Here is a 56231-nt window from a genome sequence, read left to right on the forward strand (position 1 = left end):
GCGCCTTCTGTCGCATCAAGGACTTCCGCCGCGTCGCCACCCGCTACGACAAGCTCGCCCGCACCTACACCGCAGCCATAGCCCTCGCCGCTATCGTCACGTGGTGGTTATGAGTCTGGACACTAGTGGATCACCGATGCGAAAGTCACGCAAGACACCTGTCGGCGTCGACCGTGCTCCCTATACCCTTCGTAACTTCGCCGGACGATGCTTAAACAAGCTATAGGGCGCAATCATGCCGCAACCCAATACGACAAGGCCCCGGAGAGTTTCCCAAGCTTCATCGACATCACGTCGACCCGTCTTTGGCCTAGCCTGTGTCATGCATCAACTGCACAACGAGACTGGCAATACCGTCTCGCCGTCTGGCGAAGTTAAACATCACCCTATCGCTGATTGCGACCCAAGAGCTTGTCCAGAAGCCGCGCAAATATCGACCCGCCTCCGGTTACAGGTAGCGTCGGGGTCGAACTCCACCGCGGAGTTTGGGGTGTGCTTTGTCTCGCCTCGGCCGGCGCTGAGGCTGGGGCTGCACTTCGGTTAGCTGGGGCGGGCGCATGTTTCGCTTGGCGCTTGGCCATATGGGTCGCAATAGCATCCATCAGTGGCGGTGCAATGTGTCATAGGGAGTAAGCCCCAGCTCTCGCAGCCGCGCCCGAATGCCGTCCATGCGCGACGGATCGACGCCGGATTCGATGATCGAGGAGACGAATGCCGCGAATTCCGGTGCCGACCAGCCGCTGTCCTGCGACAGTTCGGTGTGGACGAAATCGAGACCATAGAACGGATGGTCCTTGTTTTCGATCCGGCCATACATGTGCACGCCGCAATCGCGGCAGGCATACCGCTGGATCGGCGCGTCCTTGTTGACGACTTGCAGCTTGTCGCCGTTTTCCAGAACTTCGACCGCGTCGCGCGACACGACGGCCACCTGGCTGAAGATCGCCCCGCCGGGCTTCCAGCATTTCGTGCAGCCGCAGACGTGGTTGTGGGCGGTTTGCGCGCCGATCCGAACCTTGACCGGATTGGTCGCGCATTTGCAGGTCAGGATCCCGCCCGAAAAACTGGGATTGCCTTTCTTGATACCATTATCCACGGCGGGGTGAATCTTCACCCCATCAGTGTTTGCCATGGTCCTCTCCCCAATGACCACATTATCTCAGGCTCACCTGGTTAGGGATATTCGGCAAGCTAGCAGAAAGTGGCAGATGGGACTGCTGAAAAGGAACTTCACGATAGCGCGTCATGCCGGCGTTGACGCGGCCCGCCGCCTCGGCGAGCGCGAGAAGGCCGTGGCCATCTGCAGCTTGCCTGCGTCCAGAAGATCAAGCAACCCATCCTGGATGACTTCGGTGAACGCCGTAATGCCAATGTCGTCGAAGTGGCTGCCCACCCGGCCCGTCAGAACGGCGTTGGCGATGTTGTCTACACCCGACTGGATCGGCAGCAAGGATGCGGGCAGGCGGCCGCGCGCGACCTTGTGGCGGACGAAGTCCAGTAGATGCGCAGCAATGGCGTAGGCGGCCTGAGCGGGTGGCGCGTAGGGCAGGTTTCAGTCCGGCGAGTCTGTTTCGACGATGGCCACGACCTTTGCCGGGTCGCAGCGCGGGCAAGGCCTGCCGATCCGGTCGTCGGGGCGGGTTAGCGGGATCAGCACCCGGTCGGGCGGCAGGCGGGTGCCGTCATAGATGTCGTGCCCCCCCTCCAGCGCGGGGTTCTGCCAGCGGTTCACCTCGAGGAAGACCTTTTCGGCCGGGTCCAGCCGGGTCTTGTTGTTGCCGACCGAGGACGGGGGGATCAGCGACCCGTCGGGCCGGATGCTCGTCACCTTGAACACGGCGACGTTCAGCGGACCCAGGAAGCCCGGTCACGCCATCGGGCGATTTGGCTCAAGTGCATGTCAAATAGTCCATCTCACCGCGGTTGATCTTGTCGCGGGCGATGGAGCTTGAGTTGCACGGCAGGCAGAACTCGATCCCGTCCGCGTTGGCAAGCGCCCCGTCCAGTTCCAGCCCGGTCCAGGCGCCGGTCCAGACGCGCACGCGAAAGAGCCAGCCCGCCGCATGTTCCCCTCGATCCGCGCGGCAAGCATAGGCCGTTCTTCGGCAGCTCTTCAGCATGCTTGTCTTGCATATCCAGAACATTTACAAAGGTAGTGATTTGCAAATGTTCTGAGTATCTGCCATGATCCTTCCACCTTCTTACCGTCGTCGTGAACCTTCATCTGAGGGCTTGATCGGTGTCGGCTACCTACGTGTTTCTACAGACGCACAAGCTCGAGGTGTCGGCGTTGAAGCACAACGAGCAGCAGTGGAGACTTATTCGAGGGAAACGGACACCCACCTTCTGGAGATCATCGAAGAAAGCCACACGGCCACTGACGGAACGCCTCTTCTTGAGCGTCCAGGTTTCCAGAGGGCGCTGGGTCTGGCACTGCAATCTGGCTGCCCTATCCTGGTCTCGCGGATGGATCGGGTATCACGGAACCTGCGGGTGTTTCGAGATTTCAGCCAGTCTTTTGACGTGGTGATCATCCCGGTGTGCGAAGTTGACGTCTTGGAACGCCCTGGTCAGCGCGCTCGAATTGCTGAAGCAGAAGCGACGGCTCGAATCAAATACGTCAATCAGATGGCAGTGTATGACCGGATGCGAGCGGAAGGAAAGATGCTGGGCAATCCGAACCCCAGCGAACTCGCACATCGGCAGTCCGCCAAGGCCCGGCAGTCTTTCGCTGGCCAGCGGATTGAGAAAATAGCCACCGTCATAGAAGAAGTCGGCGTGGACATCTCTCGGCGGGAACTGGTTGATGAACTCAATCGTCGAGGGATTGCGACAGGCCATGGCCGGGAATGGACACCAGATCGTCTGAAGCGTGATCATGCGGCGGCTCTCGACCTGATCGAGTGGCGGTTGGACGAACGGGCGAAGGCAGAGGAAGAGCGAGCCGCCCAAGAGGCCGAACAGGAAGAAATGCGGAAGTTGCCAATGTTCGGCCTCTTCTGATTTGGTCAAGAGATCAATAGCCATATGCCTTTAGGGGCCCCAGGATCGTCCGTGGGCGCTACTTCCGCAGTCGTCTGTGGTCTCGGTATGCTTCCGGGGCGCAAAGGTCCCCAGCCGCGGAAGAATAGGCCCTTCGGGGCAAACAAGTTTGGTATACTACATTTCGGTTGCGGTCGTTCACTGAAAATCCCGCCCCTTTACCCGGATCGCGTCCAGAGAAAGGTCACGTATGTAGATCTTCCTGGCCTTCGGTCCGACGGATGTGCCCTCGCGCAGATTATCTGGCCCGTGCCGCGCCTCGTCCCCACGCCCATGGGTCAGCGGAAACGCCGCCCCACGCGCGCCAAAGCTGGCCAGCTCCCGCGACAGATCCTCGATGCGATGCACCACGAAATGCACCACCTCGCCTTCCCGCTGGATACGGCCTTGGACGCCGATCATGCCGGCGCCCAGGACGATCCGCCGGTGCGCCTCGAAGACCTTGGGCCAGACCACCAGGTTGGCGACGCCCGTTTCGTCCTCGAGCGTGACGAACATTACGCCCTTGGCCGATCCGGGCCGTTGGCGCACTAGCACCAGGCCTGCGGTCGCGCACCAGCGGCGATCCCGACTGGCCATGGCCTCAGCGCAGGTGATGAACTTCCGCTCCCCTAGCGTGTCACGCAGGAACGAGACCGGGTGCCGCCGCAGGCTGAGGCCGGTATGGCCGTAGTCCTCGACCACCTCCCGGCCAAGGGTCATCGGCCTGAGCGCGATGGCGGGTTCAGCCGTCTCGGAATTGCCGTCGCCCTCGTGGTCTGATGCCGCCGCGAAGAGCGGCAGTTCCTCGGCGGCGAGGCCCTTGATGGCCCAGAGGGCCTCGCGGCGGGCAAGGCCGAGGCGTGGGCGGAAGCCATCTGCCTCAGCGATGTGAGTCAGGGCAGCGATCGGCACGGCTGCTCTGCGCCAGAGATCCTCGATCGAGACGAAGGGCCCGTCGGCCCGCGCCGCGACGATGGCGGCGGCATGGGCGTTGGCCAGCCCTTTGATCATCCTGAGCCCGAGCCGCAAGGCAAACCGGCTGCCCTCGTCCTCGGGGCGCCCGGTCGGTTCCAGCGTGCAGTCCCAGCGGGAGGTATTGGCGCAAATCGGCCGGATCTCGACACCATGTTCCTGCGCGTCACGCACGATCTGGGCCGGTGCATAAAACCCCATCGGCTGGCTGTTCAGGAGCGCCGCGCAGAAGGCGTCCGGGTGCCAGCACTTCAGCCACGCACTGGCATAGGCGACGAGCGCGAAACTGGCGGCATGGCTCTCGGGAAAGCCGTAGGAGCCAAAGCCCTCGAGCTGCCGGAAGGTGCGCTCGGCGAAGTCCGCCTCGTAGCCGCGCGTGACCATGCCGGACACCAGCTTGTCCTTGAAGGCCGAGACTCCGCCGGTGAACTTGAAGGTCGCCATCGACTTGCGCAGCATGTCGGCTTCGCCCGGGGTGAAGCCCGCGCATTCGATCGCCACCCGCATGGCCTGCTCCTGGAAGAGGGGCACACCCAGGGTCTTGCCCAGCACCTTCTCCAGTTCCGGGGTGGGATAGTCCACCGGCTCGAGACCCTCGCGCCTGCGCAGATAGGGATGGACCATGTCGCCCTGGATCGGGCCGGGTCGGACGATCGCCACCTGCACCACCAGGTCGTAATAGGTTCTGGGCTTCATCCGCGGCAGCATGGCCATCTGCGCCCGGCTTTCGATCTGGAAGGTGCCGAGTGTGTCGGCTTTCCTGATCATGGCATAGGTGCGCGGGTCTTCGGCCGGGATGGTGGCCAGGTCATGGCTGATGCCCTTGTGCGCCTTGATCAGCGCCAGCCCCTTGGCCATGCAGGTGAGCATTCCCAAGGCCAGAATATCCACCTTCATGAAGCGCAGCGCATCGATATCGTCCTTGTCCCATTCGATGATCTGCCGGTCCTCCATGGCGGCAGGCTCGATCGGCACCAGATCGTCCAGCCGGTCCTGGGTCAGCACGAACCCTCCGGGATGCTGGGACAGGTGCCGGGGAAAGCCCATCAGCTGGCGGGCGAGATCCAGGGTCAGCCGCAGCCGGCGGTCGGTGGGGTCGAGGTTCAGCTCGCGGATCTGCGCCTCGCTGACGCCCTCCTCGGACCAGGCCCAGATCTGGCCGGAGATCGTCTGGATCAGATCCTCGGGCAGACCCATGGCTTTCCCCACGTCGCGCAGCGCCCCTTTGGCGCGGTAGCGGATCACCGTGGCGCAAAGGGCGGCACGGTCGCGGCCGTAGGTCTGGTAGACCCACTGGATGACCTCCTCGCGGCGATCGTGCTCGAAGTCGACATCGATGTCTGGCGGCTCGTGGCGTTCCTCGGAGACGAAGCGCTCGAACAGCAAGTCATTGCGGCTCGGATCGATGGCGGTGATGCCCAGCACATAGCAGACCGCGGAGTTCGCCGCCGAGCCCCGGCCCTGGCAGAGGATGCCGCGGGAACGGGCGAAACGGACGATGCTGTGGACCGTGAGGAAGTAGGGGGCGTAGGCGAGCTTGGCGATCAGGCGCAACTCGTGGGCGAGCAAGGCTCTGACCTCGTCGGGCACCCCCTCGGGATAGCGGCTCTTCGCGCCCTCCCAGGTCAGTCGCTCCAAGGTCTCCTGCGGAGTGAGGGACGGATCGTCCCGTTCCTCGGGATACTGGTAGCGCAGCTCGTCCAGCGAAAACCGGCAGCGGTCCATGATCTCCACCGTCCGGGCCAGGGCTTCGGGATAGCGCGAGAACAGACGCTGCATCTCGGCGGGGGGCTTCAGGTAGCGATCGGCGTGGTGCTCGCGACGGAAGCCCAGAGCCTCGACGGTGGTGGTATGGCGGATGGCCGTGACCACGTCCTGCAGGATGCGCCGGGACGGCTCGTGATAGAGCACATCGTTCGTCACCACGGTCGGCATCCGAAATTGCGCAGCCATGAGCGACAGCTTATGCAGGCGCACCTGGTCGTTCGGGCGGCGGCGCAGGGTCAGGGCGAGATAGGCGCGGTCGCCAAAGACATCGCGCAACCTGCGCAGGCGCAGGGCGCAGGTGTCATCGGCCAGGTCGGGCACCAGCACGGCGATCAGGCCCTCGGCGTGCTCGGCGACATCCGCCCATTCCAGATGGCACTTGCCCTTGCCGGCGCGGGACTTGCCGAGGGTCAGCAAGCGGCAGAGCCTGCCATAGCCGGCCCGGTCCATGGGGTAGACCAGCAGCGCCATGCCGCAGGCGAGGTCCAGCCTGCAGCCCACCACCAGCCGCACGCCTGTGACCTTGGCGGCCTCCCAGGCCCGGACGATGCCCGAAAGCGTGTTGCGGTCGGTCACTGCCAAGGCCTCGATCCCCATCATCGCCGCCGTCGCGAACAACTCCTCGGCCGAGGAAGCACCCCGCAGGAAGGAAAACGGCGAGGTCACCTGCAGCTCCGCATAGCGCGGACCGGTTGGAAAACGATGCGCCTCGTCTGACGACACGCTCATCCGAACACCCCATGGAGGAACCAGCGGTGCGAGCCGGTGTCCGCGTTCTCACCATCGCCCGCCCGGAAGACCCAGAAGCGCTCGCCCGCCTCATCTTCGATCCGGAAATAGTCCCGCACCGCGATCCTCTCGGCATCGCGCTTCCACCATTCGCCGAAGACCCGCTCCGGCCCGTCGGCGCGCGCCACCTTGCGGCGGATGCCCCGCCAGGAGATCCAGACCGGTGGATGGTCCGGCAGCAGCGCCAGGGTCTCGATCGGCTCGGGCCGGGGCAAGAGCCGCGCTGGCCGCGGCCAGTGACCGGGCCAGCCAGCACCCACGGGTTCGGAAAGGGCCGCGATGCGGGTGACGGATCGTTCCGGCACGTCGCTCGGCACCGGCGCCAAGCGATAGACGCCGCGCACGCCGACGCGGTTTGCCAGAACGTCGACCAGGGCGGAAAGGTCGGGGACAGGCTCTTCCAGAAGGCGGCTTGCCATCTGCCGGGCTTCCAGCGGCTCGACCGTCACGGCCGTGAGCGACAGGATCTCGATGCCATATCCAGGCGAGATCGTCTCGATCTTCTCACACAAGAGCCGGGTCAGCCGCTGCGGGTCGCGCTGCGGGCGCGCGAGGCCCACCCGCACCGTCTGGACATGGGCATCGATCCGCCAGCAGAGCAGGTCCAGACGGCGCGCGCCTAGGCCGCGTTCTTCGAGCACCGCGCAGAGCTGCGCCACCAGCTTGCCGATGTAGCGGACGATGGTCTCCGCAGCAGCGATGGGTTCGGCGAAGGAGCGGCGCACTTCGACAAGCTCTGGCGGACGCAGCGGCTCGATCGGCTCGGCGGCATGACCCAGAGCCTGGTCGAGCCTGCGGCAAAGCTCCGGGCCGAAGCGTCGGGTGAGCGGCGCGCGGGGCTGACCAAGGAGATCGCCGATGCAGGCAAAGCCTAGGGTGTGCAGCCCGGCCAGCGTGGCCGGGGGCAGCCGCAGGGCCGAAAGGGGCAAAGGGGCGAGCAGCGTCTCTGCCATGCCCGGCTCGGCCACGTGCATCGGATCCGCCCGGTGCCGGGCCAGGGCATGGGCAGCGCCCCAACTGTCCGCGATGGCCGCGCGCGCCGTGACGCCCGACATCACCAGTCGTCCGAGCAGGGTCTCCAGCAGGGCCGCCTCGCCGCCATGGAGATGATCGGCTCCCGTCGAGTCGATCACCAGCCCGTCCAGTGGATCGACCGCGACGATGGGCGAGACCCGCTGCAGCACCCACAAGGCCAGCCGCTCAAGGGACGTCGCATCGGCCTGGGGATCATGGGGCAGCACCTGCAGGTCCGGGACCATCGCCTGTGCCTTGCTCACCGGCATGCCGACCGAAAGACCCAGGTCTTGCGCCAGGGAACAGGCGGCCGTCACCAGCCGAAGGTTGCCGACCCGGACCGCCAGGACCAGCGGCGCCTCAGGCGAAGGTGCGACCTCGCCCGCCTGCCGCCTGAGCCGATCCACTGGCCAAAGTGGCAGGTAGACCGAGATGACCCGTGCCATCGCATGCCTCCAGTTCAAGATCGAAGCTTTCGCCGGCCCGCGCCCGGATCAGCTCGACCAGCCAGCGGGCACGGCCGACACCGGGGACCGGCAAGGGCGCGGAGGGTAGAACGGACACCCGCCAGCGGGTCATTGCCGCCGTCGGCTGTCCGAAGTCGCAGGGGTCCTGCTGCCGACGCCAGCGGCGCAGGGCGATCCCGGTGGTTCCCGAGCCCTTGGCCGCCAGATGCAGCCGGCGCGAGGCGGTCATCGACAGCCGCGCCACCTCGGCTACCACTGCCCCCAACCCGCCATGACGCAGCCCTTCCTCCATGCAGGCCAGCACCGACACGTCGTCGCCCGCCTCGACATGGATCACCCGGTCCGGTCCCAGGCCCGCCTGCTCAAGGCCGGGCGCGAACAGATCGGCCTCGGTCACGCACCACAGCACCGGACCGGGCAGCCGCGCGGCGATCCCGGCCACGAAGGAGGAAGCCGCCGCCCCGTCCACCGCGCCGTTGCCGCCGCCCGCCACCTCGTGCAGGCAGCCGAGTGCCAACCCGCCGCCAGGCAAGCGGCGGTCCAGCTCGGGCAGGCGGAAGGGCAGCATGCTGCGTATTGGCCCGCCATCGCCCTCCATTCGCGCGATCTGCTGGCGCAAGGCGGCAATGGCAGGGTTGGAGGACCGGGAAGGCATGAGGGAGACAGCTCCGATAAGGTTGAGAACGAACAGATTAAGTTCCTGTTTTGTTCCTTTGATGCCCATGCTGTCAATCCGGGGCAGGGCATTGATCTGGGGATATGTCGCCTTCGACCCATATAAAGATCATAGCGAGTGCAAAGGTGCCGTTCCCGCAATTTGTCGAACCTAAAACGGAATACCGGCTGCATCAGCCGCTGGATGTGCGGGCACTACCGGGAAGAGGGCTTGTCGGTCCGCCGCAGGCGTGGCCGCAAACGCGCACGTGGCAGCCGCACGCCAATGCCGGTCCCGCTGAGGCCGAACCAGCGTTGGTCTCTGGACTTCCTGTCGGACACCTTCGGAGCTTGCCACAGGTTCCGCATTCTGGCCGTGAACGACGATTGCTGCCGTGAAAACCTCGGCCTGATTGCCAACACCAGCATCTCGGGGGCCAGGGTCGCGCGGGAACAGGATGCGCTGGTCAGGGTCTATGGAAAGCCCGGCTGCATCGTCAGTGACAACGGGACGGAGTTCACCAGCAAGGCAATTCTGAAATGGCGAACGACAACAAGGTCGAGTGGCATTACATCGACCCCGAAAAGCCCCAGCAGAACGCCTTCATCGAAAGCTTCAACGGAAGCCTGCGCGACGAATGCCTGAACGAGGAGATCTTCGACAGCCTGGCTGACGCCCGCCGGAAGCTGGCCTTGTGGCGCTACGATTACAACAACGTCAGGCCACATTCATCTTTGGGAAACCAGACCCCAGCAGAAGCGCGCCGGGCGCTTGAGCAATCTGAGGGCTCCGCGCCCGGCGCGCTTGCCCAATCCGAAACCGACGACTATCAACCCCAAGGATTCTCGTTATGAACGAGGGACGACCGGGGGGCAGGTCACTAGCAACCTCTTTAATCTTGCTATTTTTCATTGGGGGTGGCTCTATATCGACATCAGAGCCGGGTCAAGCCGGTTCTAAACGTCTACAGGAGGCGGCATGGCACTTTCGGCTGAAATGCGGAGACTTCATAACAAGTGGTCTACAGGATCAAGCTGGCCCAAGCGCCTTGAATGGATCGAAATTTCTGGCATGAGGCTGGACGGGTCAGCGGATAGATTTTCATTTCCCTATTGTGGCTTTGGTGGGTGAGAACGGCTCGGGTAAAAGCACTGTATTACAAGCTTCGGCAGCAGCCTATCGCTCTACTCCGAAAGACAGATATGCGTCAGATTTCTTTCCTGATACCCCTTTTGAAAAAATCGAAGGCGCTACTATACGCTACTCCTACCGCCAAGGCTTAGACTCTCAAACAAAAACAGTCCGCAAACCTACAAACCGATGGAGGGGAAACCCAGACCGCCCTGAACGCCCGGTTGAATACGTTGATCTCAGGCGAATCCAACCAGTTGGTGCGCGCGTGGGTTATGCAAGAATTCTTAAGACTGGCGTGGCGGAGGGGGTCTTCAAGGCATTTGACGAAACTCGGCTTGAACGACTGACACAGATAGTTGGGAAGCAGTATACAGGTGCAGGCATCTCCGTCACCAACGCTGGTAGCGATAAGCCAGTGCCGGTTCTGCAAATGGGCGCAGTGCGCTACTCTGGGTTTCACCAAGGCGCAGGAGAGATTGCTGCAGCAGAGCTTTTAGCCGTTGACTACCCAAAATATGGGATCGTGATGATTGATGAAGTTGAAACGTCGCTTCATCCGCGAGCGCAGCGCCGCTTGATGCGAGATTTGGCTAGATTCGCAAGAGATAAGGAACTCCAGATTGTCCTGACGACACACTCCCCTTACATTCTTGATGAATTGCCGCCAGAGGCAAGAATCTACTTAATGGACGGGGCTAACGGAAAAACTGCTGTGACTGGCGTAAGTCCTGAATTTGCGATGACACGAATGGATGATGAACAGCACCCTGAGTGTGATCTATACGTCGAAGACGCCCGCGCGGCTACGCTAGTTTCAGAAATACTTGTAGTCGCTGACCGCGATTTGCTCGCGCGTGCCAAGCTAATTCCATATGGGGCTGCATCCGTGGGGATGGCATTAGGGATCATGGCCAGCGAAAACAGGTTTCCAAGACCATCGCTTGTATTTCTTGATGGAGATCAATCAGCGGCTCCAGGCTGCATCATTCTGCCAGGTGACGACGCCCCCGAGCGTGTTGTGTTTGAGGGACTGCAGCAGGCTGGATGGCGTGGCGTTGCTGAGCGGATTGGTCGAGGCTCGGCAGAAACTATTGACGCACTCAACAATGCTATGACCCTCGCGAACCACCACGACTGGATCAAATCCAGCGGAGACAGGTTAGTTGTTGGAGGTGAAATCCTTTGGCAAGCGCTGGCCTCATCGTGGGCCACAGGTTGTGCTACGCAAGAGCAGATCACCAGTATTTCGCAACCAGTCACTGATGCACTGAGCTTCACATAAGGGTTTGATGATCAGTCTTTTCCCCAACGTTTCGCTGCAGCCTTCTTAGCAATCTCAGCCCGCCGCTCCGGCGTCATACTGGCAGCGCGGGCTGCGCCACCCTTCTTGCCCATCGCCTTCGCGGCGGGATCTTTGCCGTCGTCCTCTGGCGTATCCTCAAGCTCACCCGTAGCAATCCTGCCAACCATGACTGCCAAGCCCACCGCATCGGCGGGGTCACCCCTGCCATGAAGCTGAAAATGGCCGCGTGAATTCTACGGCCGCCCCCCTGCTAAAATGGGGAGGATTACCGAGCGGCCCAACCAAGTCTGGTGCGCCGACATCACCTACATCCCGATGCGCCGCGGCTTTCTCTATCTGGTGGCTGTCATGGACTGGTTCACCCGGAAGGTTCTAGCCTGGCGCATCTCGAATACCCTGGAAGCCGACTTCTTCGTCGAGGCCCTGAACGAGGCGATCCACAAGTTCGGCCCGCCCGAGATCATGAACTCCGATCAGGGATCGCAGTTCACGTCCTTCGCCTGGACCGACCGCCTAAAACGGGTCGGCACCCGGATCTCGATGGATGGCAAGGGCCGGTGCATCGACAACATCTTCATCGAACGCCTCTGGCGGTCCTTGAAGTATGAATGCGTCTACCTGCACGCTTGGGAGACCGGCTCTCAGGCCAAGGCTGGCATCGGGGCCTGGATCACCTTCTACAACCACCAGCGGCCTCACGCCGCCCATGGCGGTCAACCACCCGCCGTGGTCTACTTCAACACCATCGAAACCGATCAGCAGGTGCAGGCAGTAGCTTAAATATCCCCGAAAACTGTCCAAGGATCGGGGAGTAGCTCATCGGCATCGAAGGGTTTCTTTATGTCCGATTCTCCGGCTTCCTATATGTCAGTGTGGTGCCGTAATTCGTGCCAAAATTGGTGCCAATTCAGCTTATAAGTGTTTGATTTATTGAGGATACTCAAAAATTCAATCCTCTCTCGCAGCACCATCTTTTCCTAAGAAGATACAAGAAGACATGCTGTAGCAGGGACTTGGCTTGGTCCCTCTTGCACACAATGGTCTTGCAGATGCCGCGTCCGACTCGGCGCAATCCCGGCTTACGCTTTTTGTTCCTTCGGTCCCCCGCCCGCGTTCCGGCCGATCTGGTCCCGCATTTCACCTCGCTTGATGCTGCATTTGAAATGCTCAACATCCGGCGCACGAGAGCAGTTTATAATCCCCTGAAAAACCGTTTTCTGTCCAGGATGGACGGAAACATTCCCGACAAAGCCAGAGCAGACTTCTGCGCGGCTCGGAAACCGAACCGGCGCCGCGCAGTCGATCAGCATGGACCGCCCGCAGGCTCGGGGCCTTCAATAGGCGGAGCCGATCCGGTTCTGGCGGGAATGAAGGGACGGTTCCCTTACCGTCGCAACTGCCCCAGAAGGATAGAGGTCGGATAGCCGTCCGGCGTCGCGCCGATGGAACGCTGGTATGCCGCGACCGATTCCATGGTGGCCGATCCGAACAGCCCGTCGATTTCGCCCTGATAGAAGCCCTTCGCGCGCAGGCGCTGCTGGATTTCCTGACGCTCGGCGGTGGAGAGGGGGCGGTCGTTGCGCGGCCACGACCCCTGAATGCCCGGACGCCCTGCGATGCGTTCGCCCAGGAAGGCCACGCCCAACGCATAGTTGTCGGAATTGTTGTAGCGCAGGATCGACCGGAAATTGTCGAGGATCAGGAAGGCCGGACCACTGGCGCCCGCCGGCATGATGATCGACCCGTTGCCGCCGGGCAGTGTGCCGCCGCCCATCCGGCGCACCCCCTGCGCGGCCCAGTCGGACCGGCGCGTGCCCTTGCCGATCAGGCTCATGTTGAAGCCCGGCGGCAGTTGCACCTCGGCCCCCCAGGGCTGTCCCGGCACCCAGCCGTTGCGGCGCAGGTAGTTCGCTGTCGATGCCAGCGAGTCGGTGGGATCCTCGGACCAGATGTCGCGGCGGCCGTCGCCGGTGAAGTCGACGGCGTAATCCAGATAAGAGGTCGGCATGAACTGGGTGTGGCCCATGGCCCCGGCCCAGCTTCCCAGCATCGTTTCGGGCGCGGTGTCGCCGGCCTGAAGGATGCGCAGCGCGGCGATCAACTGGTTCTGGAACATCTCGCCCCGGCGGCCGTCATAGGCAAGCGTCGTCAGCGACGGGATGATCTGCATCTTGCCGCGGTTGGCGCCGAAGTTGGATTCCATCCCCCAGACGGCCAGCACGATCTCGCGCGGGACGCCATAACGCGATTCGATGGCCGACAGGGTGCTGGAAAGCTGTGCGGCCTTCTGCCGGCCGGTGGTGATGCGGACATCCGACACGGCGCTGTCCAGATACAGCCAGACGGGACGGCTGAATTCGGCCTGTCGCCGGTCCAGCCGGATCACCTCGGGATTGTAGCGGGCGATCCGCATGGCCCGGTCATAGGTGGCGGGCGATACGCCCGAAGCCACGGCGCGCGATCTGAAGGACTGGACGAACCGCTGCAAACCGGCCTCGTCCCCGGCTGATGCTGCGGGGATCGGCGCAGGCGTGACCGGGGCGGCAGAGGACATGCCGCCGGGCGCGCGGTTCATCGGCGCGCCACAAGAAGCCAGGGCGCCAGCCAGGGCCGTCGTCAGAAGAATGCGGGAAAGTGTCATGGGATCGCCTGTCCGTAACTGCTGCTATTATTGTTGCGCACAGTCTAGCGAGTACACTTGCGGTTGAATAGACCCACATCGCTTCAGTGCAGCACCTCGCCATCACCCGATGCGCCCTCGCAGCCTTTGAAGAAGGGTTGCATCTGCGCGATGATCACCGAATTCTCGTTCAGGGCGCGGCTCATCAGGGCACGCTCGTCCTCGTCGATCTCGTGCCCCTCAGCCAGGCGTTCGTCCAACGTGCCGTAGCCGGTCACATCCAGCGGGGACAGGTCGGCCTGTTTCAGGATCGCCACGGTTTCCCGCACCGCCTCGGCCTCGTCGTGGCCTGCGGCATAGCAGATCAGCGCGGCGCCGGTGGACCCGTCGGGCAGGCCGTCGTTTTTCGTGCGGCCGACCTCGACCAGCAGGGTATAGACATTCATCGCGGACCTCCGGGCAGATGCGGTCCTGCAACAGCACGACCAGCGCGGCAGAGCAAGCGAAACCGCAGCACGCAGGCATGGGGAGTAGCGCACCAGCAGGAATCTGGCGCGGGTCAGGAGGGCGGCGGGCCCGCCCCGCCAGATCGTTGCCATCGCGCCGCAGGTGCCGCAGGTGCCGCTGGGGCTGACGGGGGCGAAGGCCGCGGACTTCACAGCCTCAGCAGCCGTTCCATCAGCGGGCTGTCCCCATCTGCCAGCCCGTCGATCACATCGAAATGGTGCCGTCCGGGATCGATCACGCAGTCGGTCGCGGCCCCCAGTCCTGCCCACACATTCGACAGCAAGCGGGCCTGGCGGATGAATTCCGGCCGTTCGGACCCGCCCACCCAGGTCGTGACGGGAATGCCCGGTCGCGGGTTCAGCAAGGCAGGGCTTTCGGCCACAGCTTCGGCCCTGTCCAGACCCAGGGTTTCGGTCATTGCCGTGCGCAGAAGCGGCCGCAGGTCCGTCAGCGGAGAGATGGAGAGGCAGGCCGTCACCCGTGCAGCCACCGCATCGGGCAAGGGGGCATCGTCGCAGACCATGCGCGCTGCCAGATGCCCGCCCGCCGAATGGCCGGTCAGCGCGATGGGGCCATCGACCTGCGCCGCCGCCTCGGTGATCGCGGCGGCGACCTCGCGGACCATCTGCCCGATCCGCGCTTCGGGCGCCAGGGTATAGGCAGGCAGGGCCACGGCCCAGCCCCGCGCCAATCCGCCCGCCGCCAGATGCGACCACAGGCCTGGATGGAAGCGCATCCAGTAGCCGCCATGGATGAACACCATCAGCCCCCGCGCGGTGCCTGCCGGACGAAACAGGTGCCCTCGGCCCAGCGGTTGGGGCGGATGCCGGTCGCGAAAGGTTTCGGCGGCGGCGGTCCATCGGGGCACGAAGCCATCGGATTGCGGAATATGGGCGGCGTTGGCATAGGCGTCGTCCCAGTCAGTGACGTGATAGAGCATTGGTCCCTCTCTTTCCGGCAGCAAAGGCTGCTGCTAGCGTGGCCGTCAAGACAGGGAACCGACCATGACCGATTTCGCCGCCACCCGCCGGGCCTTTCACCTGCCCCAGGGCATCACCTATCTGGACGGCAATTCGCTGGGGCCGATGCCGATCGCCGCCAGGGACCGCGTGGCCCGGATGATGACCGAGGAATGGTCCGAGATGCTGATCGGGGGTTGGAACCGGGCGGGCTGGTATGTCCAGCCGCGCAAGGTCGGCGACCGGATCGCCCGGCTGATCGGTGCCGGGCCGGGGCAGGTGGTGATGGGCGACACGCTGACGATCAAGGTGTTCCAGGCGGTCAGCGCGGCCCTGCGCCTGCGACCCGGCCGCCGGGTGATCCTGTCGGACAGCGGCAACTTCCCCTCAGACCTGTATGTCGCCGAAGGTCTGGCCCGCGCGGTCGGCGCCGAATTGCGCGTGGTCGCGCCCGATGAGGTCGAGGCCGCGATCGCCCCCGACCTGGCCGTGCTGATGCTGACCGAGGTGGACTATCGCACCGGTCGGCGTCACGACATGGCCGCGCTGACCGCGCGCGCCCATGATGCGGGGGCGCTGACGGTCTGGGATCTGGCCCATTCGGCGGGCGCGGTGGATGTGGACCTGACCGGGGCGGATGCCGATTTCGCGGTCGGCTGCACCTATAAGTATCTGAATGGCGGGCCGGGGGCGCCGGCCTTCATCTGGACCCATCCGCGCCATGCCGATGCCGCCCAGCCGGTCCTGCAAGGCTGGATGGGCCACGACGCGCCGTTTGCCTTTGACATGGATTACCGGCCGGCGTCGGGGGTGGAACGGATGCGGGTGGGCACGCCCCCGGTCATTGCGCTGACCGCGCTGGATGCCGCGCTGGATGTCTGGGACGGGGTTGCCTTGCCGGACCTGCGCGCGCGTTCGGTCGACCTGACCGAGGCCTTCATCGCGGGGGTCGAGGCGGAATGCCCCGATCTTGTGCTGAACAGTCCGCGCGATCCGGGAAAACGCGGCTCTCAGGTCGGGTTCCGCCATCCCCAGGGCTATGCAATCATGCAGGCGCTAATCGCCGAGGGGGTGGTCGGCGATTTCCGTGCGCCCGATGTGCTGCGGTTCGGTTTTGCACCGCTTTACAACCATGCGGATGACGTGGCCCGGGCGGTCGGAACATTGGCGCGGATCCTGCACAAGGGAACATGGAAGAACGACATGTTTCACCGAAAAGCGGCGGTGACCTAAGGACAAGGGGGTTTACCCGGCAGGTTTTGTGGCGCAAGACTGCTGCATTCGACAGGATATGTTCATGCACGGATTTCGATGGGCCTTGGTCATTTCCCTCACGATTGCATCGGCCTGCCCGTCATGGGCGCAGGATGACGGACTGCATGTCGAACTGGTCACGGCCGAGGAACGCCCCATCCTGCTGGATCTGGAACTGTCGGGCAGCATTGTTGCCGCCGACAGCGTGCAGCTCAGCTTTCGGCAGGCGGGCCGGGTGATCCGTGTCCTGGTGGACAAGGGCGACCGCATCCGCCAGGGGCAGGAACTGGCGCGTTTGGATTCGGTCCAGCAGGATCAGGCCCTGCGCGTGGCCGAAGCCGCTCTGGCCGCTGCGGGGGCTGATCTGGCCCAGGCGCGTCAGGCCAGCGAGCGGGCCGAAGCCCTGCTGGGACGGGGCGTCGGCACCCGTGCGGCGCGCGACGAGGCGGCGCAGCGCCTGTCCGAGGCCGAGGGCGCGGCCCGGCGCGCCGAAAGTGGGCTGGAACAGGCCCGGCGCGCGGTGCGTGAAACCGTCCTGCGCGCGCCCCAGGATGCCGTCGTCACGGCGCGTGACATGGCTCCGGGCCAGATCGTCGGCGCGGCCCAGGTGGTGCTGACCATCGCCGCACTGGAAGGGTTGGAGGCCGTGTTCGATGCCCCCGATCATCACCGGCTGGACAGCGCCATGGGCAATCCCGTACGGTTGGACACCATCGACATCGACCGTCCGACGATGCAGGGGACGGTGTCGGAAATCTCTCCTCTGGTCGATCCGGTTTCGGGCACGGTGGCAATGCGGGTCAGGATTCAGGATGTGGCCGGCGACACCGCGCTGTTGGGGGCGGCGGTGCGCGGGCGCGTGGATCTGGTCGCCAAATCCCGGATCGCGGTGCCCTGGACCGCCATCATGCGCGATGGCGACAGGCCGGCGGTCTGGCGGGTCGATGCCGACAATCGCGTCAGTCTGGTTCCCGTGACCATCAGCCGCTTTGCCAACGGCGTCATCTATTTGTCGGACGGCATTGCAGCCGGCGATGTCGTGGTGGGCGCGGGATCGCAGCTTTTGTATCCGGGCAGGCTTGTGCGTCAGGCCGAGGCAGCGCCATGAAGGTTTCAGTGATCCTGGCCGCCGTGCTGGCGGCAGCCCCCGCCGCGGCCCTGGGCTTGCCCGAATGGCTGAGTTTCGGGGCGGTCGCCCGCGACGCCGCCCCCCTTCCCGATCCGATCCGACCGGTGGTGTCCGAAATCGTGCAGGACCGCGGCATAGATGCCCGGTCGATCCCCGGCATCGTTGCGTCCCGCACGCAGGTAACCATGGCCTTTCAGACATTGGGGCGGATGGTCTCGCGTCCTGTCGAACTGGGCGACCGGGTGGAACAGGGCGACCTGCTGGCGACGCTTGCCGCCGAGGATCTGGCGGCTTCGACCCGGGCCGCCGAAGCCGCGCTGGCCTCGGCCGAGGTGCAGCGCGACACCGCCCGCCTGACCCTGGAACGGACCCAGGCCCTGGCCGAACGCAACGTCGCGTCGGCGGCGCAACTGGAACAGGCCCAGCGTGCCGCCGCCGCGGCTGCGGCCGGTGCCGAACAGGCCCGCTCGGCCTTGGTGCAGGCGCGCGACGCGCAGGGCTATGCCCGCATGACCGCCCCCTTTGCCGGGGTCGTCAGCGCCATCTATGAAACTCCGGGCAACGTGCTGGGTACGGGAACGCCGGTGTTGCAACTGTCTGCCGACGACGGGCGCGAGGCGGTGATCGACCTGCCCGAATCCGCGCTGGCGGGCCTGCCCGAGAACACGGACTTCACCATCTGGCAAAGCTCCGATCCGTCCAGAGAGGTGCCGGCCGTGCTGGACCGCATCGACCCTGTCGCGGATTCGGCCACCCGCACGCGGCGACTGTATCTGACCCTGCCCCCCGACGCCGCCTTCCGTCTGGGCGCCTTGGTCCGGGCACGGCTGGGCACCGCCAGCGAACCCGCCCTGACGATCCCGTCCACCGCCATCTTCCGGCGCGACGGCACCCCCCATGTCTGGCGGGTCCGGCGTTCCGGCGTCAGCGCAACGGTTGAGGCGGTGCCCGTCGCCCTAGCCGGCGAATTCGGCGGCGGGGTTCTGGTGGAACGCGGCCTCGATCCCGGAGACGAGGTGGTGGTTCGTGGCGTCAACTCGCTGCGCGACGGGCAGGCGGTCGGTCCCAGCGTGCAGCCATGACGCGGTTCAACCTGTCCGACTGGGCGCTGAAGCACCGCAGCTTTGTGTGGTTCCTGCTGATCGTGTCGCTGGTTGCGGGAACGATCAGCTATAACAGGCTGGGGCGCGAGGAAGACCCCGACTTTACCATCAAGGTCATGGTCATCAATGCCCTGCTGCCCGGCGCCACGGTCGAGGAAACGACCCGGCAGGTCACAAGCCGCATCGAAAAGAAGCTCGAGGAACTGGACGAGCTTTATTTCACGCGCTCTCTCACGGCGCCGGGACAGGCGGTCGTCTATGTCGAACTGCTGCCCACGACCCGAGGCCCCCGCGTCCCCCAGATCTGGCAGCGCGTGCGCGAGATGATGGCCGACATCCGTCCCGAGATGCCGCGGGAATTCGCCGGGTTCCGTTTCAACGACGATTTCGGCGATGTGTTCGGCAACATTTATGCGTTTACCGCCGATGGCTTTTCCCCGCGCGAATTGCGCGATCGGGTCGAGGATATCCGCAAGCAGGTTGCAGCCCTGGACGCCGCCGGCCGGACCGAGCTTTTGGGCGAGCAGCGCGAACAGATCTTTCTGGAATTTTCCTCGGCGCGGCTGGCGGCGCTGGGCCTGAACCAGCAGCAGGTCGTGGCGACCCTGGCCCAGCAGAACGCCATTCCGCCCTCGGGCCTGATCCAGGCGGGACCGGAACAGGTGCTGGTGCGCGTGGGCGGGCAGTTCGACGATGCCGATGCCATCGCCGCCGTCAATTTGCGGGTGGGCGAGCGGTTCTTCAACCTGGGCGACGTGGCCACCGTGCGGCGCGGTTATCAGGACCCGCCCCAGTCGCTGTTTCGCTATAACGGCCAGCCGGCCATCGGCCTGCAGGTGGGGATGCGCCAGGGCGGGAATATCCTGGAATTCGGCAAGGAACTGGACGCGCTGATGGCCCGCGTCGCGGCCGAACTGCCTGTCGGCATCCAGATGGCCAAGATCGCCGATCAGCCCCAGGTCGTCGATCATGCCGTGGGCAACTTCGTGACGGCGCTGGCCGAGGCGGTGCTGATCGTGCTGATCGTCAGCTTTGTCAGCCTGGGCTTTCGTGCGGGCTTTGTCGTTACGCTGACCATTCCGCTGGTTCTGGCCATCACGTTCGTGGTTCTGGACCTGTATGGCATCACCCTCCAGCGCATTTCGCTGGGCGCTCTGATCATCGCGCTGGGCCTGCTGGTCGATGACGCCATGATTGCCATCGAGACGATGATTTCCCGGCTGGAGATCGGCGAATCGCTGGAAAGTGCGGCGAGCTATGCATGGACTTCGATCGCGTTCCCGATGCTGACGGGCACTCTGGTCACGGTGGCGGGCTTCATTCCGATCGGTCTGAACAGTTCGGCGGCGGGCGAATTCACCTTTTCGCTGTTCGTGGTGATCGCCGTGTCGCTGGTCGTCTCGTGGATCGTGGCGGTTCTGTTCGCCCCTCTGCTGGGCGTCACCTTTCTGCGACCCTATGCCGCCCATCAGCAACCCAAGCCCGGCTGGCTGCGGCGGCGGTTCCATGGGCTTTTGCGGTGGTCGATGCGGTTCCGGTGGACCGTGATCGCCCTGACGCTGGCGCTGTTCGGGCTGTCGGTCTGGGGGATGCGCTTTGTCGAGCAGCAGTTCTTTCCCACGTCGGACAGGACCGAGGTTCTGGTGGACATCGTCGAACGGCAGAACACCTCGATCGCCAGGACGCAGGCCGACATGGACCGGCTGGAATCGGTGCTGGCGGACAACGACGACGTGTTGTTCTGGACATCCTATGTGGGCAGCGGCGCACCGCGTTTCGTGCTGTCGATGGACGTGCCGACGCCCGGTCCCCACATGGGCCAGATCGTGATCCAGACACCCGATCTGGCGGCTCGGGACCGGCTCAAGACGCTGCTGATGGACAAGGCCGCGCGCGAGTTTCCCGGCGTGGACATCTTTGTGAAGAATCTGGAAATCGGCCCGCCGGTGGGCAAGCCGGTCCAATACCGGGTCAGCGCCCCCGATCCCGACGCGGCCCGCGACGCGGCCCTTGACTTGGCCGCCGTGCTGGCCCGCGAACCCCGGCTGCGCGACATCTCGATGGACTGGAACGAACCGGCCCGCGTGGTCCGCCTGGAAATCGACCAGGATCAGGCCCGCCGGCTGGGGATCACCAGCCAGGACGTGGCCGAGGTGTTGTCCGCCCTGTTTTCAGGCCGGATCGTGACCCAGTTGCGCGACGGCATCTTTCTGATCGATGTGGTTGCACGGGGTCAGGCCGAGGATCGCACTTCGCTGGATTCGATCCGCAACCTGCAACTGGTGCTGACCACGGGGCAGAGCCTGCCCTTGTCATCCATCGTGATGCTGGACTATGCGACCGAACAGCCGCTGATCGCGCAGCGCAACGGCCTGCCCACCGTCACCGTCAAGGCTGCCATCGCCACAACCGACCAGCCGGCGACCCTGGTCGAGGCCCTGGCCCCGTCCGTGGCCGAATTCCAGGCGGGCCTGCCCCCTGGCGTGACCATCGCCCTGGGCGGCACGGTGGAAACATCCGCCGACAGCCAAGAGCCCATCGCCGCCGTGGTGCCGGTGATGCTGCTGGTCATGGCGATCCTGGTCATGACCCAGATGCAAAGCTTTCGCCTGTCGCTGATCGTCTTTGCCGCGGCCCCCCTGGGGCTGATCGGCGTCGTGGCCGTGTTGGTGCCGTTCGGCGTGCCGCTGGGCTTTGTCGCGATCCTGGGGATTCTGGCGCTGATCGGCATCCTGATCCGCAATTCGGTCATCCTTGTCCACGAGATCCAGGAACTGCTGCACAAAGGCCGCAGCCCGTGGCAGGCCGTGTTCGAGGCCTCTGACAGCCGCGCCCGGCCGATCCTGCTGACGGCGGCCGCCGCGTCGCTGGCGCTGATCCCCATCGCGCGGCAGGTGTTCTGGGGACCGATGGCATTTGCCATGATGGGCGGCATCATCGCCGGGACGCTGATCACGCTGGTCTTCGTTCCCGCGCTCTATTGCGCCGTGATGCGGGTCGGGCCGGAAGGCTCCGACCCTCAGCCCAGATCGGGAAAGAACCTCTCCGAGGGAGTGAAGATCTCGTAGCCGGTGGCGGTGACGCCGATCGAATGTTCGAACTGCGCCGACAGCGACTTGTCGCGGGTCACGGCGGTCCAGTCGTCGGCCAGAACCTTGGTCTCGGGGCGGCCCAGGTTCACCATCGGCTCGATGGTGAAGAACATCCCTTCCTCAAGCATCGGCCCCTTGCCGGGTCGGCCAAAATGCAGGACATTCGGGGGTGCATGAAAGACCCGGCCCAGGCCATGGCCGCAGAAATCGCGCACGACCGACATGCCGTGGCCTTCGGCATGGGACTGGATCGCGGCGCCGATGTCGCCAAAGCTGGCACCGGGGCGCACGGCCTCGATCCCCTTCATCAGCGCATCATGCGTGACCTGGATCAGGCGCCTCGCCTTGATGGACGCGCGTCCCGCCACATACATCCGGCTGGTGTCGCCATACCAGCCGTCCACGATAACCGTCACGTCGATGTTCAGGATGTCGCCGTCTGCCAGAACCTTGTCGCCGGGAATGCCGTGACAGACGACATGGTTTACGCTGATGCAACTGCCATGCTCGTATCCGCGATATCCGATGGTCGCCGAGGTGGCGCCCAGTTCGGTCACACGGCGGGTGATGAAATCGTCCAGCGCGCCGGTGGTCACGCCCGGCTGGACCATCGGCCCCACCTCGTCCAGGATCTGCGCGGCCACGGCCCCCGCCTTGCGCATTCCCCTGAAATCCTCGGGCAGGTGGATGCGGATGCCTTCCTTGGTGATGTGGCTTTGATCCATCGGTGATCCTTTCGTCCCGGGGGAATAGATAGACCCGGCCGCCCACTTGTTCCAGCCCCGCCGCTGCGCATAGATGCGCAGGACACAGCATCAGGGGGCGGGCGATGCAATCCGACAATCCGACGGCGGCGATCCTGGTGATCGGGGACGAAATCCTGTCAGGCCGCACGCGCGAAGGGAATGCCCACCATCTGGCGCAGGTGCTGTCCGCGACCGGCTTCGACCTTCGGGAAATGCGCGTAGTGTCAGACGACCACCGCCAGATCGTGACGGCGATCCGGGCCTTGGACAGCAGCCTGGGCGGCGCCTATGACCTGCTGTTCACCAGCGGCGGGATCGGCCCCACGCACGACGACATCACCGCCGACGCCGTGGCCGATGCCCATGGCACCACGGTCGAGATTCATCCCGATGCCCGCGCCATCCTGCAAGCCCGTTGCGACCGGATGGGGTTCGAACTGACCGAGAACCGCCTGCGCATGGCCCGCATCCCCGTGGGTGCCCGGCTCATCGACAACGCCGTGTCGGCCGCGCCGGGCTTCTCGATCGGCAACACCCATGTCATGGCGGGCGTGCCCGAAGTGTTTCGCGCCATGGTCGCCTGGCTGGTGCCGCGCCTGTCCGCAGGGCGCCCCGTGCAATCCGACACCGTCGAGGTCAGGCGCGGCGAAAGCGACGTGGCCGAGGATCTCAAGGCCGTGGCAGGCGACTATCCCGACCTGTCGCTGGGCTCCTATCCCTTTCACGACGAAACCGGCTGGGGCACTAACCTTGTGGTGCGCGGCCTTGACGCTGCGCGCGTGGCCGAGGCGATGGCGGTGCTGAAGCAGCGGTTGTCGCTGTGATCGACGCGTCCTTGGCCCAGGCGTTCGAGGATACCTGGCCCGCAGCGGAATATGCCGATGCCGGGGGCTTTCGTGTGGGCCGCGGGCTGGGCGCCGGTGGACGTGTCAGTTCGGCCCGCGCGGTCGGGCCATGGGTGCCCGACGACATCGCCTTGGCGGAACGGGTTCACCGTGCCTGGGACCAGCAGCCGGTGTTTCGGGTCATGGACGACGACACCGGTCTCATCGCCGCCCTTCTGGCCGCCGGTTACCGTCGCGAGACGCCCACCGCGATCATGACCGCCCCGCTGTCAAGCCTGACCGACCGGACCATTCCGCCGATCATGACCTTTGCCGTCTGGCCGCCCCTGGCGATCCAGCGCGACATCTGGGCGGCAGGAGCTATCGAGCGCGCCAGGCAGGCGGTGATGGAGCGCGTGACCGGCCCCAAGGCCGCGATCCTGGGCCGGGTCCGGGACCGGGCGGCGGGGGCTGCCTTTGTTGCCGTTGCCGGCTGTGAGGCCATGGTTCACGCCGTCGAGGTGCTGCCGCCGTTCCGCCGGCACGGCCTTGCGGGCTGGATGATGCGGCAGGCGGCCTTTTGGGCGCAGGAACAGGGGGCCACGCGCCTGGGTCTGGCCGTCAGCCGCACAAATTCCGGTGCCCGCGCGGCCTGGGACCGTCTGGGCCTGGCCGAGGTCGCGGGCTATGCCTATTACGTCCGCGACCTATAGCGCGGCGCGAATGCTGGCGGCGATCAGCGCCGGCACCTCGGGGGCAAGGCCGATCGGATCCAGCCGGGGGCCGGTAAAGTCCGCCTGATCCAGCGCCTCGGGCAGGTCGTCCAGCACATGCTCGGCGCGAAGCGCGAACAGGGGCAGGCTGACCGCGCGTTCCAACCCCCGCGCCGCGTCGGCGATGAAGGGTTCCTGTTCCACGAAGCCGGTCACGACGCGCGCGAAATGCGGGGCGATGGTTTCGGCAAGCACATTGGTGATCGTGAAGGATGCCTGCGACCGCTGCGATCCATGCGCGGACAGCAGCAGGGTCGTGTCCCCCGGCGTCCATCCTTGGGCTGCGGCGGCGGCATGGGCCTGCGCGACGATCAGGCCGGGCAGGGCGGGATCGGTACCAAAGGGGCGCATCACCCGCGCGCGCGCCGCACCCGCTTGTGCCAGCCGCCGGGGCAGTTCCGAGCGGGTGAACCAGCCTTCGGCCATGAACATCGGATAGATCAGGCTGTCGTTCTCCGCGACGGCGGCCAGGGCGCCGGGCATGGCCAGAGTCGCGCCTGCGACCGCGCAACCCGGATCGCAGGCGGCGACGCGGGCCGCCAGATCCTCGACGGCCTGCTGCTGGGGTGCGGGGTCGCCGGGCTGGCCGTGGGATACGATGACGGCGCGCATCAGTCGCGGAAATACTGGGCAAGCGCATCGGGCATCGGAAACTCCTGCACGGCGCGGGCGCGGCCCTCGGGCGACATCTTGCGGGCGGTCTTTTCGATGATCCGGGGCACCCCCTTGTCGGCATGATCGGCCATGAAGTCGCCCAGATACCAGCGGATGAAGGTAAAGCAGATCACGTCCTCGAGCGCCTGCACCTGATCGTCGCGCTTGAGGCCCTGCTTGGTCAGCATCCTGCGGGCCTGGTCGATGTCGTCATCGCCATAACCCGCGTCCGCCATGATGCCCGCGATGCGGTCGGCATGGCGGCGCCCCTGTTCCTGGCGCCAGGCCAGATAACCCGCCCGGTCCATCGGATAGGCATCGCGCGGCAACAGCCAGCGTTCGACATGCTGGCCCCGGCAGGCGATGCGCAGCACGTCGGATGCGTCGGGAAACAGCCGTTCCTGTTCCTGGGTCATCCGCTGGCCGTACAGCAGGTTTGCGGGGGTGCCATCCTCCAGCTTCGGATCGCGGGCATTGGCGGCGTCGATGGCCTGAAAGGCCTGGTCCAGCTTGGTCGTCATGGGGCATCCTTTTCCGGGCAGTTTCACCCGCTGGCGCCCCGGCCTGCAAGCGGCTAGATGAAGGGAATGACCGGCTGGGGCGAATATATTGCGGCTTGGGCTTTGTTTCTGGGGGCGCACATGATCCCGGCGCTGCCCGGCCCGCGCGGCTGGCTGGTGGCGCGGCTGGGACGGCGGGGGTATCTGGCCGCCTTCAGCCTGCTGTCGATCGGCCTGCTGTACTGGCTGATCCTGGCAGCGGGGCGCGCGCCTGTGGTCCCCTTGTGGGACCAGCCGGGCTGGAGCCGCTGGCTGGTCAACATCGCCATGCCGACGGCGATCCTGGTTGCGGCCCTGTCCGTCGGCATGTCGGGGCTGATTGCGGCTTTTGCCCTGTGGGCGGGCGGGCACCTGGCTGCCAATGGCGACCTGGCCCATGCGCTGTTCTTCGGCGGAATGGTGATCTTTGCGCTGTCGGGCCTGCTGCGGTCAGGTCTGCCGGGGACGTTTCGGGTGACATGGAGACGGATCGCACTGGCGATGCTGATCTGGGCGGCATTTCTGCATCTTCATCCGCTGGTGATCGGCGTATCGCCCTTGCCTGCCTGACGGCAGGCGAAAGCCGGCGGGTGCTTCGTCCACCCAAAACCCCCCGGAGGATATTTGTGCCAAAGAGAAGTCAGGTCAGACGAAAGCCGTCCGGGATGGCGTCGTGGCCGTCCAGGATCAGGTCGGCCATCACCTGCGCGATCTTGGGGGCCATGCCGAAGCCGATCTTGAAGCCGCCGTTGGCAACGAAATGGCCGGGGCGGCCCGGCCAGGGACCAAGGATCGGGGCGCGGGTCCGGGCGCGCGGGCGGGCGCCCGCCCAGCGGTCGATGACCGGCGCGTCGCGCAACGGCGGGCAGACAGCGCGCGCCCTGGCGATCAGGGTGTCGATCTGGCCGTCTGGGTCCAGATGGTCATAATCGTTCTCGGAGGTCGAGCCGACCGCCACCGTTCCGTCCGCATGGGGCACGATGTGCAGCCCGTCGGCAAAAACCTGCGGCGTGTCGGGTGCGGCATGGCGCAACAGGGCGGACTGTCCCTTGACGCCCATGCCGATGGGACGGCCCAGATCGCGCGACAGATCGGCCAGTCCCGGCGTGCCGGTGGCCCAGAGGAGCGGGCCGGCAAAAATGTCGGTCGGCTGCCCTTCCAGGATCGCTCCGCCGTGGTTTCGAATGGCCGTGGCAAGGGCGGCGGCTGCGGCACGGGGTGCCAAGCGGGCGGTCAGGCCGTCGCAAAGCCACAGGCCCGAAGGGCTGTGGGGAATCAGCTTGCCCTGCGGCGCAGGCGTCAGGCGCATCGCGCAGCCGCCGGGCCAGCGATGCCGCGAGGCGGCGATGCGATCCTGCAGCCGGTCTGCGGCAGCGGCATCCGCCACGGGCTGCAACCGGCCCATCCGGCCGTAGCCCGTGGGCAGGCCCGATGCGGCCTCGACCTCTGCCCAGAAGGCCGGGGCCATCAGCAGGCTGTCCAGTTGGAAAGCCTTCTTGGAGTTCCAGTTTTCGGGCGCATGGGGCGCCAGCGCGCCCACATGGCCGCCCGACGATCCCGCGCCGATCCGCACGGCCTCGAAAAGGCGGACGGATGCGCCGCGCCGGGTCATCTCCCACCCGCAGGCCAGCCCGAAGATGCCCCCGCCCACGATCGTGACGCTTGTCAAGGCCCGTAACCTTCCCCTAGTTGCGCGCATGAGCGCGTTATCCGATCACGATCCCGCCTGCCACCCGCAGCTTGACTGGCGCGAAGGGGGCGTGCCGGTTTCCACCTGCTTTGATGATCCCTACTTCAGCCTTGCAGGCGGGCTTGCAGAAACCCGGCATGTGTTTCTGGACGGCAACGACCTGCCCGCGCGGTTGCGGCCGGGGTTTCATGTGGCCGAACTGGGGTTCGGGACCGGGCTGAACTGCCTGGCGCTGGCGCAGGTGGCCGCCGTGCCTGTCATCATGACTAGCTTCGAGGGTTGGCCGATGAGCCTGGCCCAGATGGAACGGGCCCATGCCGCCTTTCCCGAACTGGACGATCTGTCGGCGCAGCTTCGCGCGGGGTGGGGAGGCGACGTGATCCATGTCGGCCCCGTGGAACTGTGGCTGGTGATGGGCGACGTGGCACAGACCCTGCCCGGCTGGCAGGGACGGGCGGATGCCTGGTTTCTAGACGGGTTCTCGCCCGCGAAGAACCCGGGCATGTGGGACGCAGAGATCATGGGGCATGTCGGCCGCTGCACCCTGCCGGGTGGCACCTTTGCCACCTATACCGCCGCCGGGGCGGTGCGCCGTGCGTTGACGGCGGCGGGATTTGCGGTGGAACGGCAGCCCGGTTTCGGCCGCAAGCGGCACATGAGCCGTGGCGTCAGGATCTAGCGTTCGATGCGCGGGATACGGGTCGGCGCATAGACCGCCTCGGGGTGCGGGGGGTGGCCGTGGGTGCGCGCCCAGAAGCCCGGCCCGCCCAGCCGCAGAAAGCGCGGCAGCGTCAGCGCGACCCCGGCCAGAAAGCCGCCCGCATGGGCCCAGTAAGCCACGCCGCCCTGGTCGCCGGGCGTGTTGAAGCCGCCGAGGATCTGGATGGCGAACCAGATCCCCAGAACCACCCAGGCGGGCAGGGTGAAGACCTTGAAGAAGATGATGAAGATCGCCAGGATGTCGACCTTGGCGCGCGGGAACAGCAGCAGATAGCCGCCCATCACCCCCGCGATCGCGCCCGAAGCCCCGACCATGGGAATGGTCGAGAAGGGCTCGGCCGCGATCTGGGCGGCGGCGGCGACCAGGCCCGCAACAAGATAAAAGACCAGAAAGCCGAAATGGCCAAGCTGTTCCTCGAGATTGTCGCCAAAGATCCACAGGAACAGCAGGTTGCCGATGATATGCATGATCCCGCCATGCAGGAACATGTGCGTGACCAGGCCCCACAGCAACTCTCCCTGCATGATCGCCAAGGGATAGAGCGCCAGCCGCGTCCACAGCCATTCGCCCCCCTGCACCATCGGCAGGGTGGCCAGGAACAGGATCACATTGGCCAGGATCAACCCCCGCGTGACCCAGGGCGTCTGTTCGGACGGGTTATGGTCGCGGATCGGGAACACCGGCTTATGGCCCCGTGATCGGGGTCAGGACAAGACGCGCCTCGCCCTGCGGATCGACCAGGGCGGTTCCGTCGCCCATGCGCCGCGCGGCGGTGACTGCGCCGATGGCGTTGACGAACCGCGTTTCGGCCAGGGTGCGCGCGGGATCGGCGCAGGCCATGCGGGTGATGACCAGACCGCTGGCCGTCATGGCGCCGCCCTGTTCCGTCAGTTGCCCGCTGTAACGGTTGCAGGGCGCGCGGCCGGTGATGCGCCCGCCCGACCCGACCTCGAACGTCACGCCCTCGGGGGCGGGGGCGCCGTCGATGCGGATCACGGCAAAGCGGTCGCCCGGTTTCAGCATCGCCACGGACCGTTCGCCTGCATCCTGACAGGCGGCAAGCGCGGCTGCGGCAGCCAGCGCGGCAAGGGTGCGGATCATGGCGGGCCTTCCGTCCTGATGCGTTTGGCGCAGCATGGGCCGGCGCGGCGCCCGGCGCAAGGGCGGGCCTGTTCGCCGCAGGAAGGCTGCGCTAGCATCCCGCAAATCCGCCAAGGAGCGATTCCCCATGACCACCATGACCGACCGCAAGAACGCCGCGATTTCCCGGGGCGTCGGCATGACCACGCAGATCTATGCCGAGCGCGCCGAAAATGCCGAGATCTGGGACAAGGACGGAAATCGCTATATCGACTTTGCGGCGGGCATCGCGGTTGTGAATACCGGCCATCGCCACCCCCGCGTGGTCGAGGCCGTCAAGGCGCAGTTGGACCGGTTCACGCATACCTGCCATCAGGTCGTGCCCTATGAAAACTATGTCTCGCTGGCCGAGCGGCTGAATGCGCTGGTCCCCGGCGATTTCGACAAGAAAACCATCTTTGCAACCACCGGGGCCGAAGCGGTGGAAAACGCCATCAAGATCGCCCGCCATTACACCGGCCGCCCCGGCGTCGTCAGCTTTGCCGGCGGATTTCACGGGCGGACCTTCATGGGCATGGCCCTGACCGGCAAGGTCCAGCCCTACAAGGCGGGATTCGGGCCGATGATGCCCGATGTCTGGCACCTGCCGTTCCCCAACCCGCTGCATGGTGTCAGCAAGGAGGACGCGCTGAAGGCGCTGCAACAACTGTTCAAGGCCGATCTGGAACCCGCCCGCGTGGCCGCAATCATCGTGGAACCCGTGCAGGGCGAAGGCGGCTTTTACGAGGTGCCGCAGGGCTTCATGGCGGAACTGCGTGCGCTGTGCGACCATCACGGGATGCTGCTGATCGCGGATGAAGTGCAGACCGGGTTCGCCCGCACCGGCAAGCTGTTCGCGATGGAGCATCACGGCGTGGCCCCGGACCTGACCGCCATGGCCAAGGGCCTGGGCGGCGGTTTGCCGATCAGCGCCGTGACCGGCCGGGCCGAGGTGATGGACAGTCCCAACCCCGGCGGCCTGGGCGGCACCTATGCGGGCAACCCGCTGGGCGTGGCCGCCGCCCATGCCGTTCTGGACGTGATCGAGGACGAGGGGCTTTGCGACCGCGCCACCCGTCTGGGCCAGCGGCTGAAGCAGCGCCTGGCCGCCGCGCGCGACCAGATCCCGCAGATCGCCGATATCCGGGGACCCGGTTTCATGAATGCGGTCGAATTCAACCTGCCCGGCAGCGACAGTCCCAACCCCGATTTCACCAATCGCGTCCGCGAGGAGGCGTTGAAGCGCAGGTTGATCCTGCTGACCTGTGGGGTTTATGGAAACGTGATCCGCTTTCTGGCGCCGCTGACCATCCCCGACGCGGTGTTCGAGGAGGCGCTGGACATCCTGGACGAAAGCCTGCTGGCGGCGCGGGGATAGGGACAGGCCGTCGCAGTCGGCGCCCGCGACCTTGCAGCCCGCCCGGCAGGGATTACATGCACGAAGGCCGGTGGTTTCGCCTTGCCGACCGGCAGGAACATCCGTGGCCCGGTGGCCCCCGCATCATGAACTCACAAGGAACAGGCAATGGCGGAACGCAGGTGCATCGGGGTGATCCTGGGGTCGATCCGGGAAGGGCGGATCAATGACCGCGTCGCCTTTTGGACGATCCGCCAACTGGAATACCACGGTTTTGCCACGCGGGTGATCGACCCGGCCGACCCTGCCCTGCTGCCGGTGCAGATAGGCAATACGGCCGCGGTGGAACGTCTGCGCAAGCGGATGGCCAATCTGGACGGGTTCGTCATCGTGACGCCGGAATACAACCACGCCGAACCTGGCTGGCTCAAGACGCTGATCGATTCCGTGGTCGGGGAGTGGTGGGCGCGGCCCGTGGGGCTGGTGGGCTATGGCGGTATCTCGGGGGGATTGCGCGCGCTGGAGGCCCTGCGGATCATCCTGGCGGAACTGCACACCGTCACCTTGCGCGACACGGTCAGCTTTGCGTCGCCCTGGCGGCGGTTTGACGAGATGGGCCATATGACCGATCCCGACGACGCCGCGGCAGCCGAGGCTGCGATGGCGATTTTTGCGCACCGGCTGGACTGGTGGGTCGAGGCCCTGGCCCATGCCCGACACGCCCGCCCCTATCATCCCGAGGGCGAGGAAAGGATTACCTGATGACTGCGATCATTCAGATCGAAAACCTGTCCAAGCAATACGGCAGCGGCACCAAGGCGCTGAGCGATGTGTCCCTGGACATCCAGGAGGGCGAGATCATCGCCCTGCTGGGTCCGAACGGCGCGGGCAAGACCACGCTGATTTCCGTCATCTGCGGGCTGGTTGTGCCGACGGGCGGCACCGTCCGCGTCGGCGGCCATGACATCCGCACCGACTGGCGCGCCGCGCGCAAGCTGATCGGGCTGGTGCCGCAGGAGATCGCGCTGGAACCGTTCGAAAAGGTCATGAACTGCGTCCGCTTCACCCGCGGCCTGTACGGCGAAGGCCCGGACGACGCCTATATCGAACAGGTGCTGCGCAGCCTGGCCCTGTGGGACAAGCGCGACGCGGCCACGCGCGAACTGTCGGGGGGCATGAAGCGCCGCGTGCTGATCGCCAAGGCCTTGGCGCATCGTCCCAAGGTGCTGTTCCTGGACGAACCGACCGCCGGCGTGGACGTGGCGCTCCGCCGCGAGATGTGGGAGGTCGTAGACCGGCTGCGCCGCGAGGGCGTGACCATCATCCTGACCACCCATTACCTGGAAGAGGCCGAGGAAATGGCCGACCGCATCGGCGTCATCAACCACGGTCGCCTGCTCTTGGTCAGGCCAACGTCCGAATTGATGGGCGAATTCGGCAGAAAGACCCTGACCATCGAAGTGACCCAGCCTCTGGCGGCGATTCCCGACGACCTGGCAGGCCGGGGCCTGCATCTGTCGCCGGACGGCCGGTCGCTGACCTATGATTATGACACCCGGGCGGACCGCACCGGCATCGCGCGTCTTCTGGGCGATCTGGCGGGGCAGGGGATCATGGTGCGGGATGTGTCCACCCGGCAATCCAGCCTGGAAGAGGTGTTCATGACGCTTGTCAGCGAACCCCGGCAAGAGGTGACGGCATGAGCGGCATCAACTGGCCCGGCGTCAGGGCGATCTTTCACCACGAGATGACACGGTTCTTCCGCACCATTACCCAGTCGCTGTTGTCGCCGGTTGTGTCCACGGTTCTGTATTTCGTGGTTTTCGGCGCGGCCATCGGCGGGCGCATCCAGTCGGTCGAGGGGGTCGAATACGGCGCCTTCATCGTCCCTGGCCTGATGATGCTGACGATCCTGCAACAGTCGGTCAGCAACGCCAGCTTCGGGATCTATTTTCCGAAATTCAGCGGCACGATCTATGAATACCTGGTGTCCCCGGTGGGCTGGATCGAGGTGACGCTGGGCTTTGTCGGCGCCGCTGCCGCCAAGGCCGTGCTAATTGCCCTGGTGATCCTGGGAACCAGCTTCTTCTTTGTGGGGGTTCACATCCTTCACCCGGTCTGGATGCTGGGCTTTCTGGTCCTGACGGCGACGGCCTTCAGCCTGCTGGGCTTCATCATCGGGCTGTGGGCCAAAAACTTCGAGCAGTTGCAGATCGTGCCGATGATGGTCATCACGCCCCTGGTGTTTCTGGGCGGTGCCTTTTACTCGGCCGACATGCTGCCCCCTTTCTGGGAAGGCGTGGCCAAGCTGAACCCTGTGCTTTACCTCATTTCCGGGTTCCGCTGGTCGTTCTTCGGGCTTGCCGACGTGCCGGTGGGGGTGTCGCTTGTCGCGGTGGGGCTGATGATCGCCCTATGCTGTGCGGCGATCCGCTGGATCTTCGCGACCGGATGGCGGCTGCGCGAGTGAGCCCTGCCGTTGCCCCTGTCCGGGGCAGATCCGGGTCTGCGGGTCCAGCCGCACATACTCCTGTGCGCTGATCACCTGCATGTCCAGCGACCGGTTCCAGCCGGCGAACCAGCGGTCGCGGATGCCGCCGCGATAAAAGGTGCCCATGATCTCGTCCACCAGGGGCGGGATGATGCGGGTATTCGGGATGCGGGGGGCATGAAAACCGATACGCGCCTTTCCGCCAAGGCAGGCGTTGGGCAGGGTCGTCAGGATCGTGCAGGCAGACCGGCAATAGCCGCGGATGCGCACCGTCTTGCCCGACCGCGCCAATCGCTCGCGCAACTGCACCATCTGGATGACATTGCCGCCGCGATGGTTTTCGACATCGATAAAGCGACCGCGCTCGACGATGCGGGCGTGGCTTGGGGCCGGCGCCAGGGTCAAAAGCGCGGCAGCAAGCGTCAGGATGAGGCGGAATCGGGTCATGCCGCCATTCTGACGATCGGCGGGCATTCGTGAAATCACGTTCCGGCGACATCGCCCGGTCGTGGGTTCCTCTTTTCCCGCGGCGCCGAATCGCCTATCTGCGGCGGATGCACACCAACCCGCCCGATCTGCGCCCCGACCTGGCCCGCGCCCGCATCCCCGAGGAACGCCGCGAAGGCCAGCCGACCATCGGCATGGTCAGCCTCGGCTGTCCCAAGGCGCTTGTGGACAGCGAACGCATCCTGACCCGCTTGCGGGCCGAAGGCTATGCCATCAGCCCCGACTATGCGGGCGCCGATGCGGTGATCGTCAACACCTGCGGATTTCTGGACAGCGCCAAGGCGGAATCGCTGGAGGCCATCGGCGAGGCGCTGCGCGAGAACGGCAAGGTTCTGGTCACCGGCTGCCTGGGGGCCGAGCCCGACTACATCACCGGCGCGCATCCCAAGGTGCTGGCCGTGACCGGCCCGCATCAATACGAGGCCGTGCTGGACGCGGTCCATGCCGCCGTGCCGCCGCAACCCGATCCGTTCATCGACCTGCTGCCCGCATCGGGCGTCAGCCTGACGCCGCGCCACTACAGCTATCTGAAGATTTCCGAAGGCTGCAACCACCGGTGCAAGTTCTGCATCATCCCCGACATGCGCGGCCGCCTGGTCAGCCGCCCGGCCCATGCCGTGATCCGGGAGGGCGAGAAGCTGGTGGCGGCCGGGGTCAGGGAATTGCTGGTCATCAGCCAGGACACCAGTGCCTATGGCCTTGACCTGCGGCACGCGACCGACCGGGGGCACCGTGCCCACATCACCGACCTGGCGCGCGATCTGGGCAGTCTGGGGGCCTGGGTGCGGCTGCATTACGTCTATCCCTATCCGCATGTGCGCGACCTGATCCCGCTGATGGCGGAGGGGCTGGTCCTGCCCTATCTGGACATCCCCTTCCAGCACGCCCATCCCGACACCCTGCGGCGCATGGCCCGCCCGGCCGCGGCGGCGAAAACGCTGGACGAGATCGCCGCCTGGCGCGCGATCTGCCCCGAGATCACCCTGCGATCCACCTTTATCGTCGGCTATCCGGGAGAGACCGAGGCCGAGTTCCAGACCCTGCTGGACTGGCTGGACGAGGCGCAACTGGATCGCGTCGGCGCCTTTCAGTATGAGAACGTCAAGGGCGCGCGCGCCAACGACCTGCCCGATCACGTGCCTCCGGAGGTCAAGCAGGACCGCTTCGACCGCTTCATGGAAAAGGCCCAGGCGATCAGCGAGGCCAAGCTGCTGGCCAAGGTCGGAACCCGGCTGGAGGTGATCGTGGACGGCGTGGACGATCAGGGCGCCACCTGCCGGACCAAGGCCGACGCCCCCGAGATCGACGGCAACCTGTACATCGACGAGGGCTTCGAGGCCCTGACCCCCGGCGACATCGTGACGGTGACCGTGGACGAGGCCGGCGAATACGACCTGTGGGGGCGTTTGTGACGGGGGCGCGGCCACCTTTGCGAATGGCGTCGTGGCGGACAGTGCGGCGTTGCCAAACACGTGAATGGAGGCCGCGTTGAGCAATGCGTCTGACGATCTTCTGGCCACCGCAGGCGCGGTCAGGTTCGGCACCATCCTGGCCGACCCGCCGTGGCAGTTCCAGAACCGCACCGGCAAGATGGCCCCGGAACACAAGCGGCTGTCGCGCTATCCGACCATGACGCTGGACGCCAACTGCGACCTGCCGGTCGAGGCCGTCGCCGATGCCCGTGCGCATCTGTACCTGTGGGTGCCAAATGCCCTGTTGCCCGAGGGACTGAAGGTCATGGAGCACTGGGGCTTCACATACAAATCCAACCTGATCTGGTACAAGGTCCGCAAGGACGGCGGTCCCGACCGGCGCGGCGTGGGCTTTTACTTCCGCAACGTGACCGAGATCCTGCTGTTCGGCGTGCGCGGCAAGGACGTGCGCACGCTTGACCCCGGCCGCAGCCAGGAAAACATCATCGCCACCCAGAAACGCGAGCACAGCCGCAAGCCGGACGAGCAGTACGACCTGATCGAAGCCTGTTCCTGGGGCCCGCGGCTGGAAATGTTTGCCCGTGGCCCGCGCCAGAACTGGATCGTCTGGGGCAACCAGTCCGAGGACTATCAGCCCGACTGGCCGACCTATGCGAACCATTCCCAAAGCAACGTGGTCAGGCTGCGTTGAGCCTGGGGGTGGCGATGGACCCGGCAGGCCGGCCCCGCAAGCCTGGCGCGCTGTGCATCGGCGCGCAGAAGGCGGGGACAAGCTGGCTGGCACAGATGCTGGGCCAGCACCCGCAGGTCTGGATACCCCCCTTCAAGGAAGTGCAGTATTTCAACCACCTGTTCATTCCCGGACATCGCAGATGGATCGGCTGGCATTATCGCCAGAAATTTCAGGAAATCCGCGACCGTCATGCGCGCGCGGGCCGACCGGTGCCGCCGGGCCTGGACGCCTATCTGCACGATGTCACGCGCGGGAAAATGTTTCACAACCAATGGTACAAACGCGTCTTCGCGCCTGCGCCGCCCGACGCCATACCGATGGATCTGACGCCGGAATATTCGACCCTGCCGGACGAAGGCGTCGATCATGTGGCAGGCTTCCTGCCTGGGGTCAGGGTCATCTATCTGATCCGCCACCCGGTCGATCGCGCCCTTTCGCAACTGGGCATGAACCTGCACCGTGAAGGCCGCCGTCCCGCGACCTTGGCCGACTGGATGGCGGAAATCGACAACCCGGTCTTGTATGAACGCGGCGATTATGCCGCCTATCTGCCCCGCTGGCAGGCCCGTTTTCCCGATCTTCTGGTTCTGCCCTTCGGCCGGATTGCACGCGATCCGCAGGCGGTGATGGATGCGGTCGAATCCCATCTGGGTCTTGGCCCCTGGCCCTATGCCAACCTGACCGACAAGGTCTTTGCCGCGCGCCATCCTTTGTCCGTTCCGCCACAGGCCATCGCCGCACTCGAAGCCCGCATGGCCCCGCAACTGGCCTTTCTGGGTGATCACCTGGGCGCCGATTTCGCGATGGAAACGCGCTGACCTTTTCCAAGGCCCCGCTTTCGCCTACATAGCCGCAAAGCTTTGGCAGGAGAATCCGATGGCGTCCTATCAGTTCGTGTATCACATGGACGGCGTGTCCAAGACCTATCCCGGCGGCAAGAAGGTCTTCGAGAACATCCGCCTGAACTTCCTGCCGGGCGTCAAGATCGGCGTGGTGGGCGTCAACGGCTCGGGGAAATCCAGCCTGCTGCGCGTGATGGCGGGCTGGGACAAGGATTTCTCGGGCGAGGCCTGGGCCGCCAAGGGCGCGACGGTCGGCTATCTGCCCCAGGAGCCGGAACTGGATCCGGCGCTGAACGTACGCGGCAACGTGATGGAAGGCGTCAAGGCCAAGCAGGCCAAGCTGGACCGCTATAACGAACTGGCGATGAACTATTCCGACGAAACGGCCGAGGAGATGGCGCAGCTTCAGGACGAGATCGACGCCGAGAACCTGTGGGACCTGGACAGCCAGGTGGATGTCGCGATGGAGGCGCTGCGCTGTCCGCCCGACGACGCCGACGTGACCAGCCTGTCGGGGGGCGAACGCCGCCGCGTCGCGCTGTGCAAGCTGCTGCTCGAGGCGCCGGACATGCTGCTTCTGGACGAACCGACCAACCACCTGGACGCGGAAACCATCGCCTGGCTGCAAAAGCACCTGATCGAATACAAGGGCACGATCCTGATCGTCACCCACGACCGCTATTTCCTGGACGACATCACCAGTTGGATCCTGGAACTGGATCGCGGCCGCGGCATCCCCTACGAAGGCAACTATTCCGCCTGGCTGGAACAGAAGGCCAAGCGGCTGGAACAGGAATCGCGCGAGGACAAGTCCAAGCAAAAGACGCTGGAACGCGAACTGGAATGGATTCGCGCCGGCGCCAAGGCACGACAGGCCAAGCAAAAGGCCCGGATCAATGCCTATAACGAGCTGGCCGGCCAGTCCGAGCGCGAAAAGCTGGCGCGCGCCCAGATCATCATTCCGAACGGCGAACGCCTGGGCAACCGCGTGATCGAGGTCGCGGGCCTGAAAAAGGCCATGGGCGACAAGCTGCTGATCGAGGATCTGGATTTCGCCCTGCCGCCCGGCGGCATCGTCGGCGTGATCGGCCCGAACGGGGCGGGCAAATCGACCCTGTTCCGGATGCTGACCGGCCAGGAACAGCCCGACGCCGGCGAAATCGCCTATGGCGACACCGTGCATCTGTCCTATGTGGACCAGTCGCGCGACGCGCTGGATGCCCAGAAAACCGTGTGGGAGGAGATCAGCGGCGGTGCCGAGCAGATCGTGCTGGGCGATGCGTCCATGAACAGCCGCGCCTATTGTTCGGCCTTCAACTTCAAGGGCGGCGACCAGCAAAAGAAAGTGGGCCAGTTGTCGGGCGGCGAACGCAACCGCGTGCACATGGCCAAGCTGCTGAAATCAGGCGGCAACGTGCTGCTGCTGGACGAACCGACCAACGACCTGGACGTGGAAACCCTGCAGGCGCTGGAAGCCGCGCTGGAGGATTTCGCGGGCTGCGCGGTCATCATCAGCCACGACCGCTTTTTCCTGGACCGCCTCTGCACGCATATCCTGGCCTTCGAGGGCGATGCGCATGTGGAATGGTTCGAAGGCAACTTCGAGGCCTATGAGCAGGACAAGATGCGCCGGCTGGGGCCGGACAGCATCGAGCCGAAGCGGGTGAAGTATAAGAAGTTTGCGCGGTGAGAGGATGAATAGTGTCGATGAATCGCCTTCTGTAGATGCCGAAGCTCGCCAGCCTAAAGATGCAGGATATTTGAAATATTATGGTCTATATTGGGATCGTAAATATTGGGATAGGCATGAAAACGCATGGGTCTTTGATCGAAAGCGGGAGTATAGGCATAGGGAGATACTTCCTGGGCTTCCGTCTGGTTGGGTCGGGCGTGGGACAAAATCCCTTGATACAAATGACCTCTGGGTAAATTTCTGGCGTCAGAAAGGGGTCTATGTTCTATACGATGAACAGCTTATTCCAGTATACTCTGGACAGGCAGGGCTGCAAAACTCAAATTCTTCAGAGGCCGGCGGAAGATTTTTAGGGAATAGACTGGCAGAGCATGCCAAGGGTAAATACAGAAATGCTTGGCGCTACTTTTCTTGGTTTGGCTTTATGGAGCTGAGTGATAATTCAGAAAAACTGAGAAGAAATCTGCGAAATTGCAGCTTTGATGATAAAACAAATGCCGAATACAAATTCAGCTATCCCGCAGATTCATTAAATGAAAGCGAAAAGAGACTAAATCAATTACTTAATTCTTTTGAAGCCATCTTAATCGAGGCATTTGTTCCGAGATTTAACTCGAGAGGCGGAAACCTGAAGGGCGCAGTATATGTAGATCAATTCGAGGGAGATTTATTCCTCAGTAAGATTTGAACGCAAAGCAAGATGTTGAGGAAAGGTTTAAGCTGAAGCACGCAACGCCCTAGTTTTATTGGGCGTTGCGTTTTTTTCTCAGGCATTCACCGGCGGCTTACCAGAGCATTGGGCCATGATCGTCGTGCCGGTCGCGGCCTCGGGGGCCGTGGCGGGCGCGGCGAGGGCCGGGGCTGCCAGCAGGCAGGCGGTCAGGGTCGTCAGGGCAAGCTTTTTCATGGACGTTCCTTTCCTGTTTCGGATGACGCAGCCTGACCCGAATCGGCAAATCCCCCAAGACACAGCCGCGTTACCGGACCTTGCCCGTCCAGCCCGGCGGGCGCTTGCCCACCCAGTCAAAAAAGCGCCGCAAGGCCGGATGGGCGCGCAGCGCCTCGATTGTGGCATATTGCCGCGCCAGTTCGGTTTCGCTCAGCGTCTTGTGGATAGTGCGGTGGCAGACGTGGTGGACCAGCACGGTTTCGCCGCCTTTGCCGCCGCGCAGTTTCGGCACCAGATGGTGCCGGCTTTGCGGCACGCCCGGCGGGATCGGGCGCAGGCACAGCGGGCAGACCGGATCGGAGCCATCCCCCAGGACCGGCCCCGGCGGCGTCAGGCCCATTCCCAGGGCCGGGTGAATTCGCCCAGGCGCCTTTTCACCTCGGCCTCGTCCACCTTGCCGTCGCGGCCGAGGCGCGCGACCAGGCCGCGCTTCTTGTCCTCGACCACCTCGGCCACATGGGCGCCGGTACCCTCCAGCGCGGCGTCATAGACGCGGCGGATCGCCATGCGGCGCAGGTCGGGCTTGAAGATCTTGCCCACGGCGGTCTTGGGCAGTTCGGGCAGGATCTCGACATGCTTGGGAATGGCGGCGCGTTCGTGGATATGGTCGCGCGCGTGGTCCAGCAGGTCCGCCTCGGTCGTCTTGGCGCCTGCAACCAGTTCGACATAGACGCAGGGCAGTTCGCCCGCAAAGCTGTCGGGCTGGCCGATGGCGCCGGCGAATGCCACGGCGGGATGGGACAGCATCGCCTCCTCGATCTCGGCGGGGTCGATGTTGTGGCCGCCGCGGATGATCAGATCCTTGGCGCGGCCCGTGATCCACAGATAGCCGTCCGGGTCCAGCCGGCCCAGGTCGCCCGTGCGCAGATAGATGTCCTCGGCGAACAGATGGTGGTTCTTGTCGGCCTCGGTATAGGTCGATCCCGGAAACACGCCGGGGTTGGCCACGCAGATTTCGCCAACCACGTCGGGCGGGCATTCATGGGCCTTGCCCGCATCGTCATGGTTGAGGATGCGGACATGCGTGTAGGGCAGCGGAACGCCCACGGACCCCACCTTCTTCAGCCCGTCCACCGGATTGCAACTGACCAGGCAGGTCGCCTCGGTCAGGCCGTATCCTTCGGCGATCTCGACGCCCGTTGCCGACTTGAAGCGGTTGTAGAGTTCGATCGGCAGGGGGGCCGATCCTGAAATCGCGGTTTTGAGCGACGAGACATCGGCATTCACCGGACGCTGCATCAGCGCGGAGATGGCGGTCGGCACGGTGATCAGGAACGTCGCCTGCCAGCGTTCGATCAGTTTCCAGAAGTTGTCGAACACGCCCTCGCCCCGATATCCGGCGGGGGTCGGCATGACCACATGGGCGCCCGACGCGACGCAGGACATCAGCACCGGATAGGCCGCAAAGACGTGGAACATCGGCAGCGGGCACATCAGCACGTCGGTTTCGTCGAACAGCAGCGTGCCCCCCAGCCAGCCGTTGTAGATCATGCCCGAATACTTGTGCTGGGCAACCTTGGGCATCCCGGTGGTGCCCCCGGTATGGAAATAGGCGGCGATCCGGTCCTGCTGCGGATCGTCGAAATCCAGGCGGGTGTGCTTTTCGGCGCTTGTCGCGGCCTCGAAGTTCAGCACCTTGGCCTTGTGGCGCACCTTCATGCGGGGACGGATCAGCGGCACGATGAACCGCTTGAGACCGCGCAGGTGGCGGTTCAGGTCGATCTCGACCACATGGGTTACGCCGGGGGCGTTGGCCACGGCCTCGGCCGCTTTCTGGGCGACATCGGTCTTGGGGAATGCACGCAGCGTCACCAGAACCTTGGCACGGGTTTCGCGCAGGATGGCGGCGATCTGTTCGGAATCCAGCAGGGGGTTGATCGGATTGACGATCCCGGCCGTGGCGCCCGCCAGCAGGACCACCGGCGTTTCGATGCTGTTGGGCAGCAGATAGGCAACGGTGTCGGTCGGACCCACGCCCAGCTTGCGCAACATGTTCGCGGTTTCGGTCACCCGCTCGCGCAGGTCTGCCCAGGTCAGCGTCGTCGCATGATCCTTGGGACCGGACAGCAGTTGAAAGCTGATCGCAGGCCGGTCGGGAAACCGATCGGCCGTTTGCGACAGGAATTCATAGATCGTTTTCGGCAGACCGCGCGCTTCGTAGGGCATTTCCCGTTCGAGCGTGTCGCGATCCTCATGGCTGCTGAACCGTGCCATCATCCCCTCCGCCAAAGGGACCACCCTCCTGATCCCGTTGCGCAAGAATGGTCCGACTTTGCCAGCCGGAACAAGGGTCTTGCGTAGCGGCGGGACAAGGACGCGGCGTCAGGTGGCCGGCGACGCCGCGTCGAATCGGTCATTCCTGCGGGATACGCAGGGTCTGGCCCGGATAGATGCTGTCCGGGTCCGACAGCATCGGCCGGTTCGCCTCGAAGATGCGGTTATATTTGTTGGCATCACCCAGATAGGCCTTGGCGATGGCCGACAAAGTCTCTCCCTTTTTCACGGTATGAAAGACCGGGGCCTTGTCCGGTTCGGGCAAGTCGGCCTCGACCTTGGCGACGCCTTCGATGTTGCCCACGGCCAGCACCAGCTTTTCCAGCGTCTCGCGGTCGGCGCCCTTGCTGTCGATCCTGACGGTATCGCCGCGCAGGGTCAGGTGGACATCGTCCTTGTCCAGATTAAGCGCCCGCAATTCGGCCTTGATCGCCGCGACCTTGCGCGCGGTGTCGGGGTCTTGGGCGGGCTTGGCGGGGGCTGCCGATGCCTGAGGCGCGGGCGCTGCCTTCGGCTCGGCGGCCTCGGCCTTTCCGAAGACCGATTTTCCCGCATCCTTCACGAAATCCCAGATGGCCATGTGACATTCCTTTTTTGGGTATTGTTCGGAAGGAAACGCAGCCGGAGCACAAGGGTTCTGCGCAGCCGTCAACAAGAGCAAGAAATTCCAGCAATCCAAAAGTGTGGATAGTTCATTCTTTCATCCATAGGATGCATGGTGATCAAGGATATGGGGACAGGATGACATTTTCGACGCATCTGGCCGCAATGGCCTTGGGATCGGTGCTGCTTGCGGGTTGCGCGCAGGCACCGGACAGCGCCGCAGGCAAAGGCGGTTCAGACGACGTGCAGGTGACGGACGCGGGCAGGGCCACATGCCTGGCCACGACACCGGACCAGAACCGTCAGGGCGTTGCGGCAACAAACCTTGTGCGCCGCGGCGCGGGGCTGGCGCCGATGCGGGCCGATCCGTTGCTGGCGCGGGTGGCCGCCGATCATGCCTGCGACATGGCCGGGCGCGGGCGCATGACCCACAGGGGCAGTTTGACCGACGGTCCCGGCCCGCGCGTCAAGGCGGCGGGCTATGCGCCCTCGGTCACGGCCGAAAACATCGCCGCCGGGCCTTTCTCATTGAACCGGGTGCTGGCGGAATGGAACGGATCGGCCAGCCACCGGGCGAACATGGTGATTCCGAGACTGCGCGATTACGGCATTGGCCAGGCGATCGGTCCGGACGGGCGGACACGGTTCTGGGCGGCGATCTATGCCGTTCCGCGCTGAGATCAGGCAAGCTCGGTCAAGACCGGCATGTCGGTGAACTGCATTCGCGCCAGCCGGGCGTAAAGCCCCCCCTGCGCAACCAGATCGTCATGGCTTCCCTGCGCCACGACGCGGCCGCCGTCAAAGACCACGATCCTGTCGGCCTTCTTCACGGTCGCCAGGCGATGGGCCACGACCACGGTGGTCCGGCCTTCGGACAGGCGGCTGACGGCGGCCTGCACCAGGGATTCGGATTCGGCGTCCAGCGCGCTTGTCGCCTCGTCCAGCAGCAGGACGGGGGCGTCGCGCAGGATGGCGCGGGCCAGGGCGATGCGCTGGCGCTGTCCGCCAGACAGCATGACGCCGCGTTCGCCCAGGGGGGTGTCATAGCCCTGTGGCAGCGCCTCGATGAAGTCATGGGCATGGGCGGCCCTTGCAGCCTCGCGGACCTGCTCGGGCGGGGCATCGGGGCGGCCCAACCGGATGTTTTCCATCGCGCTGGCGGCAAAGATGACCGGGTCTTGCGGCACAAGGGCGATGGCCTGCCGGAAATCCGCACGCGCCATGTCCCGCAGGTCGATGCCGTCCAGCGTCACCTGCCCGGAACGCGGGTCCCAGAACCGCTGGATCAACTGGATCACCGTGGTCTTGCCCGCCCCCGACGGGCCGACAAGGGCCACCGTTTCGCCCGGCCGGATGGTCAGGCTGACATTCTCCAGTGCCGAGACGTCGGGCCGGGTGGGATAGCGAAAGCCGACATCCCGCAGCTCGATCCGGCCGCGCACCGGGCGGGGCAGGGGAACGGGCCGGGGCGGGTCGCGCAGCGCGTCCTCGGCCGCCAGCAATTCACCCAGCCGTTCAGAGGCGCCTGCGGCGCGCTGCAATTCGCCCCAGATCTCGGACAGGGCGCCCGTCGATCCCGCCACAAGGATCGCGTAGATGACGAATTGCACCAGTTCCCCCGCCGTCATCGCGCCGGCCTGCACGTCGCGTGCGCCGATCCACAAGACGCCGATCACGCCCGCGAAGATCAGGAAGATCACGATGGCCGTCATCAGCGCGCGGGTGCGGATGCGCGTCAGGGCCACGGCAAAGGACCGTTCGGTCACATCGTCGAAGCGCGCGATGCTGCGGGCCTCGTGGGTATAGGCCTGCACGGTCTGCACGGCCAGCAGCGTTTCGGACGCCGCGCCCGATGACGCGGCGATCCAGTCCTGGTTCGCCCGCGACAGCCCGCGCAGCCGGCGGCCGAGCACGATGATGGGGATCAGGATCGCCGGCACGATCAGCAGCACCAGCCCCATCAGCTTGACCGAGGTGATGGCCAGCATCGCCATCCCACCCGCCAGGATCAGCGTGTTGCGCAGCGCGATGGACAGCGACGACCCGATCACCGACTGGATCAGGGTGGTGTCGGTCGTGATGCGCGACAGGATCTCGCCCGTCATCACGCGTTCGAAAAAGGCGGGGGACAGGGTGATCACGCGGGCATAGACGGCCTTGCGGATGTCGGCCACGACCCGTTCGCCCAGCCGGGTGACGAAATAATATCGTGCCGCCGTCCCCAGGGCCAACAGGGCGACGACCATCAGGGCGGCGCCGAAATAATCGTCCAGCAGCCCCGCGCCGTCGTCGAAATTGTCCACGACCCGACGGACGGCCAGCGGCAGGATCAGGCTGATCGCCGATGTCGCCACCAGCGCGACCAGTGCCAGCGCCATCTGCCCGCGATAGCGGCGCACGAACGGCCACAGGGCGCCAAGCGCGCCCATGCGCCGGCTGGTGGGTCGGTCCGGTATCGTGGTGCCGCGTGCCATGTCTGCCTTTCGGATGGATATGCCCAGCCGGTTTAGGCGTTGGCAGCCGTCAGGACAAGCGCGGGGGCGCCAGGGTCAGCCCTCCGTCGGCAAGCTGATCGGCCAGGCGATCAACCGCAGCGGCCAGCTTTTCGTCGATGATATGGAGGTATTGCGTCCAGTCCGACAGGTGCTGCAATTCGGCTGTGCCATCCGAAATGCCCCGCAGCCCGATCAACGGAACCCCGAAATGCTGGGCGGCGCGCAGATGGGCGAAGGTCTCCATGTCCACCATGTCCTCGGCAATGGCATCATAGGCCGGACCGCTGACGATATTGGCGCCGGTGGACAGCGTGGCGGCGGGCAGTCCTTCGATCCGCAGCGGCAGATCGACCCGCACGGGCAAATCCAGAAGCGGCGTTCGGCCCCTTTCGAACCCGAGCGCCGAGGCATCCATATCGCGATAGGCGACGGCCGCGACCTGATAGACCTCGGCCTGTTGCAGCCGCGCCGATCCCGCCGATCCCAGAGACACGACCAGCCGCGGCAGCGCCCGCATCCCTGCCAGCGCGGCCGCCAGTTGCACCGCCCCCTCGATCGGGCCGATGCCGGTGATCAGGGGGGTGATGCGCGCGCGCAGGGCCGGGCCGTATTCGGCCTCGGCCGCCATCACGAACAGGACGGGGATGTCCGCGATCATGTCCGGGGACGTGGGGGGCACGGTGTTTCCTTTCGGCTGCTGGGGGCAGGCGTGGCACGGGTGGGGGCAAGGGGTCAAGCGCAAGGTCAGGCGCCAGGCGCGCCCGGGCTTGACCCTTGCGGGGCCGGCATCATCCGTGGCAACTGCCCCCATGGGCAAGGTCAGCGATCTATACGAACAGGGCGTGGCAGAGGGACGTATCCGGGCCGATCAGGCGCAGCGGGACGTGCTGCCCCATCTGGACCGGGTTCTGGACGACATGGCCGCCGCCCCGGCGCCGGAACGACGATCGGCCTGGCGGGCCTTTCTGGGGGTGGGCAACCCCGCGCCCGCCGGTCCGGAGGTCAGGGGCCTTTACCTGTGGGGCGGGGTCGGGCGCGGCAAGTCGATGCTGATGGATCTGATGGCCGAGGCCGCCACCGTGCCCGTGCGCCGCGTGCATTTCCACGAATTCATGCAAGAGATCCAGGCCGGGCTGAATCGCGCCCGGCAGCGGGGCGACCAGGACACCGTGCGTCCCGTGGCCCTGGAGGTCGCGGCGCAGGTCCGGCTGCTGTGCTTCGATGAAATGCAGATCACCGACATCGCCGATGCGATGATCGTGGGGCGGCTGTTCCAGGTGCTTCTGGAACAAGGGGTGGTGATCGTCACCACCTCGAACCGGGTGCCCGAGGATCTGTACAAGCACGGACTGAACCGGGCGCTGTTCCTGCCCTTCATCGACTTGATCCGGCAGCGGCTGGAAATCGTCTGCCTGGACAGTCCCGTGGATCACCGGCAGGGGCGCGCCACGGGGGGGCAGGTCTGGTTCTGTCCCGCCGATGCGCAGGCCAGAACGGCGATGGACACGATCTGGGCCGACCTGACGGCCGGGGCGCAGGCCGGGCCGCAGCGGATCGAGGTGGGCGGGCGCAGCTTCGATCTGCCCTTGTTCGCGGATGGCGTGGGCCGGGCGGGGTTCTGGGATCTGTGCGGCAGGCCGCTGGGCCCGGCGGATTATCTGGCCCTGTCGCGGACGGTTCGGGTGCTGATGATCGACGGCGTCCCGCGCCTGTCCGCCTCGAACTACAACGAGGCCAAGCGGTTCGTCACCCTGATCGACGCGCTTTACGAAGCGAAGGTGCGATTGATCGCCAGTGCCGCCGATCAGCCGGAACAACTGTATAACGAGGGCGAGGGCAGCTTCGAATTCGAACGCACGGCCAGCCGGCTGCGGGAAATGCAGCAGGCGGGATGGGGACGCAAGACCTAGCCGTCACCCATTCTCGCGCAGCACCCGTCCCGCCAGATACAGCGATCCGCAGATCAGGATCCGCGCCCTGGGATCGCGGCTGACGATCCCCGCGATGGCCGTCCCCGTATCCGGAGCGGTCGCCGCGACCATGCCGACGCTGCCTGCCACCCCGGCGGTGGTGTCGGCGGGCAGGGTGTTCGGCTCTCCGGGGATGTCGATGGCGGTCAGGGATGCTGCACGGGTGGCCAGCGGACGCAGATAGCCGGCGATGTCCTTGGTGTTCAGCATCCCGCAGACCAGATGCGTTGGACGCTGGGGCAGGGTGTCCAGCGTCGCGGCCAGCGCCTCGCCCCCGGCAGGGTTGTGCCCGCCGTCCAGCCACAGTTCGGCCTGCGGACCTGCCAGTTCCACCAGGGGGCCGCGCTTCAGCCGCTGCATCCGGGCGGGCCATTCGGCCTGCGTCACCGCCGCGCGGGCCTGAAGCTCGGTCGCGCCCAACTGGCGCAGGGCGGCCAGCGCCGTGCCCGCGTTCTGGATCTGGTGCGGGCCGATCAGGTTCGGCCGCGGCAGATCCCACAGCCCATGGTCGTCCTGATAGACCATGCCGCCCCTGTCCGGCGCGATCATCCAGTGCTGGCCGTGCGCAAGGACCGGCGCCGTCAGGCCCGAGGCCCTGGCCTCGATCACGCGCAGGGCATCGTCGTCCTGAGGGCCGACGATCACCGGCACGCCGCGCTTGATGATTCCGGCCTTTTCGCCCGCAATCAAGGGCAGCGTGTCGCCCAGGTATTGCGTATGGTCGATGCTGACCGAGGTGATGACCGTCAGGCGGGGCGCGTCGATCACATTGGTGGCGTCCAGCCTGCCGCCCAGGCCGACCTCAAGCAGCGTGTAATCGGCGGGGGTGCGCGAAAAGGCCAGAAAGGCGGCGGCGGTGGTGATCTCGAAGAAGGTGATGGGCTGCCCGGCATTGGCAACCTCGCATTCCTCCAGCGTCGCGGCAAGGTCGGCTTCCGCGATCAGGTCGCCCGCCACCCGGATGCGTTCGTGAAACCGCGCCAGGTGCGGCGAGGTATAGGCATGGACCCGCGCGCCTCCGGCCTGCAACCCTGCGCGGATCATCGCCTGCGTGCTGCCCTTGCCGTTGGTGCCCGCAAGATGAATTACCGAAGGAATTCTGCGTTCGGGGTTGCCCAGCGCGGCCAGCAGGCGATGCATCCGGTCCAGCGACAGGTCGATGACCTTGGGATGGAGGGACATCAGGCGGTCGAGAATGGCGTCGGAGTGGGTCATGCGGCACAAGCCGGGGGTCTCTGACCCCCGGACCCCCAAGGATGTTTGGATGAAGAAGAAGCCTAGACGGCCTTTTCGGGTTCGGGCTTGACAGGATCGGCAACAGGAGCCGGCAGGTCGGCGCGGGTGGGGGCGGGCAGGCCCCCCAGCAGCCGAAGGATCGAGATCAGTTCGTCGCGCAACTGCCTGCGGTGCGTGACCCTGTCCAGCATTCCGTGTTCCAGCAGGTATTCGGCGCGCTGGAATCCTTCTGGCAGCTTTTCGCGGATCGTCTGTTCGATGACGCGGGGGCCGGCAAAGCAGATCAGCGCATTGGGCTCGGCGATCTGGATGTCGCCCAGCATCGCATAGCTGGCGGTGACGCCGCCGGTGGTCGGGTGGGTCAGCACCACGACATAGGGCAGTCCCGCCTCGCGCAGCATTTCCACGGCGACGGTGGTGCGGGGCATCTGCATCAGCGACAGGATGCCCTCTTGCATCCGGGCGCCGCCGGCGGCGGAAAACAGCACCAGCGGACGCTTCGTCTTTACCGCGCGTTCGGCGGCGGCGATGATCGCGTTGCCGACATACATGCCCATCGAGCCGCCCATGAAGCTGAAATCCTGGGCGGCCGCAACGATCGGGGTGCGGCCGATCTCGCCCTCGGCCACCAGCATCGCCTCTTTCTCGCCGGTGGCCTTTTGCGCGGACTTCATCCGCTCGGGGTATTTCTTCTGGTCGCGGAATTGCAGCGGGTCGGCGACGGGCTCGGGCACCCTGACCTCGACAAAGGCGCCGCCGTCGAACAGCGACCGGAACCGTTCGCGGGGGGCGATGGCCATGTGATGATCGCAGTTCGTGCAGACGTTCAGGTTGTCGGACAGTTCGCGGTGAAACAGCATCGTTCCGCATTCGGGGCATTTGGTCCACAGGTTCTCGGGCACCTCGCGGCGCGAGAACAGCGAATTGATGCGCGGGCGGACATAGTTGGTGATCCAGTTCATTCGCGGGCCATCCCTGCTGTTTCGGCCCCGAGATAGGCCGCGACGGCGCCGATTGCAATTGCCGTGACGGACGGGAATGATGCGCGACATGTGGGGATCGCTTCTTGTCATGCTGCACACGACGGTCGTTCTGGCCGTCACCGCGCGGGTGCTGATCCGCCCGCGGCTGGACCCCTCGGTCCGGCTGGCCTGGATCATGGTGGTCGAGGCGCTGCCCGTTGTCGGCATCCTGGCCTATCTGCTGTTCGGCGAGGTGCGGCTGAACCAGGCCGAGGTGCAGCGCATGGCCGACGTGCGCGACCGCCTGACCAACCTGCGCGAACCCGACCACCACGTGACCGCAGAGCCGCCCCATTACGCGCTGCCCGTGGTGGCCGCCAATGCGGCCGTCGGCGGCATGCCGGCGCTGACCGGAAACCGCATCCGCCTGCTGGAGGAAGGCGACGGGGCCATCGACCGCATGATCGACGCCATCGACCGGGCGGTCGATCACGTCCATATCCTGTTCTACATCTGGCTGCCCGATCATTCCGGCCAGAAGGTCGCCGAGGCGGTGGCCCGGGCCGCGGGCCGGGGGGTCGAATGCCGGGTCATCGTCGATGCCCTGGGGTCGCGCAGCCTGGTGCGGTCACCCCTGTGGACGCAGATGCAACAGGCGGGGGCCGAATGCGTGACCGCCTTTCCCTGGGGGCTGCCCTTCATCAGCGTGCTGTTCCGGCGGCTGGACCTGCGCAACCACCGCAAGATCCTGGTGGTGGACAACCACGTTGCCTTTTCGGGCAGTCGCAACTGCGCCGACATGGCATTTGCCATCAAGCCGCGCTTCGCGCCCTGGATCGACATCCTGATGACGATCGAGGGCCCGGTGGTCCGGCAGTTCCAGGCGGTCTTTCTGGCCGACTGGATGAGCTATACCGGCAAGGATCTGGGCGACATGCTGCAACCCGTCATGCCGGTCCCGCAGGGGACCGATGGTGGAGAGATCGCGCAGGTCATTCCGACGGGCCCCGACCGCAGGCAGGGGTCCATCTCGGACTGTCTGGCCGGGATGCTGCACACGGCCCGCGACCAGGTGGTCATCACCACCCCCTATTATGTGCCCGACGCGGCCCTGGACGCCGCGATCCGGTCGGCCGCCCGGCGCGGGGTCGAGGTGACGATGATCCTGCCCGAACGCAACGACTCCATCGTCGTGGGGGCCACCAGCGAGGGATTCTATTATGGCCTTCTGTCCGCGGGCGCGCGGATCATGCTGTTCCGGGACGGGCTCTTGCATTCCAAGATCATGACCGTGGACGGCCGCATGGGCATGGTTGGCAGCGCCAACCTGGACCGGCGCAGCTTCGAGTTGAACTACGAGGTCAACATGGCGGTGTTCGATCATGAATTCGTGGCCGAACTGAACCAGCGCCAGGACAGCTATATGGCCCGCGCGCGGGAGATCACCCTGGACGAGGTCCGCGACTGGAGCGTGTTCCGCCGTTTGCGGAACAACCTTCTGGCTTTGGCCTCGCCGCTGTTGTGAGGAAGGATCATGGATCGCAACGATATCGCGGCGCGTCTGTCCCGCCTGAAGGGCTGGGGCCTGTCGTCCGATGGCCGGGCCATCGTGCGCCGGTTTGAGGTCAAGGGATTTGCCAAGGCGGTCGAGATGGCCAATCTTGCCGCCTGGCTGGGCAACAGGATGAACCACCACCCCGACGTGACCTTTGGCTGGGGTTATTGCGAGGTTCGCTTTTCCACGCATGCGGCAGGCGGGCTGACCGAAGCCGATTTCGCCTGTGCGGCACGGTTGAACGATCTGGTTGCATGACGCTTGTTCGCGCGGTGGTTGCAGGCTATCCCCTGAAGGACAAGCTTGGACGGGATTGGGATGGTCAGGCGTCTTCTGGAACTCGTGGGACTGGCGCAGGCGCCTGACGACTGGTCCCGGCTGGCCGACCGGCAGGATCGCAGGCCGCGACCGGTGGATCCGGCCCTGCGGGATCGCGCCCGCGCCCTGCATCAGCACCTGTCGCGGTTTCTCCATGCCTCGGACCCCTGGATGCTGCGCCATGGAGGGGTGGCCGATACCGATCTGCCGCCGGGCACCGAATGGCATTGGCGTCCCGGTCTGCTGCGCGGCCGGATCAGCCCCGCCGCCGTGGTCGAACCCCCAAGCGGGCACCGCCTGGGCCAGGACGCGGCCGTGTGGCACGACTGTCCCCACCGTGCGCTGATCCTGCAGCAGTCCGCCCGTCTGCAACCCGAAGGCCGCCATGCCTTGAGACTCGAGGTTCTGGGCTTTGCCGGCAGCTTTCTGTCGCTGACTTTGGACGTGCCCGATGCCCTGCTGGAGGGCGTTGACGCCGAGCGCGTCCTGCAACTGGACATGGTGACCGATGCCGAACGCCCGATCCGGCTTTATGCCCGCATCAATCTGGTCCAGGGCCCCAATACCGAGGCAATGCTGCGCGAACTTGGCCATCCGGTCGACGGACAGGACAACCTGCGCCGGGTGGAATTCGACCTCGCCTATGCCAATCTGGCCAACCGGCCGGTCGAACGGGCCTGGCTGGACCTGATCCTTGAATCGCCGCGCATGAACGCCCTTGTCATTCGCGACATCCGGCTGTCGTGCCGTCCCCGCGCGCGCATCTAGGGACATGCCCATGCAGTTCACCAGTCATGGCGTTGCAGGGGGCTGCTGGATGGGCCTTCTTCGGACCGTCATGCCCCCTGTGCCCCCGCAGGTGATCCATCGCGGGCAGGTCGTGGCCGAAACGGTGATGCGGCAGGCCGGGCCGGACCAGTGGGCCATAAGCGCCGATCTGCCGCCTGCGGTGATCGACGACGGCGTTCACACCCTGCTGCTGGTCGGAAAGGCAGAGGGTGCCGAAATGCAGGTTCTGGCCAGCCTGACGCTGATCGCAGGCAAGGTCGCCGAGGACGACCTTTTGGCGGAGGTCGCGCAGCTTCGCGCCGAACTGGACCTGCTGAAACGCGAATTCCGCCGCTTTGCGGCTGGCGGCGGCTAGGCTGTCATCAGCCCGTCACGCTTCCTTGCGAAAAGCCCGACCCATGGCTATATCGGCCCTTTCGCTTTGACCTCAAAGGTTTCGCATGGCCGGGATGCAGACGCCCTTTTACCTGATCGACAAGCCGGCCCTGCGCCGCAACATGGAAAAGGTCGCGCATCTGCGGCAGGCGTCGGGGGCCAAGGCGCTGCTGGCGCTGAAGTGCTTTGCCACCTGGTCGGTGTTCGACCTGATGCGCGACTGCATGGACGGCACCACCTCGTCCTCGCTTTATGAGCTGCGCCTGGGGCATGACACCTTTGGCAAGGAAACCCACGCCTATTCCGTCGCCTGGGCCGATCACGAGATCGACGAGGCGGTGGGTTATGCCGACAAGATCATCTTCAACAGTCTGTCCCAGCTTGACCGGTTCGGCGACAAGGCCCGTCACATCACCACCGGTCTGCGCCTGAACCCGCGCTTTTCCACCAGCGGCTTCGACCTGGCCGACCCCGCCCGCCCCTTCAGCCGCCTGGGCGAATGGGACCGCGAGCGTCTGGAATCGGCGATGGACCGGATCAGCGGGGTGATGATCCATTACAACTGTGAAAACCGCGACTTCGACCTGTTCGACAGCCAACTGACCCGGATCGAGGCCGAGTTCGGCGACATCCTGAAACGACTGGACTGGGTGAGCCTGGGTGGCGGCATCCACTTCACCGGCGAAGGCTATCCGCTGGACCGCCTGGCCGACCGGCTCAGGGCGTTCCAGGACCGCTTCGGCGTGCAGGCCTATCTGGAGCCGGGCGAGGCCAGCATCACCGGCACCACCACGCTGGAGGTCAGCGTGCTGGACATCATCGACAACGGCAAAAAGGTCGCCATCGTGGACAGCAGCATCGAGGCGCATATGCTGGATCTGCTGATCTATCGCGAAACCGCCAAGCTGCCGCAGTCTGGCGCCCACGAATACCAGATCGCGGGCAAGACCTGCCTTGCGGGCGACATCTTCGGGGATGCGCGTTTTGAAAAGCCCCTGTCCGTGGGCGATCGCATCAGCATCGCCGACGCGGCTGGCTATACCATGGTCAAGAAGAACTGGTTCAACGGGGTCGCCATGCCCGCCATCGCCATCCGGGAAGACGACGGAACAATCCGCATCGTCCGCAGCTTTTCTTATCAAGACTACAAGTCCAGCCTGTCGTAAGGCGCCCTCTCGGCAACCCGGAAAGGAACCGTAATTGGCCAGGAAGAACGTCCTCATCGTCGGCGCGGGCGGCGTCGCGCAAGTCGTGGCGCATAAGGTGGCGCAACGGGCTGCGGAATTCGGCGACCTGCACATCGCCAACCGCACCCAGGCCAGGGCCAATGCGATCATCCGGACGCTGCGCGACAAGGGCCATGACATGCCCTTCACCAGCCATGCGCTGGACGCGATGGATGCGGGCGCGGTCGAGGCGCTGATCCGTCAGGTGGGCGCCGGGATCGTGATCAACGTGGGTTCGGCCTTCATCAACATGACGGTGCTTGAGGGCTGCATCCGCGCGGGCGCCGCCTATATCGACACGGCCATCCATGAAGACCCTGCCAAGATCTGCGAGACGCCCCCCTGGTACGGCAACTATGAATGGAAGCGGCGCGAGGACGTGGAAAAGGCCGGCATCACCGCCGTGCTGGGGGCGGGGTTCGATCCGGGCGTGGTCAACGCCTATGCCCGCTTGGCCGAGGACGAGTATTTCGACAAGATCGACAGCATCGACATCGTGGACATCAATGCGGGTTCCCACGGCCGCTGGTTCGCCACGAATTTCGATCCCGAGATCAACTTCCGCGAATTCACCGGTACCGTCTATTCCTGGCAGGGCGGCGAATGGCGCGAGAACAGGATGTTCGAGGTTGGTCGCGAATGGGATCTGCCGGTCGTGGGCAAACGCAAGGCCTATCTGTCCGGCCATGACGAGGTGCACAGCCTGTCGGCCCGTTACAAGGATGCCGATGTGCGCTTCTGGATGGGCTTTGGGGATCACTATATCAACGTCTTCACCGTTCTGCAGAACCTGGGCCTTTTGTCCGAACAGCCCGTGACGACCGCCGAGGGTCTGGAGGTCGTGCCGCTGAAGGTGGTCAAGGCCGTGCTGCCCGACCCGGCCAGTCTGGCCCCCGATTACCAGGGCAAGACCTGCATCGGCGATCTGGTCAAGGGCAGCCTGGACGGCAAGCCGGGCGAGGTTTTCATCTACAACGTCGCCGACCACCGGGACGCCTTTGCCGAGGTCGGCAGCCAGGGCATCAGCTACACGGCGGGCGTGCCGCCGGTCGCCGCCGCCATCCTGATCGCACGGGGCATCTGGGATGTGAAGCGGATGGTCAATGTCGAGGATCTGCCCGCGCGCCCCTTCCTTGAGCTTTTGGGGGAAATGGGCTTGTCCACGCGTGTGATCGACGCCGAGGGCGACCACCCGATCTGATCTGTCCCGGATCTTGCGCCATTTGACAGTGATCCGGAACAGCCGGGTCATCCTTTGCGTTCGGGGCCATGCCAGTGACGGGGGGACAGGGTCGTGGCCGAAAAGAAGTACATTTTTCCGGGATTTCGCGGAGACAGCAGCGGCGCCAGCAGCCGCGCGGCCAACTGGGCGATCATCGGCATCTTTCTGATCATGGCCTTTGCGGCGATTGCCGCCGGGCGTGATTTCCTGATGCCGGTGACGCTGGCGCTGCTGCTGTTCTTCGTATTCACCCCCATCCGGCGTCTGGCCCGTCGGCGCCGCATCCCGGATGCGCTGACGGCTGGGGTGCTGACGCTCAGCCTGATCCTGGCCATCGCCCTGATTGCCCTGGCGGCCAGCGGACCCATCAACCGGGCGGTCCAGAATCTGCCCACGATCCAGTTTCAACTGGAACAGAAGTTCAGCGAACTGCGCGAATCCTTTTCTGGTCTGGAGGAGGCCGCCAAGCAACTGGAGGAGGCCCAGACAACAGATCCCGACGGCGACCCCGCGCCCGTCGTCACCGTCCAGGAGGCCGGCGAAAGCCCGCTGACCACCGTGATGCGCTGGACGCCGACCATCATCGGACAGATGATCTTTACCCTGTTTCTTTTGTTCTTCATGCTCGCCTCGGGCGATCTTCTGTATCTCAAGATCGTGCAAAGCTTCGATTCCATGCGCGAAAAGCGGAATGCCTATCTGGCGTTGCGCCAGATCGAGGATTCGCTGGGTAATTATCTGGGCGCCATCACCATCATCAATGCCGGTCTAGGGCTGGCCATTGGTCTGGCGATGTATGCCTGGGGCCTGCCGGGCGCGGTGCTGTTCGGACTCAGCGGCTTTGTGCTGAACTTCATCCCCTATCTGGGTGCCATCGCGGGGGTCGCTCTATCCGGCGTGGTGGCCCTGGTGGTGATGCCAGGGATCTTCTGGCCGATGATGGTGGCCGGCAGCTATCTGCTGCTGACCTCGCTCGAGGGGCAATTCATCACGCCCTATTTCGTGTCGCGCCGCCTGCAGATGAACACGGTGGTGGTGTTTCTGGGGGTGGCGCTCTGGGCCTGGCTGTGGTCGGTCTTGGGCATGATCATCGCTGTGCCGGTTCTGGTCGTCCTGCGGGTTCTGGCCGATTATATCCCTGGCTGGGAAAAGTTCGGCAACTTCCTGGCAGGCGAGGCGCCGCCGGTCATCGAGGATGAGGACGAGGAAGAAGCGCGCGACATCGTCGAGGCAGGGGCCGAGGCCGAGGACGAGCCTGCGGCGGCCCAAATGACCGCCGAGGTCGTCGCCAGCGAACCCGCCTCCAAGCCGATCTAACTTTTTCAAAGGGCAGAAAACCTTTCCAGGCGCCCTTGGAAAAACGGTCGCCATGCCGTATCCAGCGCCAATGTGCGCGATGGTATACCGTCGCCAAGGACGAAAGGATCTGTTGGATGATCGAAACCCGTTATACCCAGCGTCACGGCTTGGAAGTCGCTCGGGAACTGGCTGATTTTGTGGAAACCCAAGTCCTGCCCGGCACCGGTGTCGATGCGGACCGGTTCTGGTCGGGCTATGCCGAACTGCTATCCGAATTCGGCGCCGAGAACCGCGCGCTTCTGGCCCGTCGGGCCGAGCTTCAGGACCGGATCGACGCATGGCACAAGGCCAGGGACAACCAGCCCTGGGACACGGCGGCCTATCGCGCCTTTCTGACCGAGATCGGCTATCTGGTCCCCGAACCCGCACCTTTCCAGATCGGCAACGGCCGGATCGACCCTGAAATCGCCGAGGTCGCCGGCCCGCAGCTTGTGGTTCCGGTCAGCAATGCCCGCTTTGCCCTGAATGCCGCCAATGCGCGCTGGGGATCGCTTTATGATGCGCTCTATGGCTCGGATGTCATGGGACCGCCCCCGGCGGGCGGCGGCATCGACCCGGCCCGCCGCGACGCCGTCGTGGCCCGCGCCGCACAGTTCCTGGACGAGGCTTTCCCCCTGACCGGCGGCAGCCATGCCCAGGTATCCGGATACCGCGCCGATGCGGACGGCCTGAAGGCCACGATCGAAGGATCCGAGGTCGCGCTGCGCGATCCCTCGGCCTATGTCGGACGCCGGATCGAGGGTGGGGATACCGCGCTGGTGCTGCGTCACCACGGGCTGCATGTCGAACTGATCATCAACCCGGATCATCCGATCGGCGCTGCCTCGCCCTCTGGCCTGCGCGACGTGGTTCTGGAGGCGGCACTGACCGCCATCCAGGATTGCGAGGACAGCGTCGCGGCGGTCGATGCCGAGGACAAGGTGGCCGTCTATGCCAACTGGCTGGGCCTGATGAAGGGCGATCTGACGGATACCTTCGACAAGGGCG

At 65.2% G+C, this 56231-nt stretch carries 53 protein-coding genes and 4 pseudogenes (1 of these 57 running past the window's edge); 32 read left to right on the forward strand and 25 right to left on the reverse strand.

Annotated features, from left to right (window positions below):
• A pseudogene (locus tag EYE42_RS13715) lies at positions 1-113 on the forward strand (IS5/IS1182 family transposase); the annotation flags it as partial.
• Positions 114-560: 447 nt separating this feature from the next.
• Here the strand turns inward: EYE42_RS13715 and gfa are convergent.
• The 4 genes and pseudogenes from gfa to EYE42_RS16230 form a co-directional block, all read right to left on the reverse strand.
• Positions 561-1132, reverse strand: a pseudogene (gene gfa / locus EYE42_RS13720) (S-(hydroxymethyl)glutathione synthase); the annotation flags it as partial.
• A gap of 111 nt (positions 1133-1243) precedes the next feature.
• Complete coding sequence (locus EYE42_RS16220; RefSeq protein ID WP_211657950.1) at positions 1244-1450, reverse strand: hypothetical protein; 207 nt, start codon at positions 1448-1450, stop codon at positions 1244-1246.
• Between the two features lie 102 nt (positions 1451-1552).
• Complete coding sequence (locus EYE42_RS16225) at positions 1553-1837, reverse strand: hypothetical protein (RefSeq protein ID WP_211657951.1); 285 nt, start codon at positions 1835-1837, stop codon at positions 1553-1555.
• A gap of 52 nt (positions 1838-1889) precedes the next feature.
• Positions 1890-2042 (reverse strand): hypothetical protein, encoded by a 153-nt coding sequence (locus EYE42_RS16230; RefSeq protein ID WP_211657952.1) that lies wholly within the window; start codon positions 2040-2042, stop codon positions 1890-1892.
• Positions 2043-2184: 142 nt separating this feature from the next.
• Between EYE42_RS16230 and EYE42_RS13730 the strand changes: the two genes are divergently transcribed.
• On the forward strand, positions 2185-3003 hold the full coding sequence (locus tag EYE42_RS13730; RefSeq protein ID WP_130991894.1) for a recombinase family protein: 819 nt from the start codon (positions 2185-2187) through the stop codon (positions 3001-3003).
• A 177-nt stretch (positions 3004-3180) separates the two neighbouring features.
• Here the strand turns inward: EYE42_RS13730 and EYE42_RS13735 are convergent, their stop codons facing one another.
• From EYE42_RS13735 to EYE42_RS13745, 3 genes are read right to left on the reverse strand one after another with little or no spacing between them, the layout of a single operon-like run.
• A complete protein-coding gene (locus EYE42_RS13735; protein WP_130991895.1) occupies positions 3181-6492 on the reverse strand; it encodes an error-prone DNA polymerase in 3312 nt (1103 codons plus the stop codon).
• On the reverse strand, positions 6489-8012 hold the full coding sequence (locus EYE42_RS13740) for a Y-family DNA polymerase (protein WP_130991896.1): 1524 nt from the start codon (positions 8010-8012) through the stop codon (positions 6489-6491). Before EYE42_RS13740 ends, EYE42_RS13735 begins: the two co-directional genes overlap by 4 nt.
• Entirely contained in the window at positions 7927-8688 is a 762-nt protein-coding gene (locus EYE42_RS13745; protein WP_130991897.1) for an ImuA family protein, read from the reverse strand. Before EYE42_RS13745 ends, EYE42_RS13740 begins: the two co-directional genes overlap by 86 nt.
• A gap of 216 nt (positions 8689-8904) precedes the next feature.
• Here EYE42_RS13745 and EYE42_RS13750 point away from each other — a divergent pair.
• From EYE42_RS13750 to EYE42_RS13765, 3 genes and pseudogenes are all read left to right on the forward strand, one after another.
• Positions 8905-9542: pseudogene (locus tag EYE42_RS13750) on the forward strand (integrase core domain-containing protein); the annotation flags it as partial.
• Between the two features lie 239 nt (positions 9543-9781).
• A complete protein-coding gene (locus EYE42_RS13755; RefSeq protein WP_281277819.1) occupies positions 9782-11104 on the forward strand; it encodes an ATP-dependent nuclease in 1323 nt (440 codons plus the stop codon).
• A gap of 291 nt (positions 11105-11395) precedes the next feature.
• Positions 11396-11905, forward strand: a pseudogene (locus EYE42_RS13765) (IS3 family transposase); the annotation flags it as partial.
• A gap of 604 nt (positions 11906-12509) precedes the next feature.
• Here the strand turns inward: EYE42_RS13765 and EYE42_RS13770 are convergent.
• From EYE42_RS13770 to EYE42_RS13780, 3 genes are all read right to left on the reverse strand, one after another.
• On the reverse strand, positions 12510-13766 hold the full coding sequence (locus EYE42_RS13770) for a lytic murein transglycosylase (RefSeq protein ID WP_130991900.1): 1257 nt from the start codon (positions 13764-13766) through the stop codon (positions 12510-12512).
• A gap of 83 nt (positions 13767-13849) precedes the next feature.
• Entirely contained in the window at positions 13850-14191 is a 342-nt protein-coding gene (locus EYE42_RS13775) for a hypothetical protein (protein ID WP_130991901.1), read from the reverse strand.
• Positions 14192-14400: 209 nt separating this feature from the next.
• The gene (locus EYE42_RS13780) at positions 14401-15192 is read right to left on the reverse strand and encodes an alpha/beta hydrolase (RefSeq protein ID WP_130991902.1); all 792 of its coding nucleotides are present in this window, start codon (positions 15190-15192) and stop codon (positions 14401-14403) included.
• A 64-nt stretch (positions 15193-15256) separates the two neighbouring features.
• Between EYE42_RS13780 and kynU the strand changes: the two genes are divergently transcribed.
• The 4 genes from kynU to EYE42_RS13800 all read left to right on the forward strand — a co-directional run bounded on the left by kynU (position 15257) and on the right by EYE42_RS13800 (position 21765).
• A complete protein-coding gene (gene kynU, locus EYE42_RS13785; protein WP_130991903.1) occupies positions 15257-16444 on the forward strand; it encodes a kynureninase in 1188 nt (395 codons plus the stop codon).
• Positions 16445-16508: 64 nt separating this feature from the next.
• Positions 16509-17573, forward strand: a complete 1065-nt coding sequence (locus EYE42_RS13790; RefSeq protein WP_165455798.1) for an efflux RND transporter periplasmic adaptor subunit — start codon at positions 16509-16511, stop codon at positions 17571-17573.
• The gene (locus EYE42_RS13795; protein WP_130991905.1) at positions 17570-18676 is read left to right on the forward strand and encodes an efflux RND transporter periplasmic adaptor subunit; all 1107 of its coding nucleotides are present in this window, start codon (positions 17570-17572) and stop codon (positions 18674-18676) included. The genes EYE42_RS13790 and EYE42_RS13795 overlap by 4 nt, the downstream gene beginning before the upstream one ends.
• A complete protein-coding gene (locus EYE42_RS13800) occupies positions 18673-21765 on the forward strand; it encodes an efflux RND transporter permease subunit (protein ID WP_130991906.1) in 3093 nt (1030 codons plus the stop codon). Before EYE42_RS13795 ends, EYE42_RS13800 begins: the two co-directional genes overlap by 4 nt.
• Here EYE42_RS13800 and map read toward each other — a convergent pair.
• Positions 21717-22514 (reverse strand): type I methionyl aminopeptidase, encoded by a 798-nt coding sequence (gene map / locus EYE42_RS13805; protein ID WP_130991907.1) that lies wholly within the window; start codon positions 22512-22514, stop codon positions 21717-21719. The two genes, EYE42_RS13800 and map, sit on opposite strands and share 49 nt — an antisense overlap.
• 104 nt (positions 22515-22618) lie before the next feature.
• On the opposite strand from map, the gene EYE42_RS13810 reads away from it, so the two are divergent.
• A complete protein-coding gene (locus EYE42_RS13810) occupies positions 22619-23359 on the forward strand; it encodes a competence/damage-inducible protein A (RefSeq protein ID WP_130991908.1) in 741 nt (246 codons plus the stop codon).
• A complete protein-coding gene (locus EYE42_RS13815; RefSeq protein WP_130991909.1) occupies positions 23356-24072 on the forward strand; it encodes a GNAT family N-acetyltransferase in 717 nt (238 codons plus the stop codon). The genes EYE42_RS13810 and EYE42_RS13815 overlap by 4 nt, the downstream gene beginning before the upstream one ends.
• Here EYE42_RS13815 and EYE42_RS13820 read toward each other — a convergent pair.
• Both EYE42_RS13820 and EYE42_RS13825 read right to left on the reverse strand, forming a co-directional pair.
• Positions 24067-24744, reverse strand: a complete 678-nt coding sequence (locus EYE42_RS13820; protein ID WP_246020806.1) for a CbiX/SirB N-terminal domain-containing protein — start codon at positions 24742-24744, stop codon at positions 24067-24069. The two genes, EYE42_RS13815 and EYE42_RS13820, sit on opposite strands and share 6 nt — an antisense overlap.
• A complete protein-coding gene (locus EYE42_RS13825) occupies positions 24744-25307 on the reverse strand; it encodes a DUF4202 domain-containing protein (protein ID WP_130991911.1) in 564 nt (187 codons plus the stop codon). The genes EYE42_RS13820 and EYE42_RS13825 overlap by 1 nt, the downstream gene beginning before the upstream one ends.
• 57 nt (positions 25308-25364) lie before the next feature.
• Between EYE42_RS13825 and EYE42_RS13830 the strand changes: the two genes are divergently transcribed.
• Positions 25365-25895: an NnrU family protein gene (locus tag EYE42_RS13830; RefSeq protein WP_246020807.1), complete on the forward strand. Its 531-nt coding sequence runs from the start codon at positions 25365-25367 to the stop codon at positions 25893-25895.
• Positions 25896-25965: 70 nt separating this feature from the next.
• Here EYE42_RS13830 and EYE42_RS13835 read toward each other — a convergent pair whose 3' ends face one another.
• Positions 25966-27024: an NAD(P)/FAD-dependent oxidoreductase gene (locus tag EYE42_RS13835; RefSeq protein WP_130991912.1), complete on the reverse strand. Its 1059-nt coding sequence runs from the start codon at positions 27022-27024 to the stop codon at positions 25966-25968.
• Between EYE42_RS13835 and mnmC2 the strand changes: the two genes are divergently transcribed.
• Positions 27023-27694, forward strand: coding sequence for a tRNA (5-methylaminomethyl-2-thiouridine)(34)-methyltransferase MnmC2 (gene mnmC2 / locus EYE42_RS13840; protein ID WP_130991913.1), 672 nt, complete (start codon positions 27023-27025; stop codon positions 27692-27694). The genes EYE42_RS13835 and mnmC2 overlap by 2 nt on opposite strands.
• On the opposite strand, the gene EYE42_RS13845 is transcribed toward mnmC2, so the two are convergent.
• Positions 27691-28416, reverse strand: coding sequence for a rhomboid family intramembrane serine protease (locus EYE42_RS13845; RefSeq protein ID WP_130991914.1), 726 nt, complete (start codon positions 28414-28416; stop codon positions 27691-27693). The two genes, mnmC2 and EYE42_RS13845, sit on opposite strands and share 4 nt — an antisense overlap.
• A gap of 4 nt (positions 28417-28420) precedes the next feature.
• Positions 28421-28837, reverse strand: coding sequence for an META domain-containing protein (locus EYE42_RS13850; protein ID WP_165455799.1), 417 nt, complete (start codon positions 28835-28837; stop codon positions 28421-28423).
• Positions 28838-28964: 127 nt separating this feature from the next.
• Here EYE42_RS13850 and EYE42_RS13855 point away from each other — a divergent pair, with 127 nt between their 5' ends.
• The 4 genes from EYE42_RS13855 (at position 28965) to EYE42_RS13870 (ending at position 32682) form a co-directional block, all read left to right on the forward strand.
• Positions 28965-30233: a 4-aminobutyrate--2-oxoglutarate transaminase gene (locus EYE42_RS13855; RefSeq protein ID WP_130991916.1), complete on the forward strand. Its 1269-nt coding sequence runs from the start codon at positions 28965-28967 to the stop codon at positions 30231-30233.
• 147 nt (positions 30234-30380) lie between these two features.
• The gene (locus tag EYE42_RS13860; RefSeq protein WP_130991917.1) at positions 30381-30974 is read left to right on the forward strand and encodes an NADPH-dependent FMN reductase; all 594 of its coding nucleotides are present in this window, start codon (positions 30381-30383) and stop codon (positions 30972-30974) included.
• Positions 30974-31915 (forward strand): ABC transporter ATP-binding protein, encoded by a 942-nt coding sequence (locus tag EYE42_RS13865; protein ID WP_130991918.1) that lies wholly within the window; start codon positions 30974-30976, stop codon positions 31913-31915. Before EYE42_RS13860 ends, EYE42_RS13865 begins: the two co-directional genes overlap by 1 nt.
• A 5-nt stretch (positions 31916-31920) precedes the next feature.
• Complete coding sequence (locus tag EYE42_RS13870; protein ID WP_130991955.1) at positions 31921-32682, forward strand: ABC transporter permease; 762 nt, start codon at positions 31921-31923, stop codon at positions 32680-32682.
• Here the strand turns inward: EYE42_RS13870 and EYE42_RS13875 are convergent.
• Positions 32626-33150, reverse strand: a complete 525-nt coding sequence (locus tag EYE42_RS13875; RefSeq protein ID WP_211657953.1) for a hypothetical protein — start codon at positions 33148-33150, stop codon at positions 32626-32628. The two genes, EYE42_RS13870 and EYE42_RS13875, sit on opposite strands and share 57 nt — an antisense overlap.
• 107 nt (positions 33151-33257) lie before the next feature.
• On the opposite strand from EYE42_RS13875, the gene rimO reads away from it, so the two are divergent.
• The 5 genes from rimO to EYE42_RS13900 all read left to right on the forward strand — a co-directional run bounded on the left by rimO (position 33258) and on the right by EYE42_RS13900 (position 38599).
• Positions 33258-34622, forward strand: coding sequence for a 30S ribosomal protein S12 methylthiotransferase RimO (gene rimO, locus EYE42_RS13880; protein WP_165455802.1), 1365 nt, complete (start codon positions 33258-33260; stop codon positions 34620-34622).
• Between the two features lie 64 nt (positions 34623-34686).
• Positions 34687-35334, forward strand: coding sequence for an MT-A70 family methyltransferase (locus EYE42_RS13885; protein WP_130991919.1), 648 nt, complete (start codon positions 34687-34689; stop codon positions 35332-35334).
• Positions 35331-36194 carry a sulfotransferase family protein gene (locus EYE42_RS13890; RefSeq protein WP_246020809.1) on the forward strand — a complete coding sequence of 288 codons (864 nt, stop codon included), beginning with the start codon at positions 35331-35333 and terminating at the stop codon, positions 36192-36194. Before EYE42_RS13885 ends, EYE42_RS13890 begins: the two co-directional genes overlap by 4 nt.
• Positions 36195-36252: 58 nt before the next feature.
• A complete protein-coding gene (ettA, locus tag EYE42_RS13895; RefSeq protein ID WP_130991920.1) occupies positions 36253-37908 on the forward strand; it encodes an energy-dependent translational throttle protein EttA in 1656 nt (551 codons plus the stop codon).
• A gap of 4 nt (positions 37909-37912) precedes the next feature.
• On the forward strand, positions 37913-38599 hold the full coding sequence (locus tag EYE42_RS13900) for a hypothetical protein (protein WP_130991921.1): 687 nt from the start codon (positions 37913-37915) through the stop codon (positions 38597-38599).
• A 78-nt stretch (positions 38600-38677) separates the two neighbouring features.
• Here EYE42_RS13900 and EYE42_RS16040 read toward each other — a convergent pair whose 3' ends face one another.
• The 4 genes from EYE42_RS16040 to lysM form a co-directional block, all read right to left on the reverse strand.
• Entirely contained in the window at positions 38678-38818 is a 141-nt protein-coding gene (locus tag EYE42_RS16040; RefSeq protein WP_165455800.1) for a hypothetical protein, read from the reverse strand.
• A 70-nt stretch (positions 38819-38888) separates the two neighbouring features.
• Positions 38889-39200, reverse strand: coding sequence for an HNH endonuclease family protein (locus tag EYE42_RS13905; RefSeq protein WP_130991922.1), 312 nt, complete (start codon positions 39198-39200; stop codon positions 38889-38891).
• Positions 39191-41074: an acyl-CoA synthetase gene (locus EYE42_RS13910; RefSeq protein WP_130991923.1), complete on the reverse strand. Its 1884-nt coding sequence runs from the start codon at positions 41072-41074 to the stop codon at positions 39191-39193. Before EYE42_RS13910 ends, EYE42_RS13905 begins: the two co-directional genes overlap by 10 nt.
• Before the next feature lie 139 nt (positions 41075-41213).
• Entirely contained in the window at positions 41214-41714 is a 501-nt protein-coding gene (gene lysM / locus EYE42_RS13915; RefSeq protein ID WP_130991924.1) for a peptidoglycan-binding protein LysM, read from the reverse strand.
• A 161-nt stretch (positions 41715-41875) separates the two neighbouring features.
• Here lysM and EYE42_RS13920 point away from each other — a divergent pair, with 161 nt between their 5' ends.
• Positions 41876-42415 (forward strand): CAP domain-containing protein, encoded by a 540-nt coding sequence (locus EYE42_RS13920; protein ID WP_246020811.1) that lies wholly within the window; start codon positions 41876-41878, stop codon positions 42413-42415.
• A gap of 2 nt (positions 42416-42417) precedes the next feature.
• Here EYE42_RS13920 and EYE42_RS13925 read toward each other — a convergent pair whose 3' ends face one another.
• Complete coding sequence (locus EYE42_RS13925) at positions 42418-44211, reverse strand: ABC transporter transmembrane domain-containing protein (RefSeq protein WP_130991925.1); 1794 nt, start codon at positions 44209-44211, stop codon at positions 42418-42420.
• A gap of 49 nt (positions 44212-44260) precedes the next feature.
• The gene (locus tag EYE42_RS13930) at positions 44261-44911 is read right to left on the reverse strand and encodes a 5'-methylthioadenosine/S-adenosylhomocysteine nucleosidase (protein ID WP_246020813.1); all 651 of its coding nucleotides are present in this window, start codon (positions 44909-44911) and stop codon (positions 44261-44263) included.
• A gap of 130 nt (positions 44912-45041) precedes the next feature.
• On the opposite strand from EYE42_RS13930, the gene zapE reads away from it, so the two are divergent.
• Complete coding sequence (gene zapE / locus EYE42_RS13935) at positions 45042-46142, forward strand: cell division protein ZapE (RefSeq protein WP_130991960.1); 1101 nt, start codon at positions 45042-45044, stop codon at positions 46140-46142.
• A 3-nt stretch (positions 46143-46145) separates the two neighbouring features.
• Here the strand turns inward: zapE and EYE42_RS13940 are convergent, their stop codons facing one another.
• Positions 46146-47417, reverse strand: a complete 1272-nt coding sequence (locus EYE42_RS13940; protein ID WP_130991926.1) for a bifunctional folylpolyglutamate synthase/dihydrofolate synthase — start codon at positions 47415-47417, stop codon at positions 46146-46148.
• A gap of 62 nt (positions 47418-47479) precedes the next feature.
• On the reverse strand, positions 47480-48400 hold the full coding sequence (accD, locus tag EYE42_RS13945; RefSeq protein WP_130991927.1) for an acetyl-CoA carboxylase, carboxyltransferase subunit beta: 921 nt from the start codon (positions 48398-48400) through the stop codon (positions 47480-47482).
• Positions 48401-48476: 76 nt separating this feature from the next.
• Here accD and cls point away from each other — a divergent pair, with 76 nt between their 5' ends.
• The 8 genes from cls to EYE42_RS13985 all read left to right on the forward strand — a co-directional run.
• Positions 48477-49925, forward strand: coding sequence for a cardiolipin synthase (gene cls, locus EYE42_RS13950; RefSeq protein WP_246020818.1), 1449 nt, complete (start codon positions 48477-48479; stop codon positions 49923-49925).
• Positions 49926-49934: 9 nt separating this feature from the next.
• The gene (locus EYE42_RS13955; protein WP_130991928.1) at positions 49935-50213 is read left to right on the forward strand and encodes a 4a-hydroxytetrahydrobiopterin dehydratase; all 279 of its coding nucleotides are present in this window, start codon (positions 49935-49937) and stop codon (positions 50211-50213) included.
• Between the two features lie 60 nt (positions 50214-50273).
• On the forward strand, positions 50274-51041 hold the full coding sequence (locus tag EYE42_RS13960) for a DUF6478 family protein (protein WP_130991929.1): 768 nt from the start codon (positions 50274-50276) through the stop codon (positions 51039-51041).
• Positions 51042-51051: 10 nt separating this feature from the next.
• Positions 51052-51417 (forward strand): hypothetical protein, encoded by a 366-nt coding sequence (locus tag EYE42_RS13965; protein ID WP_130991930.1) that lies wholly within the window; start codon positions 51052-51054, stop codon positions 51415-51417.
• 85 nt (positions 51418-51502) lie between these two features.
• The gene (gene nspC, locus EYE42_RS13970) at positions 51503-52603 is read left to right on the forward strand and encodes a carboxynorspermidine decarboxylase (RefSeq protein WP_130991931.1); all 1101 of its coding nucleotides are present in this window, start codon (positions 51503-51505) and stop codon (positions 52601-52603) included.
• 34 nt (positions 52604-52637) lie between these two features.
• On the forward strand, positions 52638-53864 hold the full coding sequence (locus tag EYE42_RS13975) for a saccharopine dehydrogenase family protein (RefSeq protein WP_130991932.1): 1227 nt from the start codon (positions 52638-52640) through the stop codon (positions 53862-53864).
• 93 nt (positions 53865-53957) lie between these two features.
• Positions 53958-55202 carry an AI-2E family transporter gene (locus EYE42_RS13980; RefSeq protein ID WP_246020819.1) on the forward strand — a complete coding sequence of 415 codons (1245 nt, stop codon included), beginning with the start codon at positions 53958-53960 and terminating at the stop codon, positions 55200-55202.
• 116 nt (positions 55203-55318) lie between these two features.
• Positions 55319-56231: the start of a malate synthase G gene (locus EYE42_RS13985; protein WP_130991933.1), read on the forward strand. The gene runs 1247 nt beyond the window's last position; 913 of the gene's 2160 nt are visible here — the first part of the coding sequence; the start codon lies at positions 55319-55321; its stop codon lies beyond the right edge, outside the window.

It is taken from the genome of Paracoccus subflavus, assembly GCF_004310345.1.
Taxonomy (GTDB): Bacteria; Pseudomonadota; Alphaproteobacteria; order Rhodobacterales; family Rhodobacteraceae; genus Paracoccus; species Paracoccus subflavus.

Bases quoted from the DNA above. Each gene is read 5' to 3' on its own strand.
- EYE42_RS13730 (WP_130991894.1), top strand. From the start codon at position 2,185: ATGATCCTTCCACCTTCTTACCGTCGTCGTGAACCTTCATCTGAGGGC.
- EYE42_RS13735 (WP_130991895.1), bottom strand. From the start codon at position 6,492: ATGAGCGTGTCGTCAGACGAGGCGCATCGTTTTCCAACCGGTCCGCGC.
- EYE42_RS13740 (WP_130991896.1), bottom strand. From the start codon at position 8,012: ATGGCACGGGTCATCTCGGTCTACCTGCCACTTTGGCCAGTGGATCGG.
- EYE42_RS13745 (WP_130991897.1), bottom strand. From the start codon at position 8,688: ATGCCTTCCCGGTCCTCCAACCCTGCCATTGCCGCCTTGCGCCAGCAG.
- EYE42_RS13770 (WP_130991900.1), bottom strand. From the start codon at position 13,766: ATGACACTTTCCCGCATTCTTCTGACGACGGCCCTGGCTGGCGCCCTG.
- EYE42_RS13775 (WP_130991901.1), bottom strand. From the start codon at position 14,191: ATGAATGTCTATACCCTGCTGGTCGAGGTCGGCCGCACGAAAAACGAC.
- EYE42_RS13780 (WP_130991902.1), bottom strand. From the start codon at position 15,192: ATGCTCTATCACGTCACTGACTGGGACGACGCCTATGCCAACGCCGCC.
- kynU (WP_130991903.1), top strand. From the start codon at position 15,257: ATGACCGATTTCGCCGCCACCCGCCGGGCCTTTCACCTGCCCCAGGGC.
- EYE42_RS13790 (WP_165455798.1), top strand. From the start codon at position 16,509: ATGCACGGATTTCGATGGGCCTTGGTCATTTCCCTCACGATTGCATCG.
- EYE42_RS13795 (WP_130991905.1), top strand. From the start codon at position 17,570: ATGAAGGTTTCAGTGATCCTGGCCGCCGTGCTGGCGGCAGCCCCCGCC.
- EYE42_RS13800 (WP_130991906.1), top strand. From the start codon at position 18,673: ATGACGCGGTTCAACCTGTCCGACTGGGCGCTGAAGCACCGCAGCTTT.
- map (WP_130991907.1), bottom strand. From the start codon at position 22,514: ATGGATCAAAGCCACATCACCAAGGAAGGCATCCGCATCCACCTGCCC.
- EYE42_RS13810 (WP_130991908.1), top strand. From the start codon at position 22,619: ATGCAATCCGACAATCCGACGGCGGCGATCCTGGTGATCGGGGACGAA.
- EYE42_RS13820 (WP_246020806.1), bottom strand. From the start codon at position 24,744: ATGCGCGCCGTCATCGTATCCCACGGCCAGCCCGGCGACCCCGCACCC.
- EYE42_RS13825 (WP_130991911.1), bottom strand. From the start codon at position 25,307: ATGACGACCAAGCTGGACCAGGCCTTTCAGGCCATCGACGCCGCCAAT.
- EYE42_RS13830 (WP_246020807.1), top strand. From the start codon at position 25,365: ATGAAGGGAATGACCGGCTGGGGCGAATATATTGCGGCTTGGGCTTTG.
- mnmC2 (WP_130991913.1), top strand. From the start codon at position 27,023: ATGAGCGCGTTATCCGATCACGATCCCGCCTGCCACCCGCAGCTTGAC.
- EYE42_RS13835 (WP_130991912.1), bottom strand. From the start codon at position 27,024: ATGCGCGCAACTAGGGGAAGGTTACGGGCCTTGACAAGCGTCACGATC.
- EYE42_RS13850 (WP_165455799.1), bottom strand. From the start codon at position 28,837: ATGATCCGCACCCTTGCCGCGCTGGCTGCCGCAGCCGCGCTTGCCGCC.
- EYE42_RS13855 (WP_130991916.1), top strand. From the start codon at position 28,965: ATGACCACCATGACCGACCGCAAGAACGCCGCGATTTCCCGGGGCGTC.
- EYE42_RS13860 (WP_130991917.1), top strand. From the start codon at position 30,381: ATGGCGGAACGCAGGTGCATCGGGGTGATCCTGGGGTCGATCCGGGAA.
- EYE42_RS13865 (WP_130991918.1), top strand. From the start codon at position 30,974: ATGACTGCGATCATTCAGATCGAAAACCTGTCCAAGCAATACGGCAGC.
- EYE42_RS13875 (WP_211657953.1), bottom strand. From the start codon at position 33,150: ATGACCCGATTCCGCCTCATCCTGACGCTTGCTGCCGCGCTTTTGACC.
- rimO (WP_165455802.1), top strand. From the start codon at position 33,258: ATGCACACCAACCCGCCCGATCTGCGCCCCGACCTGGCCCGCGCCCGC.
- EYE42_RS13885 (WP_130991919.1), top strand. From the start codon at position 34,687: ATGGAGGCCGCGTTGAGCAATGCGTCTGACGATCTTCTGGCCACCGCA.
- ettA (WP_130991920.1), top strand. From the start codon at position 36,253: ATGGCGTCCTATCAGTTCGTGTATCACATGGACGGCGTGTCCAAGACC.
- EYE42_RS13900 (WP_130991921.1), top strand. From the start codon at position 37,913: ATGAATAGTGTCGATGAATCGCCTTCTGTAGATGCCGAAGCTCGCCAG.
- EYE42_RS16040 (WP_165455800.1), bottom strand. From the start codon at position 38,818: ATGAAAAAGCTTGCCCTGACGACCCTGACCGCCTGCCTGCTGGCAGCC.
- EYE42_RS13905 (WP_130991922.1), bottom strand. From the start codon at position 39,200: ATGGGCCTGACGCCGCCGGGGCCGGTCCTGGGGGATGGCTCCGATCCG.
- EYE42_RS13910 (WP_130991923.1), bottom strand. From the start codon at position 41,074: ATGGCACGGTTCAGCAGCCATGAGGATCGCGACACGCTCGAACGGGAA.
- lysM (WP_130991924.1), bottom strand. From the start codon at position 41,714: ATGGCCATCTGGGATTTCGTGAAGGATGCGGGAAAATCGGTCTTCGGA.
- EYE42_RS13920 (WP_246020811.1), top strand. From the start codon at position 41,876: ATGACATTTTCGACGCATCTGGCCGCAATGGCCTTGGGATCGGTGCTG.
- EYE42_RS13925 (WP_130991925.1), bottom strand. From the start codon at position 44,211: ATGGCACGCGGCACCACGATACCGGACCGACCCACCAGCCGGCGCATG.
- zapE (WP_130991960.1), top strand. From the start codon at position 45,042: ATGGGCAAGGTCAGCGATCTATACGAACAGGGCGTGGCAGAGGGACGT.
- EYE42_RS13940 (WP_130991926.1), bottom strand. From the start codon at position 47,417: ATGACCCACTCCGACGCCATTCTCGACCGCCTGATGTCCCTCCATCCC.
- accD (WP_130991927.1), bottom strand. From the start codon at position 48,400: ATGAACTGGATCACCAACTATGTCCGCCCGCGCATCAATTCGCTGTTC.
- cls (WP_246020818.1), top strand. From the start codon at position 48,477: ATGATGCGCGACATGTGGGGATCGCTTCTTGTCATGCTGCACACGACG.
- EYE42_RS13955 (WP_130991928.1), top strand. From the start codon at position 49,935: ATGGATCGCAACGATATCGCGGCGCGTCTGTCCCGCCTGAAGGGCTGG.
- EYE42_RS13960 (WP_130991929.1), top strand. From the start codon at position 50,274: ATGGTCAGGCGTCTTCTGGAACTCGTGGGACTGGCGCAGGCGCCTGAC.
- EYE42_RS13965 (WP_130991930.1), top strand. From the start codon at position 51,052: ATGCAGTTCACCAGTCATGGCGTTGCAGGGGGCTGCTGGATGGGCCTT.
- nspC (WP_130991931.1), top strand. From the start codon at position 51,503: ATGGCCGGGATGCAGACGCCCTTTTACCTGATCGACAAGCCGGCCCTG.